The sequence below is a fragment of the Clostridium sp. D46t1_190503_E9 genome (genome assembly GCF_015555225.1).
Lineage (GTDB): Bacteria > Bacillota > Clostridia > Clostridiales > Clostridiaceae > Clostridium.
The window spans coordinates 115,343-173,013 of record NZ_JADNKB010000003.1 but is presented as its reverse complement, the minus strand read 5'-3'; the positions used below and the strand labels follow the sequence as shown (position 1 = coordinate 173,013).

Sequence of the window (57,671 nt, the reverse complement as noted above, 5' to 3'; positions counted from 1 at the left end):
AAAAATTTCATAGGCAAATTCAATACAAATGCCATTGCAAATGCTACGATAAATGGATTTAGTATTCCTAAAATGTTTCCAAATGTACTAATTACATACTTTATGTTTAATAATACAAAATATAGAATAATTAAATATGTTCCAAGTAAAATATTTTGCTTAAATTTATTGTTTATTTCTTTCAAACTTATACATCCTCCAATTGCTTAAGATATAATAAAATATTAAAATCAAGTTTATTTCAGAATTGTTTATTATTACTGCAAAAAAATATTATAATATAATTTTAAATCAATAAGTGAATTAATACCAGTAATAAAGGTTAAATCATTTGTAAAATAAAAATTAAATATATATAATAATAGCTGTGAACTAAAATAGTAATGGAGTTGAGAGTATGAGTAAGGTACAGGTAAGGAAGATAACAACATTAGCAGATACAAAATATTTAAAGTTATATAACGCGGATTACATAAATAAAAAGGGCGTTTTAAGGAGCTGGACTATAGCATCAAGGAAGGATTTGGAAACTATAAATGATAAGTATTTTCATGGAGCAGAAGATAAAATAGATGCTGTTGTAATAGTCGCAAAACATGTAAAAGAAGATAAACTAGTTATGATAAGACAATACAGAGTTCCTATAAATGGATATATTATTGAATTACCAGCTGGACTTATAGATAATAATGAAAGCTTTGAAGAAGCGGTAAAGAGAGAATTAAAAGAAGAAACAGGGCTAAATCTTATAAACATAGATTATAAAAATACCAAGGAGAAGGTTTATGTATCTGCAGGTATGACTGATGAATCTATAGCACTTGTTCAATGTACATGTGATGGTGAAATATCATCAGAAAACTTAGAAGATGATGAAGATATAGAAGTTATAATGGTTTCAAAAGAAGAAGCAAGGAAACTTATAAATTCAAATGAAGATATAGATGTTAAAGCGTTGCTTGCAATGCAAAATTTTATATTAAGCTAAAAAGGTAGGGACTATCCCTACCTTTTTTAATAAATTTTCCAAAATGAGATAAAATATTAAGGACTATTGTGTATAAGAGGTGCTAAAATGAGAGACGAAATTATGAGCAATAAAAGAGAATATTTTAATAATTTTGGTATGGACGAAGATGTAGTAGAAAAGGTGAAAAAAGAGCTTTCATATATAAAACAATCAGGATATTTCACTGGAGAAAATAATGTGAAAATATATTATGAAAAATATAAACCTAAAAAAGAAATAGGTAAAATAGTCATTGCACACGGCTTTACTGAATGTATAGAAAAATACAGGGAAATAATATATTACTTTATAAGAGAAGGATACTCAGTCTATATAATGGAGCACAGGGGACACGGTAGGTCAGGAAAACTAGGAGTAAAGGATAAAACACAAGTAAATGTTGAGAATTTCAATTACTATATTGAGGATTTTAAAAAGTTTCTTGACAATATAGTAATTAAAAATAATAAAAGGTTATACTTATTCTCTCATTCCATGGGAGGTGCAATAGGTGCTATGTTTATAGAAAAATATCCAGAGTATTTTTGTAAGGCTATTTTATCATGTCCCATGTTTCAAATAGCAATAGGAAAGGTTCCATGTTGTTTAGCTAGAGCTATAGCCAAAATAAGTATATGCCTTGGTAAGGGCGATGAATTTATATTTGGTAATATGCCTTATGAAAGTACATACGATTTTATATTAGCATCAACATCGAATGAAAGTAGGTATAGAGTATATTATAAAGAGATAGTATGCAATGAAAAGATACAAAGAGGTGGGGGATCTTTCAGATGGTTATATGAATCTTTAAAGGCAATTAAGTATATATTTAAGAAGAAACATATAGAAAGAATAAAGATACCAGTTTTGATTTTTCAAGCCGGAAATGATACTTTAGTTGGGGAAAGAGGAGAAAGACGATTCTCAGAAAAATGTGATAAATGTGAATTAGTTAGATTTGAAAATGCTAAACATGAACTTTACTTAGAAAATGATGATGTACTAGTTCCTTATTTAGAAAAAATATTTAATTTTTTAGAAAGTTGAAATAATATTATAAAAAATATTTAATTAGTTAATATAATTATTGAAAGTATGCAGTTAATATAATTATTTATATTAAACAGGCTATATAAAACAGGCTATATAAAAATATACGCCTGTTTTTAGTATTAACAATAGTATTATTAAAAAATATGATATTATATAAGTTACAATAAGGAGGGATATTAAAATGCAGGAGATACTGAAGTTAAAAGATAAGAGTGGGAATAGGGTTGATGCAAAATATAGAGAATTAGATTTAAGCTATATAGATCAAATAATGGAGCTACAAGATATAATAATAGATGGATTAGAAGATAAGCAATTATATGCTCCTACAGAAAAGAATGAATTCATAGCATATTTTAAAAAAGGTGCTAAAATAATAGGCTATTTAAATGAAAAAGAAGAGTTAATTGCTATGGCAGTTTATATAAAAAAAGGATATGAAAAAGGAAATTACGGATATGATTTGGATCTAGAAGGAGAAAAGTTGCTTAAAGTTGGTCAAGTTGAATCAACTGTAGTTAGAAGTGATTATAGAGGAAATGGTCTTCAAAGAATACTTTGTGAAAAAATTGAAGATATAGCTAAAGAAGATAATGTTAAATTATTAACATCAACAGCGTCACCATATAATAAGTATAGTGTTAATACATTTGAAAACTTAGGATATAAGATTAGAAAAGATAAAATTAAGTATGGCGGATTAAGAAGGTATGTATTGGCTAAAGAATTATAAAAAGTAGGGGATGTATCAAAATAAATTTTAATATTGGCCTATAACAAGAGAAGTTCTATTTCGAGCTTCTCTTTTGGCGCATATATAAATAATAAACAAAAATTTCTATTTAAGCTTAAAAAAGTCTTTAAGCAAGTAGAATCAATGGTTTAAAAGGGGCTCGCGAAACGCGAGCCCCTTTATAAAAATAAGAGATTAACTTTTTAAGACTATAAAGCTTACTTGAAATTGAATAAATTTTATATTAAATAGATTTCTGAGACTGAGCATCTTTTTAATATAAAAATAAAAAGATATTTAGAAATGCAAAGCTAATATAAGTTATTAGAAAATAATTAGGCAATATAGTTCAAATTAAAAAAAATACCAGTTGATTAAATCTGAGTAATTTAGTATGATATAATTAATTCAGAGTGAAATAATAAGGATTAATTTAAATATACTTAAAATAAATTCAAACATAATTAAGGAGATGTAAATATGAATGATGTTTTATTAAATATAAATGGGTTAAAAACAGCTGTAGAAGGAAAAGAAATTCTTAAAGGCTTAGATTTAAAGATAAATAAAGGTGAAATTCACGTTATAATGGGACCAAATGGTGCTGGAAAATCAACATTAGCTAATACTTTAATGGCTCATCCAAAATATAAGCAAGTTGAAGGCGAAGTTACATTTGAAGGTGAAGATATAACAGAATTAAAAACTGATGAAAGAGCTAAAAAAGGCTTATTCTTATCATTCCAACATCCAGAAGAAGTGCCAGGTATAACTGTAGAAAACTTCATAAGAAGCGCTAAAATAGCTAAGGATGGACAATTAATTAAGTTCTTAAAGTTTGATAAAGATTTAAAGAATAATATGAAAGAATTAAAAATGGATAACGAATATGCAAAGAGATATTTAAATGTAGGTTTCTCAGGTGGAGAAAAGAAAAAAAATGAAATATTACAAATGCTTATGCTAAGTCCTAAATTAGCAATACTAGATGAAACTGACTCAGGTTTAGATGTAGATGCTATAAGAATAGTTTCACAAGGTATAAAGATGTTTGCAAATGAGGAAAATGGAGTGTTAATAATAACGCATAATACAAAGATACTTGAAAACTTAAAGGCTGACTATGTTCATGTATTAGTTAACGGAAAAATAGTTAAAACTGGAGATGCAACATTAGCTAAAGAAATAGAACAAAACGGATATGAAGCTTTTAAAGCAGAAGCAGCAATGTAATATGGAGGTGAATACTTTGGAAATAAAGAAGAAGACCTATGTAGATGATATGGATAGAGGTGTCTACGATGTTAAAAATGAAGACAGATTTGACTTCAAGGCAGATAAAGGCTTAACAAAGGAAATCGTAGAAACTATATCTAAAGAAAAAGAAGAACCAGAATGGATGAGAGAATTTAGATTAAAATCTCTTGATATATATAATGAAATTAAGCTTCCAACTTGGGGACCATCATTAGATGAGTTAGATATGAATAACATAGTTACATATGTTAGACCAAAATCAAAGCTAAATGAAAGTTGGGAAGAGGTTCCTGAAGATATTAAAAAGACATTTGATCTTTTAGGAATACCAGAAGCAGAAAAAAAATCATTAGCTGGAGTTGGAGCTCAATATGATTCAGAAGTTGTTTATCATAGTATAAGAGAAGATCTTGTTAAGCAAGGTGTAATTTATACAGATATGGAAACAGCAGTTAAAGAATATGAAGATATAGTTAGAGAATACTTTATGAAATGTGTTGCTCCAAGTGATCATAAATTTGCTGCACTTCATGGAGCTGTATGGTCAGGTGGATCATTTGTATATGTACCAAAAGGTGTAAATGTGGATATTCCACTACAATCTTATTTTAGATTAAACTCACCAGGTGCAGGTCAATTTGAACACACATTAATAATAGTGGAAGAAGGAGCTACACTTCACTTTATAGAAGGATGTTCAGCACCTAAATATAACATGACTAATCTTCATGCAGGATGTGTTGAGTTATTTGTAAAAGAAGGAGCTACTCTTAGATACAGTACAATAGAAAACTGGTCAAAGAATATGCTTAACTTAAATACAAAGAGAGCTATAGTTGAAAAGAACGGAAGAATAGAATGGGTATCAGGATCATTTGGATCAAAGATATCAATGCTTTATCCTATGAGTATTTTAAAAGGAGAAGGTGCAAGAGCAGAATTTACAGGAGTATCTTTTGCAGGTAAAGGTCAAAACTTAGATACTGGAGCAAAAATAATTCATGCAGCACCAAATACTTCTTCAACAATAAACTCAAAATCTATTTCAAAAAATGGAGGGGCAGCTACTTATAGAGGCGTTGTAAAAGTAAATGCAAATGCTTATAATTCTAAATCAGTAGTGTCATGTGAATCACTAATGTTAGATAACTTATCTAAATCTGATACTATACCAGTTATAGATTTAATGAATGATGATGTTGAAATAGGACATGAAGCTAAAATAGGTAAAATTAGTGATGAAGCTATATTCTATCTAATGAGTAGAGGAATAAGTGAAGAAGAAGCTAAGTCAATGATAGTAAGAGGATTCGTTGAACCTATATCAAAAGAATTACCACTAGAATATGCGGTAGAAATGAATAATTTAATTAAGCTTGAATTAGAAGGGAGCATTGGATAATGAATAATAATTTAAATTTCAATAATTTAAATAAGACTCCTGTAAGAACTAAAAGCTGGTTAAATGTTAATGATATAACATTAAGAGATTATAAAGCTCCTGAAATAGGAAGTTTTAATAATGATAAAATAACTGGTAATGATTTAGAAGGAGTTACAATAGAAAAACTTAATAAGGGAAATGTATTTCCATTAAATAAGAAGTTTATCTATGGAGTTTCAGATGAAATAGTAAATCAAGGTGAATTTGATTTTAATAAAGGATATATAGTAAATATAGCTAAGAATTCTAAGGTTGAAGAACCAATAATTATAGAATTTAATATGGATAATGAAAACAATACTTTAGTAGATAATATACTAATAGTTGCTGAAGAAGATTCTAATGCCAAAGTTATCATAAAATATAATTCATTAGATGATAGTGAAGGATATCATAATGGTGTCTGTAAGATATTTAGTAAGAACAATAGCAACATTCAAGTTGTTAAAGTAAACTTGCTAAACAAAAATACAATGAATTTAGATTCAAACCTTTCAGATGTTGGATACAATGGTAAAGTTGATTTTGTTTCAATAGACTTAGGCGGAAAAAATAGTATCACAAATTATCATGGTGATTTACTTGAAGATAATTCTGAATCAACACTTAGTTCAATTTACTTAGGTGGAGATAAGAAAGTTATAGATATGAATTATGTTATGACTCATAAAGGAAGAAGAAGTAAGTCAGAAATAACAACTAAGGGAGCCTTAAAGGGAGAAGCAAACAAAATATTCAGAGGAACTCTTGATTTCAAGAGAGGAGCTTCAAGAAGTGTTGGAGTAGAAGATGAATATTGTATGATACTATCTCCAAAAGTTAAGGGAAAAGCTCTTCCACTATTACTTTGTGAAGAAGATGATGTATCTGGAGAACATGCAGCAGCTTCAGGTAAAATAGATGAAGCAAAACTATTCTACTTAATGAGTAGAGGCTTAAACTATAATGATGCTAGAAGAGTGATTATAGAAGGTGCCTTTAATCCAATAATAGACAAAATAGATAATGAAAATATAAGAGAAGCAATATTAGCTTCAATAAAGGAATGTTTGGATAATGAATAATAGAAATTTTTTAAAGGATTTTCCTACATTAAATAAAGAAAGAAATGGAAAGAGAATAGTTTATTTAGATAGTGCTGCTACAACACAAAAGCCTAGTTCTGTTATAAATTCTATAAAAGATTATTATGAACAATCTAATGCAAATCCTCATAGAGGGGCATATGAATTAAGTGTACTTGCAACAGAAGCTTATGATGAAGCAAGAGAAAAGGTTAAAAAATTTATAAACGCAAAATATAGAGAAGAAATAATTTTCACTAAAAACGCAACTGAATCATTTAATCTTTTAGCTATGTCATATGGAATGAATTTTATAAGTGAAGGTGATGAAATAGTAATTTCAATTGCGGAACATCATTCAAATTTAATTCCATGGCAACAAGTAGCAAAAGCTAAAGGTGCAATTCTTAAATATATGTACACTGATGAAAATGGTGAGCTTACAGAAGAAGAAGTAAGAAGTAAGATTACTGAAAAAACAAAGATTGTAAGTATAACACATGTATCTAATGCATTAGGAACAATAAATCCTGTAAAGGAAATTGCAGAATATGCGCATTCAAAAGGTGCTGTAGTTATAGTTGATGGAGCACAAAGTGTTCCACATATGAAAGTAGATGTAAGAGACATAAATGCAGACTTTTTAGTAATTGCAGGCCATAAGCTATTAGCACCAATGGGCATAGGTGTATTATATGGTAAAAAAGAACTACTAGACAAAATGCCACCTTTAATGTTTGGCGGAGATATGGTAGAGTATGTATATGAACAAGATACTACGTTCAACGTATTACCATATAAATTTGAAGCAGGTACTCAAAATGTTGAAGGTGCAGTAGGTTTATCAAAGGCAATAGATTACTTAAATGAAATAGGCATGGAGAACATAGAAAAAATTGAAAAAGAACTAATGACTTATGCATATGAAGAAATGAGTAAGCTTGAATACGTGAAAATATATGGACCAAAGGATATTGAAAAAAGAGGTGGAGTTTTATCTTTTGAAATAGATGGAGTACACCCACATGACGTAGCTTCAATATTTGATACTTTTGGAGTTTGTATAAGAGCTGGTAATCACTGTGCACAACCTTTAATGAGATATATGGGAATAAATGCAACATCTAGAGCAAGTATATATTTTTATAATACAAAAGAAGATGTTGATAGATTAATAGAAGCAGTAAAACAAACATATGATATGTTTGCAAAATGGAGGTAATATTAATGGATTTAAATGCTATATATACGGAACTTATAATGGAGCACAGTACTTCAAGACATAACAGAAGAAAGCTAGATAATCCAGATTTATCTGAAAAAGGTCATAATCCAAGTTGTGGTGATGAAATAACATTAGAGTTAAAAATGAATGGAGATATTATAGAAGACTTAGCATTTACTGGTCAAGGTTGTGCGATATCTCAAGCATCAACTTCAATGATGATTGATCTTATTAAAGGTAAAGATAAAGAAGAAGCCTTAAAACTTGTAGAAACATTTATTGGAATGATAAAAAGAGAAATAAATGATGAAGATGAACTTGAAGCTTTAGAAGATGCTATAGTTTTAAAAAATATATCAAATATGCCAGCTAGAGTAAAGTGTGCTGTTCTTGCTTGGCATACTTTAAAAGAAGCTATTAGTGAAGAAAACTAATAAAAGGTTAGGAAACTTTTGATTTCCTAACCTTTTATTATAGATATAATAAAGATCATTAGGTTTTAGAAGATATAGCTCAATATATATAAGTATTTTATAATAATTTTAAAAATTAAGACTATTTAATCTTTAGAGTTAAAAATAGGCATTTGTATGTACAAGCTTTTATATGATAGAATAAATTCACTATAATTTTAATTTAAGGAGAATGAATAAATGGAAGGAAGTCCCGGGAGTAGTTTTATTTTAATTTTAATATTGGTAGTAGTTAATGCATTTTTTGCATCTGCTGAAATGGCAATAGTATCATTAAATAAAACAAAAATAAACATATTAGCAGAAGAAGGAAATAAGAAAGCAATACTATTGAAAAACATACTAAAGGAGCCTAATAACTTCTTATCTACAATCCAAGTTGGAATAACATTTGCAGGTTTCTTTGCATCAGCATCGGCTGCAACATCAATTTCAGTTGGTTTTGCAAACATATTAAAGAATATTAATATTCCTTATAGTGAAAGTATTGCATTAGTTATAACAACATTAGCTATTTCATATTTAACATTAGTTCTTGGAGAATTAGTACCTAAGAGAATAGCACTTCAAAATTCAGAAAAAGTAGCTATGTTTTCTATAAAAACGATAATTCTAGTATCAAAAATAACTAAGCCATTTGTATGGTTTTTATCATTTTCAACTAATATTATTCTTAAGATTTTTGGATTTAAAACAGAAGGAATTGAAGAACAAATATCTAGGGAAGAAATTAGAAGTCTTATAGAAATTGGTGAAGAAAATGGAGCTATAAATCAAGTCGAAAGAGAAATGATAGATGGAATAATCGAATTTGATGATACTACAGCTAAAAAGATAATGACACCAAGAACAGAAACATTTTTATTAGATGTGGATGAAGATATTAGAGATTGTATTAAAACTATCTTAGATGAAAACTTTTCAAGAATACCTGTATATGAAGATGAAATAGATAATATTATAGGTATATTGCATATGAAGGATTTATTTGCAAGTATCGTTGAAAAGGGTATAGATAATGTAAAAATAAGAGATTTAATAAAAGATCCATGTTTCTTTATTGAAACAAAGAGTATAGATGACTTATTTAAAGAATTAAAAGATAAAAAGGCTTATATAGCTATTTTAATAGATGAGTACGGTGGATTTTCAGGTATAGTAACAATGGAAGACATTATAGAAGAAGTAATGGGAGAAATCCTAGACGAGTATGATGATAAATTAGATGTTGAAAAAATAGATGATAAAAACTTTGTTGTTAGTGGATTAATGACTTTATCAGACTTAAATGATTATTTAGATATAGAATTAGAGTCAGAAGTTGCCGACACTATAGGGGGATTTTTCATTGAAAAGCTTGGAGAAATTCCAACTACAACTAAAAATTGTGAAGTTGTAGCAGATGATATAACCCTTAGATTAGTAAAATTAGATGATAGAAGAATAGATAGAATTCATTTAATTATAAATAATAAAGAAAAGAAAAATGAAAAATTAAATGAAAATAGCTAAATAAATTCTTATTTAAAATGAATAATGCTCCTTTATAAATTAAACACTAATATAAAGGAGTGTGAAAACATGAATACAGAAGCTAAAGAACTAAATAAAGAATTAGAAGGAATTATAATGGGGGAAAATGAGATAGCAAGATTAAAAGAAAGAGCTACTGATTATAAAGTTATAGAACTTCTAGATAAAGTATTGATAACAGTTCAAAAAAATAAGGATTTAATAGTAAAAGAAATTGAAGAATTAAATGAAAAAGTAACTTATGACGAAGGTATTTGGGGAAAACTTTTAGAGGTGTTTAATAGCATTAAAGAAATGAACGTAGATACTGATAAGGAAATACTACAAACAGCTATTAAAGGTACAGAAATGGGATTTAAAGCTATTTTAGATTTCTTAATAAAAGACAATAATATACATGAGCATTTAAAGAAAAACTTAATAGAAGTATCAGATGAATATGCAAAGTTAATAAAATCTATGCAAGAATATTTATTAAAATTAACTTAAAGATACTTTTATTAATATATATGAATAAATTTACTAGATTAAAGCAAAATAAATTTAGTAAGGTAAAGGAGTGTATATTATGAGTGAAAAAATAATGTCTTTTAGTGATGAAAATGGAAATAAAATAGAATATGCAATATTAGAACAAAAATTAATATGTGGAAGTGAATATGTTGCTATGGCACCAGTTAAAGATAAGTCACATATTGAAATATATAAGATAAAATTTGATAAGAACTGGAATGAAAGCTTAAGTGAGGTAGAATCCGAAAAGGAAATAAACATGTTTAAGCAAGTTTCAAGTTTGAAATTTTAATTAAAAAATAAGCCAGAATAGAACTATCTATTCTGGCTTATTTTTTTAATTAAAATCATGGTAACAAATAAAAATGCCAATGAATAATATGAAGTAAAATAATTCTAGGAGCAATAAAGAATGAATAGTTATAATTTAATTATGAAACTCCAAGCAAAAATGCAAGATCCAAGATTTGCCGAAAGGTTCAATAGAATAGTAACTGAATTTAATAGCATTCCAGGAGTTCAACAAGAAGTTATGAGAATAGCACAGATAGAAGATGAGAAAAAAAGAGAAAAAGCTATATCAAAACTTCCTGATAGGGTAAAAAAACTTGTTAGAGAAGTTTATTCGTTATTAAATGAATAAGCTTATTAAGTTATTAATTATACTTAATAAGATAAACAGCAAACATTATAAAAAGTATTAACCAAAAGAAGGAACCATTCATATATTATATATTATGAGTATTATACAAGGAGATAAAAAAGATGGAAACAAATTATGAATTCAATAATGATAATTTTGAAGAAATATTAAGAAGAATTCAGAATGAAGAATCAAACCAATTTGTAGAAGAGGATTCAATAGATAATAATTTAATAGATAATGATTCATTCTTTGAAAATGATAATTTTGCAGATTTAGTGAATTTCGAAGAAGATATCGATAATGAAAATAATGAAAATAATGAATTTCTTGGCGAGGAACGTTTCGATGCATTTAATAATGAAGAATTCCGTGGTGGCTGTGGCAATAATAGCGGAATAATAAATTGTCGTCGATGCTTTGAAAGAGGATTAAGAGTGGGAGAAGAAAGAGGCTTTAGAAGAGGCTTTAGATGTGGTTTAATCAAGGGGAGAGAGCAAGGGAGACGTGAAGGATATTCAGAAGGATTTAGAGATGGATTCAGAAACGGTGTTTCTAGAGCAGAAGAATTAGCTAGGGCTAGTTTTGAAAGAGGTCTTAGACAAGGCTTTAGACAAGGGTTTAGGCAAGGCTTTGATAGAGGATTTAGAGAAGGTTGCAGGGTAGGTTTTCAAAGAGGCGTTAGAGTTGGATTTAGAAGAGGACGTGAAGATGCAATTAGAGAAATGATGAGATTCTTAAACAGTATGAGCCGAGGAAATAACAATAATAATAGAAATAACAATGGTTGTTGGAGATCTTGTTAATATAAAAATAATCTAATTCGATAATAATATGATAAGACCAGTATAGTAAATACTATACTGGTTTATTTTTTTAGAATCATTTTATTATTGATGTCATATTGATAAGTTAGAAGGAGGAGATATAATGAAAAATTTTTTTATATTGCAAAGACCTAATAAAAACTATCAAATGAGTAATATGGAGCAATTTATTCCAATAATAATAATGATATTAATAATAGTGTTATTAGTAGTCTATAGAAATAAGATAAGAAGAAATGATAAGATTGAAAAAATGATAAGATATACATTAACATGTTTATCATCAATTATATTTATATTTTATTATTTGATAACATGGTTAATAAATGGAGTAAAAGTAGATAATTTGCCTATACATCTTTGCTATATTGTAAATATACTTTGTATTATTTTGGGATTTACAAAAAATAAAAAAATATATGATTTTGTTATTTGCTATGGAGTTATAGGCGGAGTAGCGAGTCTAATATCTATGGATACTTCTTTATCTAGCATGTACTTAAAATATTATCAGTTTATGATATCCCATATTTCAATAATAGTAATTCCAATATACTTTTTATTAGTACATAGATATTATCTAAAGGAGTATAATGTAATAAAATTATACTTATTATTACAGGTAATGGGTTTTGCAGTCGGGATATTTAATCATAAATTTAATACTAATTATTTCTTTGTATTATTTAATTCAAATTTAGCAGCAAAAGGGACTATTCTTGAAGGGTTAGGAGAAGGATATAATTATTTCATAAATTTAGAGGTATTGGTATTAATATATACAGGATTAATATATCTATTAGCAAAAGTTTTTAATAGAAAAATAAAACATACTGTGTAACATTTAGAGAATAAATATAATTTAAATTGAAATATATTATAATTGAAATATATTTCAATTTAATCTGAGAGTAATATCTAAAATAGATATATGGAATGATTTAACTGTAATTTCATTTTTATTAGAAATACCAGGATTAATTTGAGTAATTTTAGATATATATTTTTAGAAACTACTTTAATTCTTTAATATTTGGAATAGTAATTATAATTGTATATAAGTTGATATAAAGAAAATAAGAAAATATAGCGTAGATTGTGAGTAATATATAGTGTAATTTTACATAAGATTAATATTATAATAATGAATAATTAATTAAATTTCACTAAAAATGTCCATTTTAAGACTAAATACATTATAATTATTATAAAGGTTAACATAAAAAAATATTATAGTAAAGAGAGGTATGTAATGAAAGTAAATTGGAATAGTAAATATACAACAATAGCAATATATTCATTTATAGTTGCAATTTCAGTTATATTATTTTATTTAGCCATATCACAAGTAACTATATTTACAGATAAGCTAGATTCTATATTAGTTATTATGCAGCCATTTATAATTGGATTTGCTATTGCATATATAGTGAATTTTTTATTGGACTTTTATGAAAATAAGATTTTTGAAACAAAATATGTGAAAAAGGTAAAGCTAAAATCAAAGAGAGGTATAGCTATACTATTTTCTTATGTAACTGCTTTTTTTATAATTAGTATGTTCATTAAATTTTTATTACCTCAGTTAATTGATAGTATTGTTGGATTGGTAAATGATATCCCTACATATATAACTAACACTACAAAGTTTGTAAATGAAACAATTTTGAAATTGAATATAGAAGAACAATATTCTCAAGTTCTAATGGATAACTTTAATAACCTAGTTAATTATATAATTAAATTTGTTACGAATTTAATTCCAGCATTAGGAAGCTTTGTAGCAAGTGTTGCATCAAGTATATGGAATGTAATTTTAGGAATAATTATTTCAGTTTATTTATTAATAGATAAAGAAAAGTTATGTGCACTAAGTAAAAAAATAACTTACGGATTACTTCCACAAGTACACGCAGATGAGATTATAAAATTAGTTGATAGAAGTAACTATACATTTGGAAGATTTTTAGTTGGAAAGATAATAGACTCTTTAATTATAGGAGTATTAACATTTTTAATATTAACTATATTTAAAATGCCATATACAATACTGGTTTCAGTTATAGTTGGTATAACTAACATTATACCTTTCTTTGGACCATTTATAGGTGCAGTACCATCATTTATAATAATATTATTTGTATCACCTATACAAGCTTTATGGTTTCTACTGATAATATTCTTTATACAACAATTAGATGGAAATGTAATAGGGCCAAAGATTTTAGGAGATTCAATAGGAATATCAGCTTTTTGGATATTATTTTCTATATTAGTTGCAGGAAAGTTATTAGGTATAGTAGGTATGATAATAGGAGTTCCTTTATTTGCTATTTTCTATTCTATAGTTAAGGAATTTATAGAAAGCAGGCTAAGAAAAAAAGGACTAAAAACAGAGACAAAAGAATATATGAAATAAGATTAAAAAATCATGTATATAGAAACTGAATATTCTATATACATGATTTTTAATTTTATATAAGGTTCTATTATCTTAAATTTGAGATTACCAGCTTCCAGAGGAGCCACCTCCATTAGAAGATCCTCCACCGAAACCTCCAAATCCACCAGATCCACCTCCGCCGAAGCCTCCACCTCCGCCACGAGGACCTCGTCTTCCTATATTACTCCAAAAAATTATTTGAAGTAATGAAGAAGAAACTCTTCCACGGTTAAAGAATAAGTCTAAGAAGAAGAAAATAACTAATATTCCTATTAGAATATTTCCTGAAAAGTTACGTGATGTTTCTTGAGATTCCTTTGGAATAGATATATTTAAAGATTTACTTAAAGTAACTCCATATTCCTCAGCAATTAAATCAGTAAAAGCACTATAGCTCTTTATTATACCAGAACCATAGTTTTCATTTTTAAAATCATCCTTAGCTAAAGATTGCATAACTCTGTTACTTAGGGCATCTGGAATAACGCCTTCTAAACCTCTTCCAACCTCAACTCGCCAATTTCTATCGTTTATTGCAACAAGAAGTAATAAACCATTATCTTTATTTTTTTGTCCAATTCCCCAAGAACGAAATAAATTTATAGCATAATTTTCAATTGGAATATTATCTGTAGTATCTACTATTACAACAATAGATTGAGCTCCAGTTTTATCCTCTAGTTCTTTACCCAATGATATAATAGTTTCTATTTCATCTGATTTCAGTATTCCTACATAATCATTTACATATTTATAATTTGTGGGAGAAGGATAATTAGTAGCTGCTGAAACTGTTAATGAAAAACTCAGTATTAATAAAAGAGAAGATACTAAAAGTTTTTTTAATATATTACTAAAATTCATATTTATCTAGAGAAATCAACTGAAGGTACTTCATTAGCACCATCACTTGCTTTATAAAGTTGTTTCTCTTGAAAGCCAAACATTGAAGCAATTATATTAGTAGGGAATCTTCTCCTTTTAGTATTATAATTAGTTACAGCTGTGTTATAATCTTGCCTTGCAACAGCTATTCTATTTTCAGTTCCTTCTAATTGAATACTTAAGTCCTGAAAGTTTTGGTTAGATTTTAAATCAGGGTATCTTTCAACAACAACTAATAATCTAGAAAGAGCATTTGATAATTGACTATCTGCATTTGCTTGTTCTGATATGTTTGTTGCACCTGAAAGCTTACTTCTAGCATTAGCTATATCAGTAAATATATCCTTTTCTTGAGAAGCATATCCTTTAACTGTATTAACTAAATTAGGTATTAAATCAGATCTCCTTTGTAATTGAGTATCTATATTAGATTCTGATGTATTAACAAGCTGCTCTAGAGATACTAAATTATTGTAGCTAGATATTATAGGAAAAACTAATATTACAATAACAACAAGTACAGCTATTAATACCTTGGTTCCTTTTTTCATATAAAAATACATCTCCTTTCTATATATAAATTATTATATGTAGAAAGAAGATGTATTATTAAAGATTTACTGTATAATCTGGATTAATAAGAGTTATCATAAAAATAATGCTAATATTAAAATAAGAGTAAATGTCCAATGTAAATTATTTGTATAAGGAATTCCAAGCTTTTCAAATTTACAAACTGATCTATGAGCCTTTAGTGCTATTGGAAATGTTAAAAATACTAATAAAGAAGTAATAGGATAAAATCCTGATATAACATATATTAAAGTTAAAAAATATGAACCAAAAACTAAAAATCTATAAATATATGTACTATATTTACTACCAATTCTAACACTTAATGTTCCAAGACTTAAATTAGCATCTCTTTTAAAATCTCTCATTTCATTACTTATCATTAGCGCTGGAATAAGAAATGAAGCTGGTAATGAAAGTAATATTGGGTATATGCTTATAGATTTAGTAAAAGGATAAGATGCACCTAATACCATTAGTGGACCCATGGTTATAAAAGAAATTGGAACTCCGAGTCCTTTTCTTTTAAATACAAAGGGTTCTCCTGTATAAGCGTAAGCACCAAATATTCCTATCAAACCTATAATAAACATTTTAAAATCAGTTATGTATATAAGATATAATCCAATTAGTGAAGCTAATGCAAAACAACACATTGCCCAAAGAAAAACATAAATATCAAAATAAGTTCTAGTTACGCCTAAAAAATTAACCTTTCTACCGCTTGGCCTATAATATCTAAAGCTTCCTTCAAAATAATCATTTACTAGGTTAGCTCCTGATTGAGCTAGAAGTCCAGCTACTGTTATTAGGATAACTAAAAAAATATCATTAGTACTAGACCAATTAATATATCCCATTTTATCAGCAGCAATAATCCCAAGAGTAGTAGATCCAATTGCTAATGTTAACGAAAAAGGACGGAATGCTTTCCAAGAATCCTTAATAAATTTCGATAGATACTCTTTATCCACTTTAATCACCTCATATATTTAATTGCAATTTTAAATTTTATCATAAAAGGATAGTTCTTTCAAATTATTAAAATATATAAAAAAATTATTATCTAAGAATTTCGATAGAAGTGTTAAGTTTTTCGTATGGAAGTTATTACAAGATAAATTTATAATGATTAATGTAAACGAAATCAATTGAGTGTTAACGATTTTATAAAAGGTGGAGGGTTAATATGAAAAAAGTAAAAAAATTACTTACAATGGCAATGGCTACTGTTATGGTTACAGCTTCATTAGTTGGATGTAGCGGAAATGGTGGAAGCTCTAATGGTGGAGATACTTCAAAAGGAGACAAGGTTAAGGTTGGAGTATGCTTATACAAATTTGATGATACTTATATTTCTACAGTTCGTCAAAACTTAGAAAAAATACAATCTGAAAATCCAGATAAAGTTGAGTTCACTTTCTATGATGGAAAAGGTGACCAAGCTACTCAAAATGACAGTATAGATACATTACTTCAAAAAGATGTAGATGTTTTATTAGTTAACTTAGTAGATACAGGAGCTGCACCAACAGTAATCGATAAGATTAAAGCTGCTGAAAAACCTGTAGTACTATTTAATAGAGAGCCATCATCAGCAGATGCAATAAAATCATATGATAAGGCTATATTTGTTGGAACAAATGCAAAAGAAGCTGGAATTATGCAAGGAGATATCCTTTCAGAGGCATGGGAAAAAGATAAAGCTGCTATAGATAAAAATGGAGATGGAATATTACAATATGTAATGCTAAAAGGTGAACCTGATAATCCAGAAGCAGTTGCAAGAACTCAATATTCTGTTTCAACTTTAAATGATAAAGGAGTTAAGACAGAAGAATTAGCACTTCAAGTTTGTAACTGGGACCAAGCATTAGCACAAAATGCTACTGAAGCATGGTTCTCAAAATTTGGTGATAAGATTGAAGCTGTAATTGCTAATAATGATGGTATGGCTCAAGGTGCTATAGCTGCATTACAAGCTCAAGGTTATAACAATGGTGATGCTGCAAAAACTATCCCAGTTGTAGGTGTTGATGCTACAGCAGCAGCACAAGACTTAATTGGAAAAGGATTTATGTTAGGATCAGTTCTTCAAGATTCAGAAGGAATGGCTAAAGCTTTATATGAAACAGGAATGAATTTAGCAGCTGGAAAGAACGCTATAGAAGGTACTAAATATGAGTTTGATGATACAGGTATTGCTGTACGTATTCCATATCAACCATACGTTAAATAATATGTAAAGAAATAAATTTCATTTAAACTGCATAGTGTAATTTTCACTATGCAGTTTAATAAATAATAGAAAAGTGGTGAAGTAAGTTATGGCAGATACAAAATATGTTCTTGAAATGACAGATATATGCAAAGAGTTTCCAGGAGTTAAGGCGCTAGATAATGTCCAATTAAAAGTAAGACCAGGAACTGTACATGCTTTGATGGGTGAAAATGGAGCAGGTAAATCTACTTTAATGAAATGTTTGTTCGGTGTTTATATTGAAGATGGCGGAGAAATATTAATAGATGGTGCAAAAAGTAAATTTTCTAATCCAAAGCAAGCAATGGATAATGGAGTTGCTATGGTTCACCAAGAATTAAACCAAGTTTTACAAAGAAATGTTATGGATAATATATGGCTTGGAAGATATCCAGGTAATGCTGGAGTTGTAAGTGAAAAGATAATGTATGAAGAAACTAAAAAAATATTAGATGAACTTGAAATAGATGTTAATCCAAAAGTTAAAATGGCAAAATTATCTGTTTCTCAAAGACAAATGGTTGAAATTGCAAAAGCAGTTTCATATAATGCAAAAATACTTGTTTTAGATGAACCAACATCATCATTGACTACAGAAGAAGTTAAACATTTATTTAGAATAATTAATAAATTAAAGGCTAAAGGCTGCGGTATTATATATATTTCTCATAAGATGGAAGAAATTCTTGAAATTTCTGATGACGTTACAATAATGCGTGATGGTAAATGGATAGATACAATTCCTGCAAAAGATCTTACAACTGATAAAATAATTAAGTTAATGGTTGGTCGTGATTTGACTAATAGATTCCCACCAAAGACAAATAAGCCAGGAGAGATAATATTAGAAGTTAAAAATCTAACTGGTACATATCAACCATCTATAAAGGATGTATCCTTTGAACTTAAAAAAGGAGAAATTTTAGGGGTTGCTGGACTTGTTGGATCAAAAAGAACGGAATTATTAGAAACTATATTTGGAATAGCTCGTCATAATGAAGGCGAAGTAATATTACATGGCAAGAAAGTTGAAAATACAGATTCAAGAAGAGCAATAAAAAATGGATTTGCATTATTAACAGAAGAACGTAGGTCGACAGGAATATTTGGACAACTTGATATAAAATTTAATACAATGATTGCTAATATAGATGGATATAGTAAATTTGGTGTGTTAGATAATAAAAAGATGACTGAAGATACTAAATGGACAATAGATAGTATGAAGGTAAAAACTCCAAGTCAAAAGACGGCTATTAGAACTCTTTCAGGAGGTAACCAACAAAAAGTAATTATAGGAAGATGGCTTTTAACTAATCCAGAAATACTACTATTGGATGAGCCAACAAGAGGAATAGATGTTGGAGCTAAATATGAAATTTATCAACTTATTATAGATTTAGCTAATAAAGGCAAAGGGGTTATAGTTGTATCCTCAGAAATGCCAGAGTTATTAGGAATATGCGATAGAATACTTGTAATGTCAAATGGAAGAGTGGCAGGGATAGGTGACGCAGATAAATTGTCACAAGAAGATATTATGGCTATGGCTGCTAAATATATTTAGGATAGAGGTGTAACTTATGAACAAAGTTAAATTTAATAAAGAGTCTTTACAAAATTTCCTACTAAATTATGCACTATATATAGTATTGTTTATAATGATAGTGTTCTTTGTTATAAAGGAACCAGGGTTCCTTTCATTGAAGAATTTTACTAATATTTTAAGTCAAGCATCAACACGTGGTATTCTTGCATTAGGGGTAGCAGGGCTTATAGTACTTCAAGGTACAGACCTTTCAGCAGGCCGTATATTAGGCTTTACAGCTATAATATCAGCATCATTATTACAATCAACAACATATGCTGCTAGAATGTATCCAGATCTACCAGCGTTACCACTAATATTACCAATGCTTTTAGCAATAGTTATAGGTGGTATATTTGGTGCAATAAATGGATTTGGGGTTGCAAAACTGAAGGTTCATGCATTTATTATTACTTTAGGTACTCAGCTTATAGCTTATGGAGCATCATGCTTATATATTGATAGACCTCCACTAGGAGCTCAACCAGTTGCTAACTTAGATGAAAGATATACAAGATTCGTTAATGGTTACTTAAAGTTAGGTAGTGTAGAAATTCCATATTTAGTATTCTATCTTGCAATAGTTGCAGCTATTATGTGGTTTGTATGGAATAAAACAAAGCTTGGTAAGAATATGTTTGCTATTGGGGGAAATCCAGAAGCAGCAGCAGTTTCAGGTGTTAACTTAGTTAAGAATATAATGATTATATTTATAATATCAGGTGTACTTTATGGACTAGCTGGATTCTTAGAAGCAGCTAGAGCAGGATCTACAACAACAAGTACTGGATTCAACTATGAATTAGATGCAATTTCAGCTTGTGTTGTTGGGGGAGTGTCATTTACAGGTGGTATTGGTACAATTCCAGGAGTTCTTATAGGTACAGTATTACTACAAGTTATAAACTATGGATTAAACTTCATTGGAGTAAATGCTTACTGGCAATATATAATAAGAGGTTTAATAATAATAGTAGCTGTTTCACTAGACGTAAGAAAATATATAGCTAAAAAATAATTCGAAAAGGGAAATGATGTTAAATGGAAAATGAAACTGTAAAAGAAAAAGTAGAGGAAGTTCCTAAAAAAACTGTAAGGGATACATTATACGGTAATTTAGATGTATCAGTTAAAACAATGGATAGAGTTATTGCAGTATTGTTTGTATTATTAGCATTGTCATTGATAATAGGAATATTAGTATAAAATATAATATTATTCATAGAAATAGGATGAGAATTATAATATCTCATCCTATTTTTGCTGTTTGATAATATTTACATGAAAAAAATTACAAAAATATGTTATAATTAATTTTAAGATTTAGAAAATTTGATATAGATTAAAAATTATTTGTTTTATAAATTTGTTTTTTATTTCTTTATAATGGAATAAAAATATTAAACCATATAAATATTTAATTATTTGTATAGAGTGTTATATTAATCTTACTTATTTGATGTTAGATAGAGTAATGATTAAATAAATATAATGAGGTTAAAAAATTATACATATAAAAAATATGTTGTTAAAGATATACTTTTAATCAAATTTATTCTTTTAGAAATCTATATTTTTTTATATAGGAGGACTATTTATGGGGTTATATAAACTAATGATTGTAGATGATGAAGAGGAGATAAGACTTGGCGTTATAAAAAAAATCAATTGGGAAGAACAAGGATTTATTGTTGTAGGTGATGCTGAAAATGGACAAGAAGCCTTGGAAATGGCAGAAAAGTTACATCCAGATGTAATAATGACAGATATAAAAATGCCATTTATGGATGGATTAGAGTTAGGTAGAAAAGTTATGGATATAATGCCTTCTACAAAAATAATAATATTTTCAGGCTCTGATGATCTTGAATATGCACATAAGGCTATAAAAATAAATGTAGTTGAGTATGTTTTAAAGCCTATTAATTCAGTTGAACTTATAGAAGTTCTAAAGAGATTAAAAGAAAAATTAGATACAGAATATGATGCAAAAAGAAATGTGGAAACATTAAAGAATCATTATATAGAAAGTATTCCAGTAATAAGAGAACAGTTTCTTATTGGAGCTTTAGAAGGCAGGATAACTAGAGAAAAGTGGATAGAAGATGAGAAGAAATTAGGACTAGATTTTATAGAAAAATACTTGTCAGTTGCAATAATAGGTGTTGATGGAAATATAAGCTCTAATGAGGAAGATTTAGAATTACAAAATGATATTGGTTTATTATCTATATCAATAAAAAGCATAGTTGATGAAACAATGGAGAATTATTGCAAGTTTATTAGCTTTCCATATTTAGATAAGGTTGTGGTTTTGAACAGCTTCTATGAAAAGGATAACATAATGGGCTTTATAAAGGTATTAAATGAAGTTTGTAAAGTTTATGAATGTATATTTGGAAGTACTATATCTGTAGGTGTAGGTAGGATATGTGATGATATATCAAAAATAAGATTTTCATATAGCACAGCTCAAAGTGCATTAAATTATAGGCCAATAGTGGGTAATGGAAAAACTATATATATTGATGATGTTGAGCCAGACAATTCAATTCAATTACAATTTGATGAGCAAGATGAAGTTAAATTTTTAAATGCTATTAAATTATTAACAGAAAGTGAAATACAAGAAGTTGTAAATAATATATTTAAAGTAGTCGAAGAATCTTGTATACCATTAGAAAAGTATAGAATTTATATAATGGAGATACTAACATCCATGCTTAAATTAACTCAAACATACAATATAGAAATTAATAATGTTTTTGGTGAAAATTTCAATTGTTATATGGGGTTAGACCATTTAGATTCAATACAAGAAATAAAAGAATGGTTTATAAGTAAGGCTATTAAGTTAAACAAGCTTATAAAAAAAGAACGTGTTAATTCTTCAATGCTTTTAGTGGAAAAAGCTAAAAGCTATATAAAGGAAAATTATAATGATTTTGAAATATCAGTTGAAAAATTGTGCTCAAAATTACATGTGAGTCCAACTTATTTTTCTACTATATTTAAGAAAGAAACAGATATGAGTTTTGTAAATTACCTAACTTCAGTACGATTGGAGGAAGCTGTAAAACTATTAAATACTACTGATGATAAAACATATGTGATTGCTACAAAAGTTGGGTATCAAGAAGCAAATTATTTTAGTTATGTATTTAAAAAGAAATTTGGAATAGCACCATCAAGATATAGAAAGAACTGAGTGATTTAATATGCTAAATTCTATTAAGAGTAAAATAATAGGTTATTATAAAAAAGCTAGTATCCAATATATAATATCTATATCTTTTACAATAGTAGCTGTTATTGGAATGATAGTAGTAGGTGGAGCTCTTTACTTAAGATTTACTAATTCAACAGAAGAAATGGTTTTAAAGAATAATAAATCCATATTAGAGCAAGTTAATTTAAATTTAGATACTTACTTAAGAAAAATGATGAAGATATCAGATACAATATATTATAGAGCTATAAAGAAAACAGATTTATCAAATGAAAGTATAGATAAAGAAATGGATTTAATTTATGAAGCTAATAAAGATTACTTAATAAGTATTAGCCTTTTTTCAGATTATGGTGAGGTAATAGCTTCATATCCATTACAACAATTAAAAAACAATATTGATCCTAGAGAAAGTGAATGGTTTCAAAGTGCTATAAGTAAAAGGGAAAACTTACACTTTTCTACTCCTCATGTGCAAAATTTATTTTACGATCCTAATTATAAATACACTTGGGTAGTATCTTTGAGTAGGGCAGTTGAGATTACTGAAAGTGGTAGGATTAATGGCGGAGTTCTTCTAGTTGATATGAATTTTAGTGGTATAGAGCAAATATGTAAAAATGTTGATATGGGTAGAAATGGGTATGTTTATCTTATAGACAGAGATGGAGAAATAATATATCATCCAAGGCAACAATTAATATATTCTAATTTAGTAAAAGAAAATAATTATGAAGCATCTAAATATGAAGATGGAAATCATATTGAAAAGTTTGAAGGAAATAAAAGGTTAGTGACAGTGAAAACAGTTGGATATACTGGATGGAAAATAGTTGCTATATCACCAATGACAGATATTACAGCTGACTACTCTGAAATTAGAATATTTGCTGTATTTATAATGTTTTTTGGAATATTTACATTAATCTCAATAAATATGTTTGTATCATCAAGAATAGCAAATCCTATAAAGGAATTAGAAAAGTCAGTTAATGAATTTGAACATGGAGTAGTTAATTTAAATATATCAGAAAGTGGTTCTTATGAAATTCAACATTTAGGAAAAGCAATTAGGTCCATGGTAAAACAAATGAATATGCTAATGGAAAATATAATGAGTGAGCAAGAGGCAAAACGGAAAAGTGAATTAAATGCATTGCAAGCTCAAATAAATCCACATTTTTTATATAATACTTTAGATTCTATTATATGGATGATAGAAAATGAAAATTATGATGGTGCTATAGTAATGGTTACAGCACTAGCAAGATTTTTTAGAATAAGTTTAAGTAAAGGTAAAAATGTAATAACTGTTAAGGATGAATTAGAACATGCTAGAAATTACTTAACAATACAAAATATACGTTATAAAAATAAGTTTACTTATGATATTAAAGCAGAGGAAGAGGTTTTAAATCTTACAAGTATTAAACTAATAATTCAACCACTGATTGAAAATGCTATTTACCATGGTATGGAGTATATGAGTGGTGACGGAGATATTCTTGTAAAAGCATATTTGAAAAATAATGATTTATATATAGATATTATTGATAATGGACTTGGGATGCCTCAAGAGATTGCAGATAAATTGCTAACTAATGAAAATGGTGTTCAAAAGAAGGGGTCAGGAATAGGACTTAGAAATGTACATGAAAGAATAAAATTATACTTTGGAGATAAATATGGATTGGAGATATATAGTGAGCCAGATGAAGGTACAACAATAAGAATTCATATGCCATCTATAGATTTTTATAGTATTAAGGAGGAGAAAAAGTGAAGATAAGAAAGAAATTAATTTTCATAATTTTATTTACAATGCTTATTTCTTCTTTTTTAGTATTATTAAATGAAGGTAAAAAAAAGGATGTTAAAGTTTATAATTTTTCAGTAATAATTAGAGGGAAAAATAGTGAAGGGTGGAGGATAATAAAAGAGGGGATGGAGCAAGCTGCTTCTGAGATGAACGTAAATATAAGGTTTTTAACACTTTTAGAGGAAAATAGTATTGATGAGCAAACTGAATTAATAGAAAGAGAGTTAAGCAATGGGACAGATGCTATACTTATATCCCCGACAGATTATAAGGCTATGGCAAATACTATAGAAAACATTAGAAAAAAGATACCAGTAGTTTTATTTGAATCTAATATAGAAACTAAGCAAAATATACCATATGTGTCTTGTGATAATTATAAGTTAGGGCAAAGCCTTGCAGAAGAAGTAGTGAGAAATGGAAATACAAGAAGTAGAGTTTCTATTATAAAAAGTGATTTAAGCTGTAGTAGTATAAATGAAAGATATTTAGGTTTTGTAGATGAAATAAATAAAAGTAAAAATACTTATGAACTTTTAGAGTTACCAAAAGATGAGGTACAGCTTTATAATAAAGTTAGAGAAATTATAGAGAATAATGAAACGGATGTAATAGTTACATTTGAGCCAAGTATTTTAGAGAGTGTAGGAAAAGCTAAGAAGTATGTAAGTAATAGTGATTTAAAATCTAGCGTTGAATTATATGGGACAGGCAGTACAAGTTTAATAATATCATTAATTGAAGAAAATATAATAAATTCAATAGCTATGCAAAATGAATTCAATGTTGGATATTTAAGCGTTAAGGCATCTGTTTCACAAATTGAAGAAAAGGCAATTGATGATAGCGTAATAACATCAACTATAATTAATAATAGGAATATGTATTCTAAAGAAAATCAAAGGATGTTATTTCCCTTTGTAAGATGATAAATTTAATGCTTTATAGGAGGTTAGGGTGAAGAAGGGTAAAAGAATAATTAATATTTTTAGCTTAATGCTAATATCTACTCTTATTGTAGGCTGTAATAAAGAAAGCAATATTAAATTTAAAAAAGAAATTAAAATAGGGGTAACACTTTATAAGCAAGATGATACTTTCATATCTACAATCAGTAAAAATTTAGAGGAGATAGTCAAAGAAAATGAAAGTGTTGATAAATCTAAAGTAATGATTGATTTTGTTGATGCAAAAGGAAGCACAATAAATCAGGGGAATCAAGTGGATAAGTTTATAAATCAAGAGTATGATGTTATATGTGTGAATTTAGTGGATAGAACAGCAGCATCAACTATAATTGATAAAGCAAAATCAGCAAATATTCCATTAATATTTTTTAATAGAGAGCCAGTAGAAGAAGATATGAATAGATGGGATAAACTATATTATGTTGGAGCACAAGCAGAACAATCTGCAAGGTTACAAGCGGAGATACTACTTGATGAATGGCTTTCAAAAAAAGATATAGTAGATAAGAATAAAGACAATAAGATTCAGTATGTAATGCTTGAAGGTGAACCAGGGCATCAAGATTCTTCAATAAGGACAGAATACTGTATAAAATCTATTACTGAAAAAGGTGTTCAACTAGAAAAATTAGCAGATGATAGTGCAAATTGGCAAAGTGATCAGGCTATAAGTAAAATGAGTCAATGGATCAAAGAGTTCGGAGATAAAATTGAAGTTGTATTTAGTAATAATGATGTAATGGCGCTTGGGGCTATACATGCAATTAATTCTAACGATATATTTACTAAAAAGCCTCTAGTTGTTGGGATAGATGGTATAAAAGAAGCAATGGAATCAGTTAAGGAAGGTGAAATGCTTGGTACTGTTATAAGTGATTCTAAAGCTCAAGCAAAAGCAATATTTGATCTTGCAATAGCATTAGCTAAAGGTAATAATGTAGAAGGAATTGATGAGCTTGAAAATAATAAATATATAAAAGTGCCTCATACAAAGGTAACTAAAGACAATGTGGATTTGTATATAGAAAATGAAAATTAAATTACTAAGAGTGAGGAAAATCCTTACTCTTTTATTTTAGCTAAAAATACCTTATAAATATACGAATTAAATATGTAATTTGTATATTGACAATAGAGTAAATAATGCTATAATTAAATCATAGTAATCCGATATGAATTAAAGGCTATGAAGAGGAAAAGTAATTAATAACAATTATAACAGAGAGGGTTAGTAGCTGAGATAACCTATAGTTTTATTAATGAAGTGCACCTTGGAGTTTAAGATCCGAACGTTATAAGTAGGGACTTATGGGTTCTCCCATTACAGAGATAAGGTATTATATATAGTACCTAGAAAAGATGGATATTTAATTATATCTAATCAGAGTGGAACCGTGGAAGTTTACCTTCTGCCTCTGTATAAACAGTGGTAGTAGGTTTTTTTTATTTATATAATATATTCAAATAATATGCTTATTAACTACAGTATAAATTAATTATAATATATAAATACTTATATAATTAATTTAAAGTTAACTTATTAGATAGAAATCTTAAAATACAATATTTAAAGAATTATCTTAAGGAATTTGCAGGCCAGCAAATAAATGTTTAACTAAGAATTAAATTATCTAAAATAAATATTAGGAGGATAAAAAATGAACTTTAATTTAATATTAGCTATTATATTATCAATAGCAGCAATTTATATAATTTATTTAGTAAAATCAAAAACAGGAAAGTTTTCTTATTCAACATTAACTGCATTAGCAATAGGGTTAATCCTAGGTGCAATTTTCAAGGGAGATATTATGTTCCTTGAAGTAGTAGGTAAGGGATATATATCATTAATTAAAATGATAGTAGTTCCTTTAGTTATGGTATCAATAATAACAAGTATAATTAGGCTTAAAAATTTAGATACTCTAAAATCAATTGGCCTTAAAACATTAGGTATATTACTTGGAACAACAGGTATAGCATCAATAATAGGAATAGTTATGGGAAAGAGCTTTAAATTAGGACAAGGATTAAGCTTTGTAGGAGCTGAAGGATTTAAAGCAAGAGAAATACCATCATTTTCAAAGGTATTATTAGACTTTTTACCATCAAACCCAGTAGCATCAGTAGTTAATAATCAAATAATTCCAATAGTTATTTTTTCACTTTTCATAGCAATAGCTTTAGTTATTGAAGATAATAAGAATCCTGAGAAGGTTAAACCATTTAAAGATTTCATTTTATCAACTTATGAATTAGTATTAAGTATAACAAGAATAGTATTAAAATTCATACCATATGGAGTTTTTGCATTAATAGCAACAGCTGCAGCAAGCAATGGGATGGATACTATAAAATCATTAATTGGTGTCGTTTTAGCAGTTTATATTGCTTGTATATTACAAATGTTATTAGTTCATACTCCTTTAATAACTTTTGTTGCAAGAAAAAATCCATTAAAGTTCTTTAAGGATATTTTCCCAGCTCAAGTTGTTGCTTTCACAAGTCAAAGTAGTTATGGAACATTGCCTGTAACAATTAAGAGTTTAGTAGAAAATGCTAAGGTTTCTGAAAATATAGCAAGCTTTGTAGCTCCACTTGGATCAACTATAGGAATGAATGCATGTGGTGGATTATATCCAGCAATAGTTGCAATTTTTGTAGCTAATGTATTTAATGTTGATATGACAATGTATCATTATTTCTTAATAGTATTAACAACAGTTATATCTTCAATAGGTATAGCAGGAGTTCCTGGAGCAGCAACTATGTCAACAACAGTTGTTTTATCAACTTTAGGATTACCTATAGAAGGTATGGCAATGGTAATGGCTGTAGATGCTATAATAGATATGATGAGAACAGCAACTAATGTTACAGGTTCTGCTGTTGCAGCTCTAGTAGTTGATGAAACTGAAAAAAGAAAAGAACGTAATAATGTAGCACTTGATGCTAAATAATTAAATAAAAGTAAAATATGATATAAGTTTTAGCTCTATTAAACTGAAAATAATATGTTTAATAGGGCTTTTTTTATTTTAATTACTTAGTAAAAAATAAACAGTGAAAGTGTAGATATAGATTATAATAGTTAAGGGATATAGAAATGGTTATAAATGATTAATGGATACAGAAATGATTCTAAATAATTAATATATATAGAAATGATAATAAAAAATAGGTACTACATAGATAATTATTATCTTCTGTAATACCTTTAAAACAATATTTATTATTTAAGCAATTCAACTATATCTTCAAGCTTTTTACCACCAAAATAAACTTTAGAATCATTTATTATTAGTGCTGGAACGCTCATTATTTTATGTTTATCTTTAATATCTTTGAAGTTTGATAAATCTAACATTTCTGTTTCTATATTAGGATTTTCTATAGCTATTCTTTGAGCTGCAGTTACAACTTCAGGGCAAACGTGGCAGGAAAGAGATACTGCAACTTTAATATTAGTTTTCTTATCTGGTGACAGTGATTTAATTTCATTTAATAAATCGTCAGTTAGTGCTTGACCTGGACCAGCTAGATTGTAAATAGCTAGTATAAATGAATTTAATTCGTGTCCTCCAGGTACACCATGGAATTTAACTCCACTGTAGTTACTATCTTTATCTAATAAAGCAACTACAGGATATTTATCTGCATGAATTTTAGATTCCATTTCAAGGTTTTCACCTTTTTTATAGATGATAGCAGAAATTTTATCATTTAAATCAGATATATCTAAAATTAAATCTCTTAATTCAATTGATTTTTTATTACTTTCATCAACTATTGATACTAGTGAAATGTTATTTTCTATCTTAGATAATATACCCTTTAATTGGTTTCTTAGATTATCGTTTAATAAATTACTTCTTCCAGATAAAGTTTTATTATTGGTAGTAGGTACTTCTTTTTTTATTTCAACTTTTTCTTCAATAATATTTTCATCAACTATACCAAGTCTTTCTTTTTCAGAAGCAACATATCTTTCAGCATCTGTTGCTGCAATAGCACCATCAGCTACAGCTGTTACAACCTGTCTTAATAGTTTAGGCCTTAAGTCGCCTGCAGCATAAACACCTTTTATATTAGTTTGCATATTTTCATTTGTTAAGATATATCCGTATTTATCCATTTCTATCTTATCTTTAAATACTTTAGTTTGTGGCTCATAACCAACAAATACAAAGATACCAAATGTTCCATCTTCTTTAGGAGGGAAGTATTCTGATTTTTCATTAGTAACATTATTAATAAGCTTTACAGATCTTAGAACATCATCACCAACAGCTTCTACAACTTCAGTATTGAATCTTATTTCTATATTTTTATTAGCTTTTACTTTATCACCGATAGATTTAGCGCAAGTAAACTCAGGTTCTCTTGCAATTATAATTACTTTTTTAGCAAATCTAGTTAAATAAATAGCTTCTTCAGCAGCTGCATAACCTGCACCGATTACAAGTACTTCTAAACCTTTAAAGAATTCTCCATCGCAAGTAGCACAATAAGCAACACCTCTACCACCATATTCAATTTCTCCAGGGAAGCCTAATTTTCTTGGTGTAGCACCTGTAGCTATAATTATAGATCTACCTTGAATTTCACCATTATTTGTTTTGATAATTTTTACATCTCCAGTAAAATCAACATCAATTACATCAGCTGATTGAAATTTAACACCAAAATTTTCGGCTTGGATTCTCATATCTGATGTTAAATTAGGACCAGTTGTTTTTACAATACCAGGATAGTTTACAATTTCAGCAGTACTATTAATTTGACCGCCAGTATGTTCTTTTTCGATTATTAAAGTATTAAGTCTTGCTCTACCAGCATATAGACCAGCAGATAAACCAGCAGGACCGCCACCGATTATAATTAAATCATATATTTTATTCATAAATTCCTCCTTAAGATTTCAATGATATTATTAAGTAATAATTATTATTGATTAGTTTATTAAAAAAATAGCGAGTTGCCTCGCTAATTTTTTAATATTATTGATATATATTTAGGAGAGATTAGCTCTCCTTATGTTTTATATTAAAGTTTACCAACTAAATCTAAGCTTGGTACTAAAGTTTCTTCACCTGGAGTCCAGTTTGCAGGGCAAACTTGATCGCCATGTTCAGCTACGAATTGAGCAGCTTGAACTTTTCTTAATAATTCTTCAGCATTTCTTCCAATTCCATTTTGGTGAACTTCATATGCTTGAATTTCTCCTTCTGGGTTAACTATAAATGTTCCTCTTAAAGCTAATCCTTCTTCTTCAATAAGAACTTCAAACATTCTTGCTAATTTTCCAGTAGGGTCACCTAACATTGGATATTGAACTTTTGCTATTGTTTCTGTTGCATCAGCCCATGCTTTGTGAACAAAATGAGTGTCTTCAGATACTGAGTATATTTCAGCTCCAATTTCTCTGAATTTTTCATAATGATCTGCTAAATCTCCTAATTCAGTTGGACAAACAAATGTAAAGTCTGCTGGATAGAAGAAGAAGATTGACCATTTACCTAAAACATCTTCCTTTGATACTTCCTTGAAGTTACCATTGTGGTAAGCTTGAACTTTAAAATCTTCGATTTTTTTTCCTATTAATGACATAAATTTTTTCCTCCTCAAATTTCAATAATTACTATGAATTAATAATAATTATTATTTAATAAAATGTCAATAGGTTTTTGAAAAATAATTGATAATTTTTATCAATTGATTCTTTGTAGCAGTTATACAGAAATATATAATATTATTGCCCAAATATGTATAATACTTACACATAATAATTAAATAAAAATTAAGAATTTTAATACATATTGTTTTACATGTTTATTTAGTATAAAATATATATAAAAAGTAGATTTTAAAAAGTAGATTTTTAGGGAGGATAATATTCTTGAATAAGGGTGGAATTAGATTATATTATAAAAATCAGGAAGAACTTAGTTATGCACTAAGAGACTACATAGACGATTATTTTGAAGGTAACATAGAGGATGAAGCTTTAGAAGAAAAAATATTTATGGTAATAGAAGCTAATAAGGCTAAATTCTATAAAGATGATGAAATAGCTAAGAAACCAAAACAAATTTTAGGAAAAACAAGATTAAATGTATTAGAACAAATTTTAAAGAAAAAAATGGGGTAAGAACATAAGAAAGTTGCCATTATTTAATAAATTATATTTTTTAAACTTTAAATGGTTCCACTAATAATTTGGATTACTTATATTTGTAAATTAGCAAGAAGGACAAGTAGAAATACTTATCCTTCTTTTTTTAATTAAGTCTTTCTAAGCTTTCTAAATTAAATCCAAGCATTTCGGGTATGAAGTTTTTTAAATTTATATAATCTAATCTAAAATAATATTGAGGGACTTTCTCATAAAGTTTTAGATATAATTTTAGATTTTCTCGTGATTCTTCTAGATTATTTATTTTTTCATAACATATACTAAGTAATAAATATATTTCTCTAAAAGCGTCATTTTTAAGTAAATATCTTTCACCCATAAGAATTGCTTTGTTATATTTTTGAGCTATATAATAAGTTTTTACAATTAAAAAAGAGAGATAGCTGCTTATATAATAGTTATCATTTAGTTCAATTGCTTTAATATAGTTGTTTATTGCTATGGTATATTTATTTAAAAGGAAATATTCATTAGCAATGTTATAGTAATATAAATAATTTTTTTCTTTGTCAGCATAAGATAAATATATAGAAAGATTTCTATTACACCTATCTGTTAATTGTTTTTCATTATAGTCATATCCAAAATTATATAATATAAATTCTAAATTTAAAATTTGATTTAAATATGAATCATTATATAAAGAGTTGTTAAGTTTTTCATTTATTCTTCCAGAAAAATAAAATCCAGAGTTATTTTTAATAATCCTAAGTAAATACTCGCCTTTATAAGGTTTATTATCGATTATATTTATAAGCTTTAATCTAAATCCTAAATATAAAGAATCATTTAATACATTTTTTAATTTAGATACTTGAGTATTATCTAATGCCTCATCACAATCAATGCACAAGATCCAGTCTTTAGATGCGATTTCTAATGCTTTATTCCTTGCAGAACTAAAGTTATCATTCCATGGAAACTTTATTACTTGTGCATTGAATTCTTGGGCTATATTAATCGTATTATCAGTGGATCCAGTATCAATTAGGATTATTTCATCAGCAATACTTTTTACACTTTTAAGACATCTAGATAGGTTTTCTTCTTCATTTCTAGCTATAATACAAACGCTTAAAGTATCCAAAGAAAGTTACCTCCAAATAAAAATGGTTTTATTATAGAATATGATAATAAATAAAATATGCTAATAATAGAAAAATAGATATTATTATTAAATTCTACTTAAAACTACTTATTAAAGGGTATTTTATTAAAAATAAGCATAATATGATAAGTAGGAATAGATTATTATATATAAAATAAGTAATTGGAGGAAGTCAATGATTAGAATTTTAATTGGGAGTCCTATTCATCAAAAACCTGCTATTTTAAAAGAGTTCCTTCTATCATTAAAAGAATTAAATTCAGATGATTTATTTATTGAATATTGCTTCATTGATGATAATAATATAGAAGAATCTTCATTAATCTTAAATAAGTTTAAAGAAGATATAGAGAAAGTTACTATTTTAAAAAGTGAAGAAAATACATCGTTATATATATGTGATGATTATACTCATAGATGGTCAAACGATTTAATAAGAAAGGTGTCTAATTTTAAAAACACTATAATAGAAAAAGCTTTAAAAGAAGAGTATGATTATCTTTTTCTTGTAGATTCTGATTTAGTAATGCACCCTAAAACCTTAAAAAGGCTAGTATCATTAAAGAAAGAAATAGTTTCAAATATATTTTGGACAAGATGGCAACCAAATAACTATGAGCAACCACAAGTTTGGTTAAAAGATATGTATACTTTATATGAATTTGAATACGGAGAAAACTTAAGTGGAAATGAAGTTATGAAAAGAACATCAGATTTTATAAATATGTTAAGGAAACCTGGAACTTATAAGGTTGGAGGGCTTGGAGCATGCACTTTGATATCAAAAGAAGCACTTTCAAAAGGAGTAAACTTTAATCCAGTTTATAATATTTCCTTTTGGGGGGAAGATAGACACTTTTGCATAAGGGCAGCTGTACTTGGCATTCAGTTATATGTAGATACCTATTATCCTGCTCACCATATATATAGAGATGAAGATTTAGGAAAGATAAGTGAATATAAATCATCTAATATTATTAGAGAGTTTCAAGTTTACAGTGCTAAAGCATATGAAACTTTGGAAATAGCCTTAGAAGGAATTGGGGATTATAGCTATAAAAAAGATATACCTTTTAATTATTTGGAGTTTTTTGAAGAAGAAGAGCAAGCTAGATTAAGAAGGGAGCTAATAATTAATAGAAAGATAGTATTAGAAGAAAAAATAACAAATAAAATAAGGATAATTAGTCATCAAACACAATTTACTAATAATGTTAATGAGATAGTTATTAAGGTAGTTTATAATGAATTAGGATATAGGAATAGCTATAGTTATTATGAAGAAAAGCAAAGTGAATTTACTTTGCAGATGGATAAAGACGGAAATTATAAAATTATTAAGTGGATATCTGAAGGTAAAAGAGATCCTGTAATTAAACCTTTAGTAAGGAAAGCTAAAGAAGAAGGTAATAAATTAACTTTATCAATGATAGTTAAAAATGAAGAAAATAGATTTTTAAAGAAAGTGCTAGAAGATGCTAAACAATATATTGATAATGCAGTTATAATTGATGATGGAAGCACTGATAATACTGTTGGGATAATAAAAGAAGTATTAGGAAATATACCATATAAATTAATAGAAAATATTGATTCAAAATTTAGTAACGAAGTTACATTAAGAAAACAACAGTGGGAAGAAACTATAAAGATTAATCCAGATTGGATAATATTTTTAGATGCGGATGAGATTTTTGAAAATAGATTTAAATATAATGTACGTGATTTAATGAAAAATACTGAAGTAGATGGTTACATGTTTAGACTGTATGATTTTTGGGATGAAGAGCACTATAGAGAAGATGATTTATGGAATGCTCATAATACCTATAGATTATTTATGATAAGATATCAAGAAAACTATAACTATTTATTTAGAGAAACGCCACAACATTGCGGAAGGATGCCATATAATTGTAATAATTTAGCCTATGAGCTGAGTAGTTTACGATTAAAGCATTATGGATGGTCTAGATCAGAAGATAGAAAAGAAAAGTTTGAAAGATATATGAAGCTAGACCCAGAAGGTAAGTTTGGAATTCTTGCACAGTATTACTCAATATTAGATAAAAATCCAAATTTAAAAAAGTGGATAGAATAGTAAGCAATTAACAAATTTATTCTATATTAGATAGCTTTGCTATATTTTGAGAGGCAGAATATTGAAAAGTGAAATAATATCAGTCGTTTAATTAAAGGCTATATTTTAATTTACAGTATATAAAAGAGGCTGTATCAGAAAGATATTTAATGCAAAATGTAAAATGCAAAATTACAGCCTCTTGAATTAAAATTTAATACAATTAGAAGTTTATTTTATCAATTTCAGATATTAATGATTTTATATCATTATCATTTGGGTGGTTTAATGATTCTACAAGATTATCTTTAATTGCTTCAAACTTTTCAGGCATAGATTCCTTTATCTTATTTTGAATAGCATCTGATACCTTACCTTGGCACATATATGTTCCAATAATAGTATTAGATTGAGGTATTAATTTTTTTACGCTATCTAAAATTCCGCTAAAGTATTCTTTTGTATTATCATACCCAGCAGTTCCAAATATAAATACCTTCTTGCCAGAAAGTTTCTCTATAAATGCTTTAATATCTGCTCCACAAGAGTTTCCTGCTGTCCAAAATCCTACAAATATAACATCTGCTTCAAGTGCTTCATCAGAAGGTTTCCCTATATAACACTCACCAACTTTACTTTTAATTGTTTCTGCTAATTTTTTTGTATTACCAGTTACACTGCTAAAAACTATTGAATATTTCATTTTTTCTCCTTATCATACGCTAAAGTAATTAAATTATTATATAATAATTATTATTATGCATATATAATACCATATTTAAAGTTGTAGAGCTACTAATTTTTATTTGAAATCTCTATGGAATATTGCAGTCTTAGTATCATCTTCAAAGTCTCTTAAAGATGTTATATTAAGTTTTTCTAAAACATTATCCATAGTAGTACTATGAGTTGCTACTTTTATTGGGGAATGGTAAGCAAAAGTATCTACGGCTATTTTCCCTTGCTCTTTAGGAATAATAGCTTTAGGACCTCCAACACATCCACCAATGCAACCCATGCCTTCAACGAAGTTTGCTTTAATTTCACCATTTAAAGCTTTGTTTAATATTTCCTTACACTCTCTTACTCCTTCGGCTCTGACAGAACTAAATAGCTTAGCTTTTTCAGGATATAGTTCAGCAACAGCTTCGCCAACTGCAATAGAAACACCACCTGTACGAGCGTATAGTCTACCACCTCTTGAAGCATAATCTTTAGATGGGATACCTTGAAGTTCGTTAGGATTAATCTCAAAAGCTTTAAATATATTGTCTAATTCTTGGAATGTTAGAACAAAATCGATATCTCCAGCTAAGTCAGGTTCTTTTGCTTCTGCTTTTTTAGCTATACAAGGGCCTATAAAAACAACTTTAGCATCTGGATTTAGTTTTTTTATAACTCTTCCAGCTCCAATCATAGGAGAAACGGATGGAGATAAATCAGGAACTAATTCTTTATATACTTTTTTTAGCATTCCAACCCACATAGGACAACAACATGAGGTTATCATTAAATCATTAGGACCATTGACATGGTGGTTAAATTCAACAGCTTCTTTAATAGTAATCATATCAGCAGCAAAAGCAACTTCAATCATATCAGTAAAGCCAATTTTAATAAAAGCAGCACGTAATTGATCCATTGATACATCTTCACCAAATTGGCCCATAATTGCAGGTGCAACAGCAGCAATAACAGTCTTATTGTTTTTAATTAAATCTAATATAGGAATAAAGTCAATTTTATCTAGGATTTTACCATCTTTGCAAGCATCTATACATAATCCACAACCAACACATAAGTCATAGTTTATATATGTAGATTTATTATCATCATCATATAATATTGCATCGAATGGACAACTTGCTTGACATTTAAACTTCTTATTTTCATCTTGTTTACAGCTAATATTGCAACTATCTAATTTCTCTATGAATATTTTATTAACTGCATAATTTGTAATTGCTTTTTTTATGTTGTAAACATAGTTGTTATCAAAATCTATAGAAACTCCACAAAGTGATGTAATAATTTTAAATGTCTCCTGAGGTGAAATTTCATGACAGACCATAATTCTAGAAAGCGTTTCATCAAAGTTGCCTTCGTAATAAGATCTTACTAAAGTATCAAAAAGATCACTGTATTTATTATGCATTAATATACCTCCAATTAATAAATTTTCTATAGTTTAGTATATATAATTTACTAATTATTAATACTCAAAAGTTATAAATTGCGAATAAAATGGCTACGATAACTAGATATGTTCCATAAGCTAAATAGCTACGCCAAGTACTTCTAATTGCTCACTATATGCTTATTCCACAGTCTATTTATCTTCGCCAACTTATATTCTGTCACTTGACACAGTTAAATTAAGAATTAGACTCATTAATGATATGTATTAAATTGGAGATATTATATAAAAAAATCGGAAAGTTAATACATATCATTAAGTTTAATTTGCAATTTATTTAAAGTGTAACTTAGTATTTAAATAATGCATCTTAGTAAAATTATATTGATATATTAATTAAAAATAGTAGTATGAGATTATAAAGGTTTAAGAGGAGCTATTATGAAGGTAGTAATTAATCAAGATGAGAATAATAATGAAGTTGAAATAGTGATAAATTGCAAGGTTATTGATGATAATATAGTGAAAATAATTGAAAAGTTAAGGGAAGAGGAAAATATAATTACTGGTGTTAAAGATAGTAAAGTTCATATTATAAAACCAGAAAATGTATTATATTTTGAATCTGTTGATAAAAGGACATTTATATATACCAAGGAAGAGGTATATGAAAGTAATCTTAGACTTTATGAAATTGAAGATAAATTTTCAGAATATCATTTTTTTAGAGCATCTAAATCAACAATAATAAATATATCTAAAATTTCAGTTATAAACCCTGTAATTGGGGGAAGAGTAGAGGTTTTGCTTGAAAATAAGGAAAAGTTAATAGTTTCTAGACAATATGTACCTATACTTAAAGCAAAATTAGATTATTAAAAGGTTGGGATATAATGAAGAATTTTTATAATATAGGATATGAAATAAAAGCTCTAATAGGATTATTCTTTATGATGATAATATTAACCTATGGAGTAGTAAGTTTTTTTATTGGAAATAAGATAATGCCTTTAGAGTTATTATGGGAATTTATCTTATTAGCGATCATAGTTGGATTAATTCAATTTATTTTATATAATGAAAAGTTTTTATCGAAGATATCAATAAAAACAAAAACAATATCACATTATTTAATACTTTTAGGAGTTTTAAGTATCTTCATTAAATATTTTAATTGGATAGAACTATGGGGAATACCTTTTAAGATATTTTTCATAATATATACAGCATACTTTATACTTGTAACTTTGAATTTTTATGTTTATAAAAAAATAACAGGAGAAAGGTTTAACGACAAATTATTAAAATATAAAGAGAATTTATAGGTGGTGTAAAAATGGAAGCTATAAAGATAACTAATTTAACCAAAAGTTATGGAAAAAGCAGAGGAATAAAAAATGTAAATTTAGAAATTAAAGAAGGAGAAATTTATGGCTTTATAGGGCCAAATGGAGCAGGAAAGTCAACGACAATAAAGACTTTGCTTAATTTTATTTTCCCTACATCAGGTAGTGCTAAGATATTAGGAAAAGATATTGTAAGTGAAAGCAAGCTTATTAAGGAATTTACAAGTTATGTACCAAGTGAAGTTAGATATTATTCAGATGTTAAAGTAAAAGATATATTAAACTATGCAGCTTCATTTTTTGATTATTATGATGGTCAGTATTTAAATGAACTTTGTAATGAATTAGAAGTTGAACTAGATAAGAAAATTGAAGAACTTAGCCTTGGAAATAAAAAGAAGGTAGCTATAGTTCAAGCACTTTTAAGTAATCCTAAGATAGTTATTTTAGATGAGCCAACAAATGGGTTAGATCCATTAATTCAACAAAAGCTATTTAATATATTATTGAAGGAAAAATCAAAAGGGAAGACTATATTTTTATCATCACATAATCTTTCTGAAATAGAGAAATTTTGTGATAGAGTTGCGGTTATAAAAGAGGGAGAAATAATTGACATATTAGATTTAAATAAAATGAATAGAGATTTAGGCAAAAGGATAATTTTAAAATCTAATGACATAAATATAAAGGAAATTGAGAAGATATCAGAAAGCTTTAAATATATTGATGAAGAAATTGAGTTTATATATAAAGGAAATATAAATGAGTTAATAAGTGTTTTAGCTAAATACAATTTGGACAAGTTATTAATTGAAGAAGTTAAATTAGAAGAAGCCTTTTTAAACTATTATGAAGGAGAGAATAAGTAATGAATATATTTAAGTTTGAATTTAAAAGAAATATAAAATCATTAATATATTGGAGTATAGGAACTTCTGCAATTATAGTTTTTTTTATGGCATTATTCCCAAGTATGAAGGATATGGGAATGCAAGAATTAGTAGGTGCAAAATTAGATTCACTTCCACCAGCCATTTTAGAAACCTTTAATTTTTCAAGTACTACTGATTTTAGCAATATAAATGATTTTCTTGGATATTGTCTTCAATATATTGCAATGGCTTGTGGAATTTATGGTGCAATGCTTGGAGTTAATTCTATAATAGAAGAGGAGAGCGAAGGTACAATAGAATTCTTATATTCTAAACCAGTATCAAGGAGTAAAATTCTTTGGAGTAAGATATCATCAAGGGTTGTGTACTTTTGTATATTCATAATTGTTATTGGAGCTTCTACAATAGGTATATCTATTGCAGTTAAGCCAAATGAATTAAATACAATGGATCTTATGATGAATATAAAAAGTGTGTTTATTGGAATGGCCTTTTTAGGATATATATTTATGGCAATTGGGATAGCTATATCAACAATTTTAAAAAAAGGGAAAATGGCAACTAGTTTAGGAGTTAGTTTATTTTTTATGACATATATAATTGGTATTATATCTAAGCTAAAAGAAGAGTTTTCATTTATAAAATATGTTTCTCCATATGAATGGGTAATTCCATCAAATATAATAAAGGATGGATTTGAATTAAAATTTGTTTTACTCGGATTCTTACTTATTATAATATCATTAGTTGCTGCTAGTGTTATTTATAAAAAGAAAGATATGAATATAAATTAAAATAAATGACAGGTTGTGAATTTTAAATTATAACCTGTCTTTTTTATGCAATTAATCATAAACAAAATTAAATAAAGTTTGTGTATACATAGACAAAAAGCAAAATTAGTTGTAGAATTTAATTAATGAAATATTATGGAGGTAGTTATGGATAATGAGTTTTTTTGGAGAGCGTCTATAGATGAAATAGAAAAGGGATTTGTAGAAACAGAAGAATATATAAAATGTATAGTATGTGAAGAAATATTTATTAAAGGAAGAATATACGAAATAGGTGGTAATTTATATGATGCAAAAAAAACTGCTCAGCTTCATATAAAAGAAAAGCATAATTCTATGTTAAGTTATCTATTAAATATGAATTCACTTTATACAGGAATATCATCATCTCAAAAGTCAGTAATTGAATTAATAGCTTTAGGCCTTAGTGATAAAGAAATAGCAGCAAAATTAGGGATTGCAAATTCGACTATTAGAAACCATAGGTATAAATTAAGAGAAAAAGAAAAACAAGCTAAGCTATTTTTAGCAACTATGAATTTACTTGTTAAAGAAACAAATAAAGATATAAATATGTTAGAAGAGGATGTTATTTGTGATGCACACAAGGGAGCAACAACTTTAGATGATAGATTTAATATAACAAAGGAAGAAAAAATTAAGGTAATAGAAACTTATGTAGATGAAAATGGGGCATTAAAAAGCTATCCATCTAAAGAAAAGAAGAAGATTATATTATTAGAAGAAATAACTAAAAACTTTAATGTTGGAAAGAAATATTCTGAAAAAGAAATAAATAGAGTATTAAAAAGAATATATGAAGACTATGTAACAATAAGAAGAGCTTTAATTCAATATGGATTTTTAGATAGGTCTAAAGATTGTAGTGAATATTGGGTGAAGGAATAATGATAAAGAATTTTTTAGAGTTAAATAATGATGAAAAAATTTTAGCATTAAAGTTTATAAAGGAAAATGAAAATATTGATTTATCATTATCCCAAATTGAAAAAGAACTTACGGATAAAATATGTAATTATGGTGAAGGTATATTATTTTATTTTGATGAGAATGAAGTAGTAGGTAAGGTGTCGGTTATACTAGAGGTTGTAGATAAATTAGAAACTATCTATATAAATAAAGTAGTTTGTCCAAATTATAATAAAAAAATATTGAGAGAATTAATTAATAATTCATTAGTGTTTGCTAATAAATATAATGCCAAGAAAGTTTTACTTGGAATAAGAAGTGATAATTTGCTTAAGTTAGCACAAGATATTGGACTAAAAAGAAGTTACTCATCTTTTAATATGGTTCTAAGCAATAGAGAAAAAGTAAATGATGTGTTAGATAAGATTAGGTTATCAAAGGAAAATATCGAGGAATATGTTGATGTATATAATAAGTCTTTTATGGATATGCCTCACGGAACTTATATAGAAATAGAAGAGGCAAAAGATTATTTATCAAATAAAAATGACAATGAAGATTATTTTATTGTATTAGATAAGGGTGAAAGTATAGGCTTTTTAAATACTATTATTAAAGATAAAAAAGCTTTCTTTGATATAGGATTAAAAAAAGAGTATAGGGGAAAGGGCTATGGTAAAAAATTGTTGGAAACAGCAATACAATTTTTAAATGAAAAGAAAGTAGAAGAAGTTTGTTTAACAGTAATAGAAAAGAATAGTATTGCGTATGAAATGTATAAGAAAAGAGGATTTAAGGTTTATAATAAACTAAGTGATTGGATAGAATTGATGTAAATTCAAAGGGGGTCGCGAAACGCGAGCCCCTTTGAAAGTTGCAAAATTTAATTTTTATAAATAATAATATATTTACAAATTTAAAGAATAGTGTTGCTAAATATAAGAATAAAAAATGAGAAGACTTTTTTAAACTTTTAGAATTTAAAGGTAATATTATTTTTTAAGAAAGGTTATGATGTAAATAAAATATATGCACAATATAACACGGTTTGATTTAACAAAGAACAATGATTTTATATGGAGTAGTTTGGGCAGGGATGCTAAATGTTGTAGGACCATAAACAACTATTAGGTTTCTATTTCCAGGGTATCTATTAAAAATCTGATCATTTGTTAAAATTATTTCTGTAGATGGACCAATGTTGAGTTTTAAATTTCCATCACTGCTTACAAGTTGTTTATTAAAATAGTCTACAGTAACATTTTCAGCTCCTGTGTTTTTAGCCATAACAATTGCACGATATTGTGGAGGGTAAATAAGCGGGACTGGTGCATTTGCATCGAAAAAGCCGGTTACCTTGTCGCCTACTTTAATTACTGTATGATCTACAAAGTAAGTTTCTGGTGAAATTACAAAATTTACAGGGCCCATGTCCATAGTTTCTAGCGACATTAATTTATAGCAACCTAATGATGGATTATCTTGACCTGTGTAAAAATCTTCAATCATTGTAACAGTGCCACTAAAGGCTGCAAACTTTTGTACTGTGCTTCTCCACATTGAATTGAAGGAGGGATAAGCAGATTGATTAATGGAATAGGGACAAGAGAAGAATTGATTATTATACATATAATACTCCTTTATATTGATACTGCTGTAAGACTCATAATTAATAGTATATTAGTAGCTAAAAGTAGTGTTACCTAATTTATGTACTATAAAAAGAATTATGAATATGAAAAAAGAAAATCCTTACAAAAGTTATTATAGTATTATAATATGAATTTAAATTAATTGAAATTTTTTTGTGCAAATTGATTATATGTATAATAATTGTTAATATTGTTGTAATAGAAATCAATTTAATTAAGTTTATATTCCAGTAAAAGTAATATGTAATTGATTCTTATTTATTCAGATAAGATATGAATAAAATGAAGGATGCTCTAAAGTTAAATTTTGATAGCAAACTATGATAAGTTATAAAAAGGAGTTGAATTTCCTAAAAAAATTTATAGCTTTCAAGAAAGAAATTAGAAAGGTTGGAGTAAAAATGATAAAACCGATTGTAAAAGATATATTATTCTTAGGACAGAAATCAGAGATTGCAACTAAAGCTGATGTAGCAGTTATTGATGATTTAGTGGATACGTTAAGGGCAAATTTAGAGAATTGTGTTGGTATGGCTGCTAATATGATAGGAGTTAAAAAACGCATACTGGTATTTAGTATAGGTGATATCATAGTTCCTATGGTGAATCCAGTTATAGTAAAGAAAGATAAAGGCTATGAGACTGAGGAGAGCTGTTTATCTTTAACTGGCTTCAGAAAAACAATGAGATATGAAGTAATTGAGGTAGAATATCTTGATAGAGACTTTAAAAAGCATATACAAATATTTAATGGATTTACTGCACAGATTATTCAGCATGAAGTAGACCATTTCGATGGTATAATAATTTAAGAAATAAAGATTTATATGATTAGATTTTAAATTAAAACTATTTAGGAAAAAGGGGTTATTATGGTTAAAGTACGAAAAATGCTTGGAAAAGCAGATTCACCATATATTGTTTCTCTTATGAGATTAATAGAAACACAAAGCAAAAATACAATTGTAAAATGGTGTAATGAATATGCAAGGGAGCATATTCTACCTATTTATGAAAAAGTTTATCCTGAGGATACACGTTTAAAAAATGCATTGAATTCAGTTAATGAATGGTTAGAAGGAAATATGAAATTAACAGATGCAAAGAAAATTATTAAGGAAGTTCAAATAGCAGCAAGAGAAGCAGAAGGAAATCCATCAGCACAAGCTGCAGCTAGAGCAATTGGAGCAACAACTGCAACAATTAATACTGTAACGAGTTCTTTAGGCCTTGCTTTTTATGGTGCTGCAGCAATAGCATATTCATCTGTTGGTGTTAATGCTGAAATTGATGTTTATGAGGAAATTGCATCAAAAGAGTGCAAGAACATGGAGGATGCTCTACGTAAAGTAGCTATAATAGATGAGATTAATCCAGCAAAAATAAATTGGTATTGTTAAATGTAGTGTATGAAAAAAAAAGAAATTAGATTTATCTAGAAATTAATAAATTTAAATATAAAAAATTATATGTTTATTTTTTATTTTAACTTCTATAACTCAAGGGCGTCGCGAAACACGACGCCCTTTGAATATTTTATATATAATTTAAAATCATATTAATTTTTATTATCTAGCATAAAAAATTACACTCTTAGCTAATTTAATATCAAGAAGTTTATCGAAAAAGTTTATCGTTTATATTAAGGATATTAATATAAGCATAATACAAAAGCTGTAAAGATAAGTACTCTACATTTTTATTTCTACCATGCTGCTGTATTTTACATTAAATGTTCGAATAATATTTTAAATCCGATACCTATTAAAATAATTCCACCAATTATTTCAGCATAATTTTGAACATGCTCTCCAAGCTTTTTACCAAGAAAAACTGCTAAGAAGCTTAATACAAAAGTAGTTATTCCTATTATAGTTATTGAAGGAATAATGCTAACACTTAAAAATGCAAAACTAACTCCAACTGCTAAGGCATCGATACTAGTTGCAATAGCTAATATAGTTAGCTTTTTATAAGAAAATTCATCTCTTTCACATTCTAAAGCAATATCATTTTCTTCAGAACGCATTTCCTTAATAGATTCTATTAGCATTTTTCCACCTATGATTCCAAGTAGTATAAAAGCTATCCAATGATCAAAAGATTTTATATAATCTTCAAAATATCTACCAAACCACCATCCGAGTAGAGGCATTAATGCCTGGAAGCCACCAAAAAATAATGCAACTCTAAGAGAGTATTTAAATTCATCCTCTTTTAAACAAATACCTTTAGCTAATGAAACAGCAAAGGCATCCATAGATAAGCCTATTCCTGTCATAAAAATTGAAAAGAAACCCATGATATGTAACTCCTTTATTATAGAATTTATTGCAAAATCCAATTAGTATTTAGGATTCTATTGCCTTTTACAAATTATACTCACATAAAATAATAAATAAATAAAAAAGACCTATACGTAGCAAAGCTACGCATAAGTCTCGTTATTCAATACTAAGCCAGAACCAAGTTAGTTCAATATGTTGACTTAGTAACTCATTCTAAAATAGAGCTAACTACTCCCCTATACATAAAAACTATATCATATTTAAATAGTATATCTTTATTTCAGCCTATATATTACCAAATTATAAGTAATATATCAATAATTAATTTTCATTTTTATCCTTTTAGTTTTGGAAAGCAATAAATAAAAATAGTAACATTGAAATCTTATAAGTAAGTAAATAGGATTATAATTTTATAATACCTAAATTATGATTAAATAGAGATTGGACAGATACTTTTATTAATAGAAAAGTATAAAACCATATTTGTAACTTTTATAAAGATAAATTAGTCCTTAGATAAATAAATTGTATATAATAAAGTGAAATATAATAGTTTAGGAGTATAGGATGATAGTTTTTAATAAAATAATAGCACTATTTTTGATTATTTTAATAGGAGTTTATGGAACCAAAAAAAATATAATAAATGAAGGGGTTAATAGAGGGTTAAGAAGAATATTATTAGAGATTACACTACCACTACTAGTTATAAATTCCTTTAGCTTTACTTTTAATGAAGGTATGGGAAGAAACGTAATTAGCGCATTTATATATAGTGTTTTATTTATGATTTTGGGAGGAATAATATCTTTCATTTTATTAAAGCCATTTAAGGGTGAAAAGAAAAAGATATTACATTTTGCAAATTTCTTTTCTAATTGTGGATTTATTGGATTTCCAATTATAAATAGCATATTTGGTGCAGAAGGAGTAGTTTATACATCTATATTTAATATGGTTTTTACAATTTTCTTATGGACATATGGAGTAATGATATTTTCAGATAAGCTATCAAAAGAAAATATAAAAAAGGTATTATTAAATCCTTCAATCATTGCAGTATATATTGGAATACCTATTATGATATTTAATATAAAATTACCGATAGCTATTTTAGATACAACTAAGATAGTAGGGGATATGACTGCACCTATATCAATGATTATAGTTGGAAGTATATTAGCAAAGGTTAAAATTAAATCTATATTTAAAGAAGTATCAGTTTATTATGGAGCTTTAATAAAATTAATAGTGATACCACTTGCTATTTATATGATTAAATTAATAATAAAAGATAATTCTAATGTAATAGATACCATGATAATTATTCAAGCTATGCCAGCTGCTGCTATGACATCAATATTTGCGGCTGATTTTGATAAAGAAAAGGAATATGGAGCAATAGTAGTGTTTGTTACAACCCTTTTATCAATAGTAACCATTCCTATAATAGTAAAAGTAATAGGTTTATAAAAAGTGCTATAACAAATTTGAAGATGTCAATTTTGTTATAGCACTTTTCATTGCATAATAAATAGAATATAAAGTATACTTTTAGTAAGAATGTTTAATGAGGAGTGTTAGTGTGAGTAGGATTAAGATATTTACTGGACACTTTGGTAGTGGTAAGACAGAAATTGCAATTAATTATGCTATTAAAATGGCTAAGGAAGGTAAAAAGGTATCATTGGTTGATATGGATGTAATAAACCCTTATTTTTGTGTAAGAGATATTAAGGAAACTTTAGAAAATAATTATAAAATAAGAGTTATAAGTACAAGAAAGGATTTAGTTAATGCAGAGCTAATGGTACTATCAGGAGAAATTTTATCCGTATTTAATGATAAATCATAAGAAGTTATATTTGATATTGGTGGAGATGATGTAGGGGTAAGGGTTCTAGGTATATATAACAAGTACTTTGAAAAAGAAGATTATTCAATGTATTACGTTTTAAATAATTCAAGACCAGAAACCTTAAATTGTAGAATGGCAAGTAAATATCTAAAATCTATAGAATCAGCTAGTAGATTAAAGGTTACAGACATAATATCAAATACTCACATGATGAAGGAAACAGAATCTAAACATATATTGAAAGGAGATATTGAATCTTTGGAGTTATCTAAGTTTTTAAACATTCCTTACAAATACACTGTATGTACCAAAAATTTTAAAGAGGTAATAAAGGATAAAGTTAATGGAGAAATATTACCTATAGAGTTATATATGGACATGCCTTGGGAATAATAAGGAGGATTTAAATGGCTAAGGTTATATTTAAAGAGGAAAGGTGTAAAGGTTGTGGACATTGCATAAATATATGTCCTAAAAAGATTATAAGTTTTAAAGAAAATTTTAATAGTAAGGGATATCATCCAGCTGGAATAGAAGAAAATCTTATGACACAATGTATAGCTTGTGCATCTTGTGGAAAAATTTGTCCTGATTGTGTAATAACAATTGAAAGGTAGGAGGGTAACTATGGGAGAAAAGTTTTTAATGAAAGGTAATGAAGCTATAGCAGAAGCTGCTATTAGGGCTGGATGTAAATGTTTTTTTGGATATCCTATAACTCCTCAAACTGAATTAATAGCATACATGGCAAAAAATATGCCAAAAGTTAATGGAGTTTTTTTACAAGCAGAAAGTGAAATTGCAGCTATAAATATGGTATATGGCTGTGGAGGAACTGGAGTTAGATGCATGACTTCATCATCTAGTCCTGGAATAAGCTTAATGACAGAAGGAATTTCATATTTAGCAGCAGCACAGGTACCTTGTGTGATAGTTGATGTAGTTAGATGTGGTCCAGGACTTGGAGGAATACAACCTGCTCAATCAGATTATTTATTTGTAAATAAAGGTTTAGGGCATGGAGATTTTAATATACCAGTTTATGCTCCAGCATCTATTCAAGAAATGATAGATTTAATTTGCGAGGCATTTGATGTAAGCGATTTATATAGAACACCTGTAATGATAATGGCTGATGGAATGCTTGGACAAATGATGGAAGGTGTTGAATTTAAAGAGAATATAAAAAGAGAATTACCAGAAAAAACTTGGGCAGCAAATGGGTTAGGAAAGAAAAGTAAACATAATATAATAAATTCATTAGAGCTAAATCCAGAGAAACTTGAAGAACTTAATATGGAGCTTCAAGGAAAATATAAGATAATAAAAGAAAATGAAGTGAAATATGAATTATATAATTGCGAAGAATCTTGTGATTTAATATTAGTTTCTTATGGGATAACAGCAAGAATATGCAAAAGTGTTATAAGTCTTGCAAAAAAGGAAGGGATAAACTTAGGGTTAATAAGACCTATAACAACTTGGCCATTTCCTAATGAAGCATTTACTAAGACTTTAGGGAAAAGTAAGCATGGATATTTATCTGTTGAAATGAATTGTGGGCAAATGGTTGAAGATGTAAAACTCTCTGTAAATGGAAAAGAAGAAGTTAGATTTTATGGTAGGACAGGTGGAATGATACCAACAGTAGATGAGATATACGAATATATAAAATCTATTATTGGAGGTATGTAAGATGGGAATTGTTTATCAGCCAACAAAGGCGCTTTTAGATGTGCCTACGCATTATTGTCCAGGATGTACTCATGGAATAATTCATAAGTTAGTAGGAGAAGTAATAGAAGAGTTGGAAATATTAGATAAAACTATAGGAGTTGCATCAGTTGGATGTTCTGTACTTGCATATGATTACTTTGCCTGTGATATGTTTCAAGCAGCACATGGAAGAGCTCCAGCAGTTGCCACAGGTATTAAAAGAGCTAATCCAGATAAAGTAGTTTTTACTTATCAAGGAGATGGTGACTTAATAGCAATAGGAACTGGAGAAGTTGTTCATGCAGCAGCAAGAGGTGAGAATATAGTAACTATTTTTGTAAACAATTGCATATATGGTATGACAGGTGGTCAAATGGCACCTACAAGTTTGGAAGGGCAAATTACAGAAACATCTCCATATGGAAGAGATGTTAAGGTTCAAGGTTATCCAATAAGAGTATCAGAAATGATATCTACTATAGATGGTGCATGTTATGTTGAAAGAGTGAGTGTAGATAATATAGCTAATTTAACAAAAGCTAAAAAAGCAATTAAAAAGGCTTTTGATAATTCAATAAAAGGACTCGGATATTCATTTATAGAGGTTTTATCTACATGCCCAACTAATTGGGGCTTATCTCCAATTGATTCTTTAAAGTGGCTTAGAGAAAATATGATTCCATATTATCCTTTAGGTGTTAAAAAAGATTTAAAGAAGGAGGATAATTAGAATGACAAAAAAGGAAATTATATTTGCAGGTTTTGGTGGACAAGGAATACTAACAGTTGGAAAGTTTTTAGCTTATGCAGCCATGGATAAGGGATTCAATGTTTCATGGTTACCATCTTATGGTCCTGAAATGAGAGGTGGAACAGCAAATTGTTCAGTTATAATTTCTGATGAAGAAGTTGGATCTCCTGTTATAGCAGAAGCAGATATAGTTGTTGTTATGAATAAGCCATCTTTAGATAAGTTTAGTAAATCAATAAAGAAAAATGGAATTTTAATAATAGATTCAGATATGGTAAAAGATGAAACTGATTTTGAGGATATAGAAGTATATAAGATAAATGCTGAATTGAAAGCAGAGAAGCTTGGAGATAAAAGAAATGCCAATATGATACTACTAGGTTTTTTAATTGAAAAATTAAAAATTATTACTATAGAAGATGTTTTAAACTCTATTAGAGTACACGGGAAAAAAGAATATTATGAATTAAATAAATCAGCAATAGAATTGGGTTCAAAGATGCATTCATAGATAATGGTAAATACTACAAAGACTTAGATTTTATAATAAAAATCCAACTTTTGAAGATAATATTAATGATAATATATAAGCTAATATAAAATTAATGTTTGTATAATGTAAAAATAATTGTTATTATATAACTAAAGTTATTATTTTAATAGCTTATATGAAAAAATAATGTATGATTTCAATTTTAGTTTTAATTAATAAGTATATTGTAATTAAATATACTATCAAGTTTAATTATTTAAATTATTAATTGAAGCATATAGAAGAATATAATAGTTATAAAGAGGTGGATAATATGGATATAATTTGTCTTTGTAAGGGTGTATCAAAGGATGTAATAGTTCAAGCTATTAAAGATGGTGCTGATACATTTGAAAAAATTCAAGAAGCAACAGGTGCAGGAACAGGATTTTGCGGTGCAAGTAGATGCAGAGGTAAAATAGAAGCACTAATAGAAGAAAATAAATAAAAATATAAATAAAGGGGCTGTCTCACTAAATAATCAGTGAACAGCTCCTTTAGTTTAAAGTATAGAAATTATATGATTATTAATTTAAAGTGTAAAAATTATAAGATTCCTCCTTTTAACCTAAAAATTGAAATAATGGGTTCACGAAACGGTAAGTTCTTATTTTAATTCTTAAGATTTCATTAAATATACTAAAGTTAGAATATTTTGTAACGAAATTGACAATAAATCATTTTATGATAGTAGTAGAATATAATTTAAGGAGGTGAGATTATGGTTGCTAATATAGACATAAATAAACATTGTAGCTTGAATAAGTCAGTAAGAAACTTATTTTATAAAAAGCAAAATATAAACAATTCAATTTTTTATACTGAAGAGGAAAAGAAAGTTTTAACAAGAGAAATAGAAAAGGATATTTACAATACATGGAAAATGATAAGATATAGCCTTGAAACTAATGGAAAATAAGATTTGTAGTTATACTAAAATAATAATAAAAGTCAAAGAGGAGACTATTAAATGATATATTATGTGATTGAAGCTCCTATAGAAGCTAGAATTTTAGTAATAAGTGAAAAGAATCACAATAGAAACAATGCCATAAGAGGGAATATGAATATAAGCGAATATTATTTTTGATAAGAAGTTAGAGTTATTATAAATTCTGACTTCTTATTTATTTTAAAGATGATAAAATAAATATAATAAGTCAAATATAATAAAACTAATAAAATAAATATAATAATTTAAGTATTTTATGAAGGAGAATAGCTATGTTCTTTATAGGGATTTTTGGTATAGAAAACAAAGAAAAAGAAATTAAAATAATAAATAATTTAACATGCAAAAGTTGCAATAGATTAAGTATGGCAAGAGTTATAAAGCAATATGAATTTTTCCATTTCTTTTTTATACCTATATTTAAGTGGAATGAAAAGTACTATGTAGAATGTGAAAGTTGTAAGAAAATATTTTCTATTTCCAAGGAAAAGGGAAAGATGATAGAAAAAGGAGAAAATATAGATATAACATATTGGGATTTAAATGAAGTTAATAGCACTTATGGATATGATTATAACATAAATAGTGTTTGTAAAAGTTGTGGCAAAGTAGTTGATTCAGAATATAAATATTGCCCATATTGCGGACACGAAATTAAATAATGATAAATTATCTTCATAATACCTTCAAAATAATTTGATAAAGTTTGTATGATTATACATGACTTAATATTAAGAAAGGAAGGGCTTGCATGAATAATATTTTAATAATTGAAGATGAAGAAAGCGTAGCTAATGTAATAAAAGCATATTTAGAAAAAGATAATTACAATGTAAAAGTATGTAGCTCTGGAATTAAAGCATTAGAAATTTTTAAGAAAATAGAATTTCAGCTTATTATATTAGATTTAATGTTACCAGATATAGATGGAGAAGAAATATGTAAAACTATAAGAAGAACTTCTGATGTATATATATTTATGTTAACATCAAAAGCTAGTTTAAACGATAGAGTTACTGGTTTGGATATTGGGGCAGATGAATATTTAGTTAAACCATTTAGCCCGAGAGAACTTACAGCAAGGGTAAATGCTTTATTTAGAAGAATAAATACAAGTGAAAAAATAAGTGATATTTATAATGATGGAATATTAAGGATAGATTATGAAAAAAGAATGGTAGAACTTAGAGGAGAAGAAGTACCATTTACACCAAGTGAATTTGATATTTTATATACTTTATTAATTAATAGAGGAAAAGTTTTATCTAGAGAGCAATTAATTGAAATTGTGTTTGGAATAGATTTTGATGGATATGATAGAACCATAGATGTACATATAAAAAATATAAGAAAGAAAATTGAGGAAGATACTAAAAATCCAAAGTATATAATAACAGTTACAAAAGTTGGATATAAATTTGGTGGTGATATATAAATGCAGAGTATTAGAAAAAGGCTGAGTATATCATTTTTAATATCATCTATTTCAGCAATTATTTTAATTATATTGTTTGTTAATATCACTATTAATACTAAGTTTAATAAGTATATGATAGATATTCAAGATAAAAGAAATGAGAGAATAGTTTCTTATTTTGAAGAAGCTTATAAAAGGGATAAAAAATGGACTGGAAATTCTGCTATTGAGGTAATGCATGAAGCTTATATGAGTAATTATTGCTTAACTTTAAGAGATGCTAATGGAAATGTAATTTGGGGAATGGATCCATCAGATATAAGAGAGATTAGTCATTTCAATAATATGAATACAGAAAATAGTGGAGTATATGTTACTAAAAATTTTGATATAGTTGTAGATGGAGAAGCTGTGGGAAATGTAGAAGTCGGTCAGTATTCATCTGTATTATTGACAGAAGAGGATTTGGAATTTAAATCATCTATAAATAAAAGTATTATATTAAGTGGAATAGTAACATTATTAATTATAAGCATAATAATTTTATATATTTCAAAGCAATTATCAATTCCAATAAAAAAGATAGCAAGTATATCAAAGAAACTTTCAAGAGGAGATTTTGAGGCAAAGTCTAATGCAAAAAGTGATATAGAAGAAATTGAAGAACTAAGAGAAAGTATAAATATATTAGGTGAGAAGCTAAAAAATCAAGATATGTTAAGAAAGCGACTTGTATCAGACATATCACATGAAATAAGAACGCCACTTAATGTTCTTCAAAATAATTTAGAAGCAATGATAGATGGAATTTTCCCAGTATCAAATCAAAGATTATCTTCTTTAAATGATGAAGTAATAAGATTTGGAAAGTTATTAAATAACTTAGATGTATTAAAAGAGTTTGAAGATGAAAGCATAAATTTAGAATTTGAAAATATTTTATTAGACGAATTTATTATTGAATTAGTTGAAGATTTTTATTTAGAAGCTAAGAGTAAAAATATAAATTTTGATTATAGTGTAGAAAAAAATGAAACTTACATTATTCCTGGAGATAAAGATAAGTTAAGACAAGTGTTTATAAATTTAATAACTAATGCAATTAAGTTTACAGAGAATGAAGGAAGTGTAAGTATTAATTTATATAAAGATAATAATAAAATTATAGTAGAAGTTGCAGATACAGGAATAGGAATAAAAGAAGAGGATTTACCATTCATATTTGAAAGATTATATAGAGGGGATAAGAGCCGTCAAAAAATAGAAGGTAATGGTATAGGACTAACTATAGTAAAGAGAATACTAAATTTACATTGTGCTAATATAGAAGTAAAATCCAATGATGGTATAGGAACAACATTTAGGATTATTTTTGATAGTTTTAAAATTTAAATAATAGAAAAATAATAAATAATTATATTTATTAGAAGAATATATTAAAAAATATTTTTATATTGCATATATTAATAGTAGAAAGTTATTATAAATTGGTAGAGTTACTAATAAATCAAGGGGGTCGCGAAACGCGACCCCCTTGATTTTTATATACTGAGAGAATATATAATTATTAGTTTAAAAGGCTTTAGTTAAAACGAAGATATTTATTTACAATTCCATCATAATCTACATTATCAATATCATTAACTGATTCAATTATACAAAGAATTTCTCCATTTTTTATTATTGCATATCCTCCAGTAGAAGTTAAGTTTAATGGAATTTCAAATATTCCTTTCTGTCCGATAAAGGAACTTACTGTGCTCCCATCTTTAACACTAGATATTATAAATTCACCTTCATAATTAGTATAATTACTTAAATCTATTGTAAGATTAAAATTAAGATTACTTTTCGCAACTAATATTAGTGGTTGAAATTCGTTGCCTACACCATTGATAATAGCTGTTTGGAACTCTTCAGTTACTTTTGAAGTAGTAATTAAAGTTTCTGGATAAGCCGGAGAATCATTTAGTGGAACAGCACAACAACTAGGACCATTACTTGAACTAGGAAGTGAAGGATCATACTTAGATGTATCTACTGAAGCTAAGTCATCAACTACCTTAATTACTCCTCTAATCATTCCCATCCAACAGCTGAAATTTATATCTTTATCATCAGGTGTAAATTCTATTACATTTTCTCCACTTTTAAGTTTTTGTTGAAGATTTAATGAATTAGCCACGATTGAATTATTACAATAGTTAAGACTTTCACCTTCAATTATCCATTTAACAGGTACTCCTTTTTGAACATAAAATACATTAGGACTATAACCATTATTATTAGCAGTCATATTTATAACTTGAACTCCATCTTCCATAACAGCGATAGTGGAATCTGTACTAGCATTTGATGCATAAGAACCTTTCATCATAAAGCCTAATGGATTTAGATTAACTCCAGAAAGAGCTAGGCCTCTATTACCCATTATCACTCCTAAAACTATGATAAGAACACCACTAAGTTTAAGAAGTTTCTTAGTGTAACCTTTGCTTAAGAAGCCAGAAATTGCACCAAAAGTAAGCATTAGAGGAACAGTACCTAAAGCAAATATGAACATTGATAAAGCACCTTTAAATGCACTGCCAGTACCAAGAGCAAAGAGTTGCATAGTTTGTAGTGGACCACAAGGCATAAATCCATTTAAAAGCCCTACAATAAAAGGTGAATTAAATTTTCTTTTATATTGAGATAGAAAGCTCGGGATTTTTATGCTAAACTTTCTAAAAAATTTAAAGCCTGATATGTTTAAACCCATTATAATCATAAAAATTCCTGCAAAGATTTGAATAAAAGCTTTAGCAGTAATTGATAATGAAAATATTGAACCTATTCCACCTATTATTCCTCCTAAAAGAGTATAAGAGATAACTCTTCCAATATTGTATAATAGTGAAGGTTTAATTGATTCAAGTTTGGATTTACTTTCTTTAGCAAAAGATAAACTTTGAGAAAGCATTATACCTCCACACATTCCTACACAGTGAATGGAAGTAAATATACCAACTATAAAAAGAAAAGCATACGAAGCATTACTAAGCTTTGATTCCATATCAAAACCACTAGTTCTGAATCCAAGAATTAATATAATAAATATTATTACAAGTATTCCTATAGTCCCCAAATTGCTTGAAGATTCAGTGGAATATCCAGCTTTATTTATAGCTTTTTTTATTTCATCTAGATTGCACAGGTCAGTATCATATTCAATGTCTAGAGTTTCTTTAGTATAGTTTGCTTTGGCACTTATTACGCCATTAATTTTTTTTACAGTGTTTTCAATTCTTTTTTCACATGATGTACAAGTCATTTCATAAACTTTAATTTTTTCTCTTTTAATACCCATAGATATCCTCCTAATTACTAGTTAAAAAAAGTATATGAAATAATTATGTTATTTTTATGAAGATAATCATTATTAAGAAGCTCCAAGAAGATAGGTAATTTATTTAATTATATAAGATGTGGACTTTATTTGTGGTTGTTTATGAAATTTAGAAGTTGATTTATGTAAAATAGAAAAATCATAAACAAGAGTATGAAAAATATATAGTTATAAATACATAATAATTATGAAATAGGGGTAAATTAAAATTGATTAATATAATGGGTAATAAACTATTTATTTAATTTATTAGTATATCTAGTAATTTAAATAAATAAGTTGTTATTTTAACTTATTAAAAAATATAGTAGGAATATAGAAAAGGAGAAATGATTTATGTATAACAAAATTAATTTACCATATGCATTTGATGCATTAGAACCATATATAGATGAAGAAACAGTTAAAACACACTATGGAAAGCACCTTCAAACATATGAAACTAATTTAAATAAAGCTTTAGAAGGTTATGAAGAATATACAAAAGGAAAAACTTTAGATCAATTAATAAAAGATGTAGAAGATTTACCAGAAGAAATAAGAGTAGCAGTAGTAAATAATGGTGGTGGAGTATCAAACCATAACCTATATTTTTCAATACTTTCTCCAACTCCAAAGAAAGCACCAGAAGGAAAATTACTTGAAGAAATAAATAAAACTTTTGGAAGTGTAGAAAAGCTAAAAGAAGAATTAACAAATGCAGCTATTTCTCAGTTTGGATCTGGTTATGGATTCTTAGTTAAAGATAAGGATGGAAAATTATCAGTAGTAAAGAGAGCTAATCAAAATTCACCAGTCATGGATAATCTTATTCCTATTTTAACAATAGATGTATGGGAACATGCTTATTACTTAAAATATAAAAACTTAAGAGCAGACTATGCTAAAAATATTTGGAATGTAATAGACTGGGAAAAAATTGAAGGTCTTTATGAAGATTGTCATAACATTTAAAAACTTGAATTAGATTCAAAACAATATTAGAAAAAAGCACATCATTATTTAATATGCTTCCTTTTATAGTAAACAGATATAATAATAAAGCTGTTAATATAAAAGGGCAGTTAAATTTGATGTGCTTTTAATTAACCTTAAGTTAAAAATCATATTCTTCAAAGTAAGTGGATATTAAAAATCTTCATACTTTCTACACAAATCTAATTTATAGTATATATTAAATAATAATTAATTTTAATTAGGAGGAGTAAGATGAAGAGCAAAAATAGTAAATATATAATAATAGGAGTCATTGCATTAGCAATAATAATTGCATATGCTTTATTGATGAATCCTTTTAATGAATCTTTAATTAATAATACAGATAGAAAAGAAAAGACAAATATAACTAATAATACTAATAATACTAATAATACTAATAATACTAATAATATAGATGAGTCTAAAAATAAATTGCCAATACCTGAGCTTTTAGAGGATACAAATCCAGATGAAAATATAGCTGAATTTACTTTAGAGCCACAAGAAGGAAAAACTTCATTTATAGATAATAAGCAAACAAATACTATGGGGTATAATGGAAGTTTTCTAGGGCCAGTAATAAGAGTAAATAAAGGAGAAAAGGTAAATATCCATGTTAATAATAAGTTGAAAGAAGCAACAACTATTCATTGGCACGGATTAGAGGTAGAGGGTAAAAATGATGGAGGTCCTCATCAAGGAATACAATCAGGAGAGACGTGGAGTCCAAGCTTTACTATAAATCAGCCAGCAGCAACTTTATGGTATCATCCACATTTTATTGGAAGTACAGCAACACAAGTTTATAAAGGTCTAGCAGGATTATTTTATATTGAAGATGAAGTATCCAAAAGTTTAAATATTCCTAAGGACTATGGAATAAATGATATACCATTAGTTATTCAAGATAGAAGCTTTAATAAAGATGGAAGCTTTATATATGATCCAAATATGATGGATGGAGCAGTAGGAGACACAATAATTATTAATGGTTCAATTAATCCCACTTTAGATGTTAAAACAGAAAAAGTTAGATTTAGGATAGTAAATGGAGCTAATTCAAGTAATTTTGATTTGAAGTTAAGTAATAATGATGAATTCTATCAA

The 57,671-nt window shown here is 27.4% G+C and carries 59 protein-coding genes, 1 pseudogene and 1 other annotated feature (2 of these 61 running past the window's edge); of the genes and pseudogenes, 48 read left to right on the top strand and 12 right to left on the bottom strand.

Going from position 1 to position 57,671, the window contains the following annotated elements; translation table 11 throughout:
- On the bottom strand, positions 1–185 hold the start of the coding sequence (locus tag I2E83_RS04555; protein WP_195262569.1) for an AI-2E family transporter. The gene continues 952 nt to the left of window position 1, outside the view; 185 of the gene's 1,137 nt are visible here — the first part of the coding sequence; its start codon is at positions 183–185; its stop codon lies off the left edge, out of view.
- 212 nt (positions 186–397) lie between these two features.
- Here I2E83_RS04555 and I2E83_RS04550 point away from each other — a divergent pair, with 212 nt between their 5' ends.
- From I2E83_RS04550 to I2E83_RS04480, 15 genes are all read left to right on the top strand, one after another.
- The gene (locus I2E83_RS04550) at positions 398–988 is read left to right on the top strand and encodes an NUDIX hydrolase (protein WP_195262568.1); all 591 of its coding nucleotides are present in this window, start codon (positions 398–400) and stop codon (positions 986–988) included.
- A gap of 87 nt (positions 989–1,075) precedes the next feature.
- A complete protein-coding gene (locus I2E83_RS04545) occupies positions 1,076–2,059 on the top strand; it encodes an alpha/beta hydrolase (RefSeq protein ID WP_195262567.1) in 984 nt (327 codons plus the stop codon).
- A gap of 187 nt (positions 2,060–2,246) precedes the next feature.
- Complete coding sequence (locus I2E83_RS04540; RefSeq protein WP_195262566.1) at positions 2,247–2,798, top strand: GNAT family N-acetyltransferase; 552 nt, start codon at positions 2,247–2,249, stop codon at positions 2,796–2,798.
- 480 nt (positions 2,799–3,278) lie between these two features.
- Complete coding sequence (sufC, locus tag I2E83_RS04535) at positions 3,279–4,031, top strand: Fe-S cluster assembly ATPase SufC (protein WP_195262565.1); 753 nt, start codon at positions 3,279–3,281, stop codon at positions 4,029–4,031.
- A gap of 16 nt (positions 4,032–4,047) precedes the next feature.
- The gene (sufB, locus tag I2E83_RS04530) at positions 4,048–5,457 is read left to right on the top strand and encodes a Fe-S cluster assembly protein SufB (RefSeq protein WP_279325019.1); all 1,410 of its coding nucleotides are present in this window, start codon (positions 4,048–4,050) and stop codon (positions 5,455–5,457) included.
- Positions 5,457–6,563, top strand: a complete 1,107-nt coding sequence (gene sufD / locus I2E83_RS04525) for a Fe-S cluster assembly protein SufD (protein ID WP_195428790.1) — start codon at positions 5,457–5,459, stop codon at positions 6,561–6,563. The genes sufB and sufD overlap by 1 nt, the downstream gene beginning before the upstream one ends.
- Entirely contained in the window at positions 6,556–7,785 is a 1,230-nt protein-coding gene (locus I2E83_RS04520; RefSeq protein WP_195262563.1) for a cysteine desulfurase, read from the top strand. Before sufD ends, I2E83_RS04520 begins: the two co-directional genes overlap by 8 nt.
- Before the next feature lie 5 nt (positions 7,786–7,790).
- On the top strand, positions 7,791–8,222 hold the full coding sequence (gene sufU / locus I2E83_RS04515; protein ID WP_142691171.1) for a Fe-S cluster assembly sulfur transfer protein SufU: 432 nt from the start codon (positions 7,791–7,793) through the stop codon (positions 8,220–8,222).
- Positions 8,223–8,441: 219 nt separating this feature from the next.
- Positions 8,442–9,773 (top strand): hemolysin family protein, encoded by a 1,332-nt coding sequence (locus I2E83_RS04510; protein WP_195262562.1) that lies wholly within the window; start codon positions 8,442–8,444, stop codon positions 9,771–9,773.
- A 69-nt stretch (positions 9,774–9,842) separates the two neighbouring features.
- Complete coding sequence (locus tag I2E83_RS04505) at positions 9,843–10,283, top strand: hypothetical protein (RefSeq protein ID WP_195262561.1); 441 nt, start codon at positions 9,843–9,845, stop codon at positions 10,281–10,283.
- Positions 10,284–10,359: 76 nt separating this feature from the next.
- Positions 10,360–10,599, top strand: coding sequence for a DUF1292 domain-containing protein (locus tag I2E83_RS04500; RefSeq protein WP_195262782.1), 240 nt, complete (start codon positions 10,360–10,362; stop codon positions 10,597–10,599).
- Between the two features lie 120 nt (positions 10,600–10,719).
- On the top strand, positions 10,720–10,950 hold the full coding sequence (locus I2E83_RS04495) for a hypothetical protein (RefSeq protein ID WP_195262560.1): 231 nt from the start codon (positions 10,720–10,722) through the stop codon (positions 10,948–10,950).
- Between the two features lie 122 nt (positions 10,951–11,072).
- Complete coding sequence (locus I2E83_RS04490; RefSeq protein WP_195262559.1) at positions 11,073–11,756, top strand: Yae1 family protein; 684 nt, start codon at positions 11,073–11,075, stop codon at positions 11,754–11,756.
- A gap of 124 nt (positions 11,757–11,880) precedes the next feature.
- Complete coding sequence (locus I2E83_RS04485) at positions 11,881–12,618, top strand: TIGR02206 family membrane protein (protein ID WP_195262558.1); 738 nt, start codon at positions 11,881–11,883, stop codon at positions 12,616–12,618.
- Positions 12,619–13,029: 411 nt separating this feature from the next.
- Complete coding sequence (locus I2E83_RS04480) at positions 13,030–14,196, top strand: AI-2E family transporter (RefSeq protein WP_195428788.1); 1,167 nt, start codon at positions 13,030–13,032, stop codon at positions 14,194–14,196.
- An 87-nt stretch (positions 14,197–14,283) separates the two neighbouring features.
- On the opposite strand, the gene I2E83_RS04475 is transcribed toward I2E83_RS04480, so the two are convergent.
- From I2E83_RS04475 to I2E83_RS04465, 3 genes are all read right to left on the bottom strand, one after another.
- Complete coding sequence (locus tag I2E83_RS04475) at positions 14,284–15,084, bottom strand: TPM domain-containing protein (protein ID WP_195262556.1); 801 nt, start codon at positions 15,082–15,084, stop codon at positions 14,284–14,286.
- 2 nt (positions 15,085–15,086) lie between these two features.
- A complete protein-coding gene (locus I2E83_RS04470; RefSeq protein WP_195262555.1) occupies positions 15,087–15,656 on the bottom strand; it encodes a LemA family protein in 570 nt (189 codons plus the stop codon).
- Between the two features lie 96 nt (positions 15,657–15,752).
- Positions 15,753–16,652, bottom strand: a complete 900-nt coding sequence (locus I2E83_RS04465) for a prenyltransferase (protein WP_195428787.1) — start codon at positions 16,650–16,652, stop codon at positions 15,753–15,755.
- A gap of 215 nt (positions 16,653–16,867) precedes the next feature.
- Between I2E83_RS04465 and I2E83_RS04460 the strand changes: the two genes are divergently transcribed.
- The 9 genes from I2E83_RS04460 to I2E83_RS04420 all read left to right on the top strand — a co-directional run bounded on the left by I2E83_RS04460 (position 16,868) and on the right by I2E83_RS04420 (position 28,502).
- The gene (locus I2E83_RS04460) at positions 16,868–17,917 is read left to right on the top strand and encodes a galactose ABC transporter substrate-binding protein (RefSeq protein WP_195428785.1); all 1,050 of its coding nucleotides are present in this window, start codon (positions 16,868–16,870) and stop codon (positions 17,915–17,917) included.
- An 88-nt stretch (positions 17,918–18,005) separates the two neighbouring features.
- Positions 18,006–19,505, top strand: coding sequence for a galactose/methyl galactoside ABC transporter ATP-binding protein MglA (gene mglA / locus I2E83_RS04455; protein ID WP_195428783.1), 1,500 nt, complete (start codon positions 18,006–18,008; stop codon positions 19,503–19,505).
- Positions 19,506–19,521: 16 nt separating this feature from the next.
- Complete coding sequence (mglC, locus tag I2E83_RS04450) at positions 19,522–20,544, top strand: galactose/methyl galactoside ABC transporter permease MglC (RefSeq protein WP_142691162.1); 1,023 nt, start codon at positions 19,522–19,524, stop codon at positions 20,542–20,544.
- Between the two features lie 23 nt (positions 20,545–20,567).
- Positions 20,568–20,732, top strand: a complete 165-nt coding sequence (locus I2E83_RS04445) for a hypothetical protein (protein WP_195262551.1) — start codon at positions 20,568–20,570, stop codon at positions 20,730–20,732.
- Positions 20,733–21,123: 391 nt separating this feature from the next.
- Positions 21,124–22,734, top strand: a complete 1,611-nt coding sequence (locus tag I2E83_RS04440; protein WP_195428781.1) for a response regulator — start codon at positions 21,124–21,126, stop codon at positions 22,732–22,734.
- Between the two features lie 10 nt (positions 22,735–22,744).
- Positions 22,745–24,538: a sensor histidine kinase gene (locus I2E83_RS04435; protein WP_195262549.1), complete on the top strand. Its 1,794-nt coding sequence runs from the start codon at positions 22,745–22,747 to the stop codon at positions 24,536–24,538.
- On the top strand, positions 24,535–25,503 hold the full coding sequence (locus I2E83_RS04430) for a geranylgeranylglyceryl/heptaprenylglyceryl phosphate synthase (RefSeq protein ID WP_195428779.1): 969 nt from the start codon (positions 24,535–24,537) through the stop codon (positions 25,501–25,503). The genes I2E83_RS04435 and I2E83_RS04430 overlap by 4 nt, the downstream gene beginning before the upstream one ends.
- 28 nt (positions 25,504–25,531) lie before the next feature.
- Positions 25,532–26,581 (top strand): galactose ABC transporter substrate-binding protein, encoded by a 1,050-nt coding sequence (locus I2E83_RS04425; RefSeq protein WP_195428777.1) that lies wholly within the window; start codon positions 25,532–25,534, stop codon positions 26,579–26,581.
- A 138-nt stretch (positions 26,582–26,719) separates the two neighbouring features.
- Positions 26,720–26,962 (top strand) — a binding site (T-box leader).
- Positions 26,963–27,200: 238 nt separating this feature from the next.
- Entirely contained in the window at positions 27,201–28,502 is a 1,302-nt protein-coding gene (locus I2E83_RS04420) for a dicarboxylate/amino acid:cation symporter (RefSeq protein WP_195428775.1), read from the top strand.
- Between the two features lie 272 nt (positions 28,503–28,774).
- On the opposite strand, the gene I2E83_RS04415 is transcribed toward I2E83_RS04420, so the two are convergent.
- Positions 28,775–30,445 carry an FAD-dependent oxidoreductase gene (locus I2E83_RS04415; protein ID WP_195428773.1) on the bottom strand — a complete coding sequence of 557 codons (1,671 nt, stop codon included), beginning with the start codon at positions 30,443–30,445 and terminating at the stop codon, positions 28,775–28,777.
- 143 nt (positions 30,446–30,588) lie between these two features.
- A complete protein-coding gene (gene ahpC / locus I2E83_RS04410; protein WP_195262544.1) occupies positions 30,589–31,152 on the bottom strand; it encodes an alkyl hydroperoxide reductase subunit C in 564 nt (187 codons plus the stop codon).
- A 289-nt stretch (positions 31,153–31,441) separates the two neighbouring features.
- Here ahpC and I2E83_RS04405 point away from each other — a divergent pair, with 289 nt between their 5' ends.
- Entirely contained in the window at positions 31,442–31,693 is a 252-nt protein-coding gene (locus tag I2E83_RS04405) for a TIGR04540 family protein (RefSeq protein WP_195262543.1), read from the top strand.
- Positions 31,694–31,823: 130 nt separating this feature from the next.
- On the opposite strand, the gene I2E83_RS04400 is transcribed toward I2E83_RS04405, so the two are convergent.
- Positions 31,824–32,825, bottom strand: a complete 1,002-nt coding sequence (locus tag I2E83_RS04400; protein ID WP_195262542.1) for a glycosyltransferase — start codon at positions 32,823–32,825, stop codon at positions 31,824–31,826.
- A 196-nt stretch (positions 32,826–33,021) separates the two neighbouring features.
- On the opposite strand from I2E83_RS04400, the gene I2E83_RS04395 reads away from it, so the two are divergent.
- Entirely contained in the window at positions 33,022–34,947 is a 1,926-nt protein-coding gene (locus I2E83_RS04395; protein WP_195428772.1) for a glycosyltransferase, read from the top strand.
- 202 nt (positions 34,948–35,149) lie between these two features.
- Here I2E83_RS04395 and I2E83_RS04390 read toward each other — a convergent pair whose 3' ends face one another.
- Together I2E83_RS04390 and I2E83_RS04385 are read right to left on the bottom strand one after the other, a co-directional pair.
- Positions 35,150–35,629 (bottom strand): flavodoxin family protein, encoded by a 480-nt coding sequence (locus I2E83_RS04390; protein WP_195262540.1) that lies wholly within the window; start codon positions 35,627–35,629, stop codon positions 35,150–35,152.
- A gap of 99 nt (positions 35,630–35,728) precedes the next feature.
- Positions 35,729–37,081, bottom strand: coding sequence for a [Fe-Fe] hydrogenase large subunit C-terminal domain-containing protein (locus tag I2E83_RS04385; protein ID WP_195428770.1), 1,353 nt, complete (start codon positions 37,079–37,081; stop codon positions 35,729–35,731).
- A gap of 423 nt (positions 37,082–37,504) precedes the next feature.
- Here I2E83_RS04385 and I2E83_RS04380 point away from each other — a divergent pair, with 423 nt between their 5' ends.
- The 6 genes from I2E83_RS04380 (at position 37,505) to I2E83_RS04355 (ending at position 41,865) form a co-directional block, all read left to right on the top strand.
- The gene (locus I2E83_RS04380; RefSeq protein WP_195428768.1) at positions 37,505–37,942 is read left to right on the top strand and encodes a LytTR family DNA-binding domain-containing protein; all 438 of its coding nucleotides are present in this window, start codon (positions 37,505–37,507) and stop codon (positions 37,940–37,942) included.
- Between the two features lie 14 nt (positions 37,943–37,956).
- The gene (locus I2E83_RS04375; protein ID WP_111931739.1) at positions 37,957–38,388 is read left to right on the top strand and encodes a DUF3021 family protein; all 432 of its coding nucleotides are present in this window, start codon (positions 37,957–37,959) and stop codon (positions 38,386–38,388) included.
- An 11-nt stretch (positions 38,389–38,399) separates the two neighbouring features.
- Complete coding sequence (locus I2E83_RS04370; protein WP_111931741.1) at positions 38,400–39,281, top strand: ABC transporter ATP-binding protein; 882 nt, start codon at positions 38,400–38,402, stop codon at positions 39,279–39,281.
- Complete coding sequence (locus I2E83_RS04365; RefSeq protein WP_195428766.1) at positions 39,281–40,099, top strand: ABC transporter permease subunit; 819 nt, start codon at positions 39,281–39,283, stop codon at positions 40,097–40,099. Before I2E83_RS04370 ends, I2E83_RS04365 begins: the two co-directional genes overlap by 1 nt.
- A gap of 147 nt (positions 40,100–40,246) precedes the next feature.
- On the top strand, positions 40,247–41,008 hold the full coding sequence (locus tag I2E83_RS04360) for a DUF2087 domain-containing protein (RefSeq protein ID WP_243249559.1): 762 nt from the start codon (positions 40,247–40,249) through the stop codon (positions 41,006–41,008).
- Entirely contained in the window at positions 41,008–41,865 is an 858-nt protein-coding gene (locus I2E83_RS04355; protein WP_195428763.1) for a GNAT family N-acetyltransferase, read from the top strand. The genes I2E83_RS04360 and I2E83_RS04355 overlap by 1 nt, the downstream gene beginning before the upstream one ends.
- Before the next feature lie 217 nt (positions 41,866–42,082).
- Here the strand turns inward: I2E83_RS04355 and I2E83_RS04350 are convergent, their stop codons facing one another.
- Positions 42,083–42,658 carry a hypothetical protein gene (locus I2E83_RS04350; RefSeq protein WP_195428760.1) on the bottom strand — a complete coding sequence of 192 codons (576 nt, stop codon included), beginning with the start codon at positions 42,656–42,658 and terminating at the stop codon, positions 42,083–42,085.
- Between I2E83_RS04350 and I2E83_RS18150 the strand changes: the two genes are divergently transcribed.
- The 3 genes from I2E83_RS18150 (at position 42,614) to I2E83_RS04340 (ending at position 44,081) form a co-directional block, all read left to right on the top strand.
- On the top strand, positions 42,614–42,736 hold the full coding sequence (locus I2E83_RS18150) for a hypothetical protein (protein ID WP_279325323.1): 123 nt from the start codon (positions 42,614–42,616) through the stop codon (positions 42,734–42,736). The two genes, I2E83_RS04350 and I2E83_RS18150, sit on opposite strands and share 45 nt — an antisense overlap.
- 346 nt (positions 42,737–43,082) lie before the next feature.
- A complete protein-coding gene (locus tag I2E83_RS04345) occupies positions 43,083–43,493 on the top strand; it encodes a peptide deformylase (protein ID WP_195428758.1) in 411 nt (136 codons plus the stop codon).
- A gap of 60 nt (positions 43,494–43,553) precedes the next feature.
- Positions 43,554–44,081: a putative immunity protein gene (locus tag I2E83_RS04340; protein ID WP_195428757.1), complete on the top strand. Its 528-nt coding sequence runs from the start codon at positions 43,554–43,556 to the stop codon at positions 44,079–44,081.
- A 323-nt stretch (positions 44,082–44,404) separates the two neighbouring features.
- Here I2E83_RS04340 and I2E83_RS04335 read toward each other — a convergent pair whose 3' ends face one another.
- Positions 44,405–44,983 carry a manganese efflux pump MntP family protein gene (locus tag I2E83_RS04335; protein ID WP_195428755.1) on the bottom strand — a complete coding sequence of 193 codons (579 nt, stop codon included), beginning with the start codon at positions 44,981–44,983 and terminating at the stop codon, positions 44,405–44,407.
- 556 nt (positions 44,984–45,539) lie between these two features.
- On the opposite strand from I2E83_RS04335, the gene I2E83_RS04330 reads away from it, so the two are divergent.
- From I2E83_RS04330 to I2E83_RS04280, 11 genes and pseudogenes are all read left to right on the top strand, one after another.
- Positions 45,540–46,445: an AEC family transporter gene (locus tag I2E83_RS04330; RefSeq protein WP_195262531.1), complete on the top strand. Its 906-nt coding sequence runs from the start codon at positions 45,540–45,542 to the stop codon at positions 46,443–46,445.
- 112 nt (positions 46,446–46,557) lie between these two features.
- Positions 46,558–47,223, top strand: a pseudogene (locus I2E83_RS04325) (ATP-binding protein).
- A gap of 14 nt (positions 47,224–47,237) precedes the next feature.
- Complete coding sequence (locus tag I2E83_RS04320) at positions 47,238–47,447, top strand: 4Fe-4S dicluster domain-containing protein (RefSeq protein ID WP_195262529.1); 210 nt, start codon at positions 47,238–47,240, stop codon at positions 47,445–47,447.
- Between the two features lie 10 nt (positions 47,448–47,457).
- Positions 47,458–48,525, top strand: a complete 1,068-nt coding sequence (vorB, locus tag I2E83_RS04315; protein WP_195428753.1) for a 3-methyl-2-oxobutanoate dehydrogenase subunit VorB — start codon at positions 47,458–47,460, stop codon at positions 48,523–48,525.
- A 1-nt stretch (position 48,526) separates the two neighbouring features.
- On the top strand, positions 48,527–49,276 hold the full coding sequence (locus I2E83_RS04310) for a thiamine pyrophosphate-dependent enzyme (protein ID WP_195262527.1): 750 nt from the start codon (positions 48,527–48,529) through the stop codon (positions 49,274–49,276).
- 1 nt (position 49,277) lies between these two features.
- Positions 49,278–49,808, top strand: coding sequence for a 2-oxoacid:acceptor oxidoreductase family protein (locus tag I2E83_RS04305; RefSeq protein WP_195428752.1), 531 nt, complete (start codon positions 49,278–49,280; stop codon positions 49,806–49,808).
- A gap of 295 nt (positions 49,809–50,103) precedes the next feature.
- The gene (locus tag I2E83_RS04300; protein WP_008677056.1) at positions 50,104–50,277 is read left to right on the top strand and encodes a (2Fe-2S)-binding protein; all 174 of its coding nucleotides are present in this window, start codon (positions 50,104–50,106) and stop codon (positions 50,275–50,277) included.
- A 273-nt stretch (positions 50,278–50,550) separates the two neighbouring features.
- A complete protein-coding gene (locus tag I2E83_RS04295; protein ID WP_195428750.1) occupies positions 50,551–50,748 on the top strand; it encodes a hypothetical protein in 198 nt (65 codons plus the stop codon).
- Positions 50,749–51,053: 305 nt separating this feature from the next.
- Positions 51,054–51,443, top strand: coding sequence for a zinc-ribbon domain-containing protein (locus I2E83_RS04290; protein ID WP_195262524.1), 390 nt, complete (start codon positions 51,054–51,056; stop codon positions 51,441–51,443).
- 89 nt (positions 51,444–51,532) lie between these two features.
- Positions 51,533–52,216 carry a response regulator transcription factor gene (locus I2E83_RS04285; protein ID WP_195428748.1) on the top strand — a complete coding sequence of 228 codons (684 nt, stop codon included), beginning with the start codon at positions 51,533–51,535 and terminating at the stop codon, positions 52,214–52,216.
- Positions 52,217–53,590: a HAMP domain-containing sensor histidine kinase gene (locus tag I2E83_RS04280; protein WP_195428747.1), complete on the top strand. Its 1,374-nt coding sequence runs from the start codon at positions 52,217–52,219 to the stop codon at positions 53,588–53,590.
- 190 nt (positions 53,591–53,780) lie between these two features.
- Here the strand turns inward: I2E83_RS04280 and I2E83_RS04275 are convergent, their stop codons facing one another.
- On the bottom strand, positions 53,781–55,547 hold the full coding sequence (locus I2E83_RS04275; protein ID WP_195428727.1) for a sulfite exporter TauE/SafE family protein: 1,767 nt from the start codon (positions 55,545–55,547) through the stop codon (positions 53,781–53,783).
- Positions 55,548–55,922: 375 nt separating this feature from the next.
- On the opposite strand from I2E83_RS04275, the gene I2E83_RS04270 reads away from it, so the two are divergent.
- Positions 55,923–56,540 carry a superoxide dismutase gene (locus tag I2E83_RS04270; RefSeq protein ID WP_195428725.1) on the top strand — a complete coding sequence of 206 codons (618 nt, stop codon included), beginning with the start codon at positions 55,923–55,925 and terminating at the stop codon, positions 56,538–56,540.
- 255 nt (positions 56,541–56,795) lie between these two features.
- Positions 56,796–57,671, top strand: the 5' portion of a protein-coding gene (locus tag I2E83_RS04265; protein WP_243249557.1) for a multicopper oxidase domain-containing protein. Its footprint extends 612 nt past the window's final position; 876 of the gene's 1,488 nt are visible here — the first part of the coding sequence; the start codon lies at positions 56,796–56,798; the stop codon falls past the right edge of the window.

Coding starts and splice junctions, on each gene's coding strand:
- I2E83_RS04550 (WP_195262568.1), top strand. CDS start 398: ATGAGTAAGGTACAGGTAAGGAAGATAACAACATTAGCAGATACAAAA.
- I2E83_RS04545 (WP_195262567.1), top strand. CDS start 1,076: ATGAGAGACGAAATTATGAGCAATAAAAGAGAATATTTTAATAATTTT.
- I2E83_RS04540 (WP_195262566.1), top strand. CDS start 2,247: ATGCAGGAGATACTGAAGTTAAAAGATAAGAGTGGGAATAGGGTTGAT.
- sufC (WP_195262565.1), top strand. CDS start 3,279: ATGAATGATGTTTTATTAAATATAAATGGGTTAAAAACAGCTGTAGAA.
- sufD (WP_195428790.1), top strand. CDS start 5,457: ATGAATAATAATTTAAATTTCAATAATTTAAATAAGACTCCTGTAAGA.
- I2E83_RS04520 (WP_195262563.1), top strand. CDS start 6,556: ATGAATAATAGAAATTTTTTAAAGGATTTTCCTACATTAAATAAAGAA.
- sufU (WP_142691171.1), top strand. CDS start 7,791: ATGGATTTAAATGCTATATATACGGAACTTATAATGGAGCACAGTACT.
- I2E83_RS04510 (WP_195262562.1), top strand. CDS start 8,442: ATGGAAGGAAGTCCCGGGAGTAGTTTTATTTTAATTTTAATATTGGTA.
- I2E83_RS04505 (WP_195262561.1), top strand. CDS start 9,843: ATGAATACAGAAGCTAAAGAACTAAATAAAGAATTAGAAGGAATTATA.
- I2E83_RS04495 (WP_195262560.1), top strand. CDS start 10,720: ATGAATAGTTATAATTTAATTATGAAACTCCAAGCAAAAATGCAAGAT.
- I2E83_RS04490 (WP_195262559.1), top strand. CDS start 11,073: ATGGAAACAAATTATGAATTCAATAATGATAATTTTGAAGAAATATTA.
- I2E83_RS04485 (WP_195262558.1), top strand. CDS start 11,881: ATGAAAAATTTTTTTATATTGCAAAGACCTAATAAAAACTATCAAATG.
- I2E83_RS04480 (WP_195428788.1), top strand. CDS start 13,030: ATGAAAGTAAATTGGAATAGTAAATATACAACAATAGCAATATATTCA.
- I2E83_RS04475 (WP_195262556.1), bottom strand. CDS start 15,084: ATGAATTTTAGTAATATATTAAAAAAACTTTTAGTATCTTCTCTTTTA.
- I2E83_RS04470 (WP_195262555.1), bottom strand. CDS start 15,656: ATGAAAAAAGGAACCAAGGTATTAATAGCTGTACTTGTTGTTATTGTA.
- I2E83_RS04460 (WP_195428785.1), top strand. CDS start 16,868: ATGAAAAAAGTAAAAAAATTACTTACAATGGCAATGGCTACTGTTATG.
- mglA (WP_195428783.1), top strand. CDS start 18,006: ATGGCAGATACAAAATATGTTCTTGAAATGACAGATATATGCAAAGAG.
- mglC (WP_142691162.1), top strand. CDS start 19,522: ATGAACAAAGTTAAATTTAATAAAGAGTCTTTACAAAATTTCCTACTA.
- I2E83_RS04445 (WP_195262551.1), top strand. CDS start 20,568: ATGGAAAATGAAACTGTAAAAGAAAAAGTAGAGGAAGTTCCTAAAAAA.
- I2E83_RS04440 (WP_195428781.1), top strand. CDS start 21,124: ATGGGGTTATATAAACTAATGATTGTAGATGATGAAGAGGAGATAAGA.
- I2E83_RS04435 (WP_195262549.1), top strand. CDS start 22,745: ATGCTAAATTCTATTAAGAGTAAAATAATAGGTTATTATAAAAAAGCT.
- I2E83_RS04420 (WP_195428775.1), top strand. CDS start 27,201: ATGAACTTTAATTTAATATTAGCTATTATATTATCAATAGCAGCAATT.
- I2E83_RS04415 (WP_195428773.1), bottom strand. CDS start 30,445: ATGAATAAAATATATGATTTAATTATAATCGGTGGCGGTCCTGCTGGT.
- ahpC (WP_195262544.1), bottom strand. CDS start 31,152: ATGTCATTAATAGGAAAAAAAATCGAAGATTTTAAAGTTCAAGCTTAC.
- I2E83_RS04395 (WP_195428772.1), top strand. CDS start 33,022: ATGATTAGAATTTTAATTGGGAGTCCTATTCATCAAAAACCTGCTATT.
- I2E83_RS04390 (WP_195262540.1), bottom strand. CDS start 35,629: ATGAAATATTCAATAGTTTTTAGCAGTGTAACTGGTAATACAAAAAAA.
- I2E83_RS04385 (WP_195428770.1), bottom strand. CDS start 37,081: ATGCATAATAAATACAGTGATCTTTTTGATACTTTAGTAAGATCTTAT.
- I2E83_RS04380 (WP_195428768.1), top strand. CDS start 37,505: ATGAAGGTAGTAATTAATCAAGATGAGAATAATAATGAAGTTGAAATA.
- I2E83_RS04375 (WP_111931739.1), top strand. CDS start 37,957: ATGAAGAATTTTTATAATATAGGATATGAAATAAAAGCTCTAATAGGA.
- I2E83_RS04370 (WP_111931741.1), top strand. CDS start 38,400: ATGGAAGCTATAAAGATAACTAATTTAACCAAAAGTTATGGAAAAAGC.
- I2E83_RS04365 (WP_195428766.1), top strand. CDS start 39,281: ATGAATATATTTAAGTTTGAATTTAAAAGAAATATAAAATCATTAATA.
- I2E83_RS04360 (WP_243249559.1), top strand. CDS start 40,247: ATGGATAATGAGTTTTTTTGGAGAGCGTCTATAGATGAAATAGAAAAG.
- I2E83_RS04355 (WP_195428763.1), top strand. CDS start 41,008: ATGATAAAGAATTTTTTAGAGTTAAATAATGATGAAAAAATTTTAGCA.
- I2E83_RS04350 (WP_195428760.1), bottom strand. CDS start 42,658: ATGTATAATAATCAATTCTTCTCTTGTCCCTATTCCATTAATCAATCT.
- I2E83_RS04345 (WP_195428758.1), top strand. CDS start 43,083: ATGATAAAACCGATTGTAAAAGATATATTATTCTTAGGACAGAAATCA.
- I2E83_RS04340 (WP_195428757.1), top strand. CDS start 43,554: ATGGTTAAAGTACGAAAAATGCTTGGAAAAGCAGATTCACCATATATT.
- I2E83_RS04335 (WP_195428755.1), bottom strand. CDS start 44,983: ATGGGTTTCTTTTCAATTTTTATGACAGGAATAGGCTTATCTATGGAT.
- I2E83_RS04330 (WP_195262531.1), top strand. CDS start 45,540: ATGATAGTTTTTAATAAAATAATAGCACTATTTTTGATTATTTTAATA.
- I2E83_RS04320 (WP_195262529.1), top strand. CDS start 47,238: ATGGCTAAGGTTATATTTAAAGAGGAAAGGTGTAAAGGTTGTGGACAT.
- vorB (WP_195428753.1), top strand. CDS start 47,458: ATGGGAGAAAAGTTTTTAATGAAAGGTAATGAAGCTATAGCAGAAGCT.
- I2E83_RS04310 (WP_195262527.1), top strand. CDS start 48,527: ATGGGAATTGTTTATCAGCCAACAAAGGCGCTTTTAGATGTGCCTACG.
- I2E83_RS04305 (WP_195428752.1), top strand. CDS start 49,278: ATGACAAAAAAGGAAATTATATTTGCAGGTTTTGGTGGACAAGGAATA.
- I2E83_RS04300 (WP_008677056.1), top strand. CDS start 50,104: ATGGATATAATTTGTCTTTGTAAGGGTGTATCAAAGGATGTAATAGTT.
- I2E83_RS04295 (WP_195428750.1), top strand. CDS start 50,551: ATGGTTGCTAATATAGACATAAATAAACATTGTAGCTTGAATAAGTCA.
- I2E83_RS04290 (WP_195262524.1), top strand. CDS start 51,054: ATGTTCTTTATAGGGATTTTTGGTATAGAAAACAAAGAAAAAGAAATT.
- I2E83_RS04285 (WP_195428748.1), top strand. CDS start 51,533: ATGAATAATATTTTAATAATTGAAGATGAAGAAAGCGTAGCTAATGTA.
- I2E83_RS04280 (WP_195428747.1), top strand. CDS start 52,217: ATGCAGAGTATTAGAAAAAGGCTGAGTATATCATTTTTAATATCATCT.
- I2E83_RS04275 (WP_195428727.1), bottom strand. CDS start 55,547: ATGGGTATTAAAAGAGAAAAAATTAAAGTTTATGAAATGACTTGTACA.
- I2E83_RS04270 (WP_195428725.1), top strand. CDS start 55,923: ATGTATAACAAAATTAATTTACCATATGCATTTGATGCATTAGAACCA.